This window comes from Sutcliffiella horikoshii, from assembly GCF_021991925.1.
GTDB lineage: Bacteria > Bacillota > Bacilli > Bacillales > Bacillaceae_I > Sutcliffiella_A > Sutcliffiella_A horikoshii_F.
Genome location: NZ_RXZI01000006.1, coordinates 1 through 55017 on the forward strand (window position 1 = coordinate 1; position 55017 = coordinate 55017).

The 55017-nt window shown below is 39.5% G+C and carries 68 protein-coding genes and 2 pseudogenes (1 of these 70 only partly in view); 48 read left to right on the plus strand and 22 right to left on the minus strand.

Going from position 1 to position 55017, the window contains the following annotated elements; all coding sequences use genetic code 11:
* Positions 1 to 583: 583 nt before the first annotated feature.
* A complete protein-coding gene (locus EKQ44_RS14915) occupies positions 584 to 1342 on the plus strand; it encodes a Nif3-like dinuclear metal center hexameric protein (RefSeq protein WP_237664347.1) in 759 nt (252 codons plus the stop codon).
* Between the two features lie 54 nt (positions 1343 to 1396).
* Here EKQ44_RS14915 and EKQ44_RS14920 read toward each other — a convergent pair whose 3' ends face one another.
* On the minus strand, positions 1397 to 2116 hold the full coding sequence (locus tag EKQ44_RS14920; protein ID WP_237664348.1) for a DUF459 domain-containing protein: 720 nt from the start codon (positions 2114 to 2116) through the stop codon (positions 1397 to 1399).
* 120 nt (positions 2117 to 2236) lie between these two features.
* Between EKQ44_RS14920 and EKQ44_RS14925 the strand changes: the two genes are divergently transcribed.
* Entirely contained in the window at positions 2237 to 2701 is a 465-nt protein-coding gene (locus EKQ44_RS14925; RefSeq protein ID WP_237664349.1) for a DUF4306 domain-containing protein, read from the plus strand.
* Between the two features lie 40 nt (positions 2702 to 2741).
* Here EKQ44_RS14925 and EKQ44_RS14930 read toward each other — a convergent pair whose 3' ends face one another.
* A complete protein-coding gene (locus tag EKQ44_RS14930) occupies positions 2742 to 4223 on the minus strand; it encodes an esterase/lipase family protein (protein WP_237664350.1) in 1482 nt (493 codons plus the stop codon).
* A 242-nt stretch (positions 4224 to 4465) separates the two neighbouring features.
* Here EKQ44_RS14930 and EKQ44_RS14935 point away from each other — a divergent pair, with 242 nt between their 5' ends.
* Both EKQ44_RS14935 and EKQ44_RS14940 read left to right on the plus strand, forming a co-directional pair.
* Positions 4466 to 4771: a hypothetical protein gene (locus EKQ44_RS14935; RefSeq protein WP_237664351.1), complete on the plus strand. Its 306-nt coding sequence runs from the start codon at positions 4466 to 4468 to the stop codon at positions 4769 to 4771.
* Positions 4772 to 4783: 12 nt separating this feature from the next.
* A complete protein-coding gene (locus EKQ44_RS14940) occupies positions 4784 to 5176 on the plus strand; it encodes a DUF2085 domain-containing protein (protein WP_237664352.1) in 393 nt (130 codons plus the stop codon).
* Positions 5177 to 5205: 29 nt separating this feature from the next.
* On the opposite strand, the gene EKQ44_RS14945 is transcribed toward EKQ44_RS14940, so the two are convergent.
* The 3 genes from EKQ44_RS14945 to EKQ44_RS14955 form a co-directional block, all read right to left on the minus strand.
* Positions 5206 to 5967, minus strand: coding sequence for a hypothetical protein (locus EKQ44_RS14945; RefSeq protein ID WP_237664353.1), 762 nt, complete (start codon positions 5965 to 5967; stop codon positions 5206 to 5208).
* A complete protein-coding gene (locus EKQ44_RS14950) occupies positions 5948 to 6166 on the minus strand; it encodes a helix-turn-helix transcriptional regulator (protein WP_237664354.1) in 219 nt (72 codons plus the stop codon). Before EKQ44_RS14950 ends, EKQ44_RS14945 begins: the two co-directional genes overlap by 20 nt.
* 121 nt (positions 6167 to 6287) lie before the next feature.
* Entirely contained in the window at positions 6288 to 6914 is a 627-nt protein-coding gene (locus tag EKQ44_RS14955; protein WP_237664355.1) for an alpha/beta hydrolase, read from the minus strand.
* Positions 6915 to 7056: 142 nt separating this feature from the next.
* On the opposite strand from EKQ44_RS14955, the gene EKQ44_RS14960 reads away from it, so the two are divergent.
* The 5 genes from EKQ44_RS14960 to EKQ44_RS14980 all read left to right on the plus strand — a co-directional run bounded on the left by EKQ44_RS14960 (position 7057) and on the right by EKQ44_RS14980 (position 9482).
* A complete protein-coding gene (locus EKQ44_RS14960; RefSeq protein ID WP_237664356.1) occupies positions 7057 to 7392 on the plus strand; it encodes a zinc ribbon domain-containing protein YjdM in 336 nt (111 codons plus the stop codon).
* 330 nt (positions 7393 to 7722) lie between these two features.
* On the plus strand, positions 7723 to 8145 hold the full coding sequence (locus EKQ44_RS14965; protein ID WP_237664357.1) for a hypothetical protein: 423 nt from the start codon (positions 7723 to 7725) through the stop codon (positions 8143 to 8145).
* A gap of 73 nt (positions 8146 to 8218) precedes the next feature.
* Positions 8219 to 8383, plus strand: coding sequence for a hypothetical protein (locus tag EKQ44_RS14970; RefSeq protein WP_237664358.1), 165 nt, complete (start codon positions 8219 to 8221; stop codon positions 8381 to 8383).
* Between the two features lie 64 nt (positions 8384 to 8447).
* Positions 8448 to 8894, plus strand: a complete 447-nt coding sequence (locus EKQ44_RS14975; RefSeq protein WP_269151691.1) for a GNAT family N-acetyltransferase — start codon at positions 8448 to 8450, stop codon at positions 8892 to 8894.
* 51 nt (positions 8895 to 8945) lie between these two features.
* Positions 8946 to 9482, plus strand: coding sequence for a DinB family protein (locus EKQ44_RS14980; protein ID WP_237664360.1), 537 nt, complete (start codon positions 8946 to 8948; stop codon positions 9480 to 9482).
* 351 nt (positions 9483 to 9833) lie between these two features.
* Here the strand turns inward: EKQ44_RS14980 and EKQ44_RS14985 are convergent, their stop codons facing one another.
* A complete protein-coding gene (locus tag EKQ44_RS14985) occupies positions 9834 to 10463 on the minus strand; it encodes a LysE family translocator (RefSeq protein ID WP_237664361.1) in 630 nt (209 codons plus the stop codon).
* A 129-nt stretch (positions 10464 to 10592) separates the two neighbouring features.
* On the opposite strand from EKQ44_RS14985, the gene EKQ44_RS14990 reads away from it, so the two are divergent.
* Entirely contained in the window at positions 10593 to 11669 is a 1077-nt protein-coding gene (locus EKQ44_RS14990; protein ID WP_237664362.1) for a YqcI/YcgG family protein, read from the plus strand.
* A 202-nt stretch (positions 11670 to 11871) separates the two neighbouring features.
* A complete protein-coding gene (locus EKQ44_RS14995; protein ID WP_237664363.1) occupies positions 11872 to 12498 on the plus strand; it encodes a nitroreductase family protein in 627 nt (208 codons plus the stop codon).
* Between the two features lie 45 nt (positions 12499 to 12543).
* Here EKQ44_RS14995 and EKQ44_RS15000 read toward each other — a convergent pair whose 3' ends face one another.
* The 3 genes from EKQ44_RS15000 to EKQ44_RS15010 all read right to left on the minus strand — a co-directional run bounded on the left by EKQ44_RS15000 (position 12544) and on the right by EKQ44_RS15010 (position 15182).
* Positions 12544 to 13314: an alpha/beta hydrolase gene (locus EKQ44_RS15000; protein ID WP_237664364.1), complete on the minus strand. Its 771-nt coding sequence runs from the start codon at positions 13312 to 13314 to the stop codon at positions 12544 to 12546.
* A 102-nt stretch (positions 13315 to 13416) separates the two neighbouring features.
* On the minus strand, positions 13417 to 13839 hold the full coding sequence (locus tag EKQ44_RS15005; protein WP_237664365.1) for a ferritin-like domain-containing protein: 423 nt from the start codon (positions 13837 to 13839) through the stop codon (positions 13417 to 13419).
* A gap of 446 nt (positions 13840 to 14285) precedes the next feature.
* On the minus strand, positions 14286 to 15182 hold the full coding sequence (locus EKQ44_RS15010; RefSeq protein WP_237664585.1) for an alpha/beta hydrolase: 897 nt from the start codon (positions 15180 to 15182) through the stop codon (positions 14286 to 14288).
* Between the two features lie 321 nt (positions 15183 to 15503).
* Between EKQ44_RS15010 and EKQ44_RS15015 the strand changes: the two genes are divergently transcribed.
* Complete coding sequence (locus EKQ44_RS15015; protein ID WP_237664366.1) at positions 15504 to 15902, plus strand: VOC family protein; 399 nt, start codon at positions 15504 to 15506, stop codon at positions 15900 to 15902.
* A 7-nt stretch (positions 15903 to 15909) separates the two neighbouring features.
* Here EKQ44_RS15015 and EKQ44_RS15020 read toward each other — a convergent pair whose 3' ends face one another.
* Positions 15910 to 16683: a class I SAM-dependent methyltransferase gene (locus EKQ44_RS15020; RefSeq protein WP_237664367.1), complete on the minus strand. Its 774-nt coding sequence runs from the start codon at positions 16681 to 16683 to the stop codon at positions 15910 to 15912.
* Positions 16684 to 16853: 170 nt separating this feature from the next.
* On the opposite strand from EKQ44_RS15020, the gene EKQ44_RS15025 reads away from it, so the two are divergent.
* Positions 16854 to 17225 carry a VOC family protein gene (locus EKQ44_RS15025; RefSeq protein ID WP_237664368.1) on the plus strand — a complete coding sequence of 124 codons (372 nt, stop codon included), beginning with the start codon at positions 16854 to 16856 and terminating at the stop codon, positions 17223 to 17225.
* A 54-nt stretch (positions 17226 to 17279) separates the two neighbouring features.
* Here EKQ44_RS15025 and EKQ44_RS15030 read toward each other — a convergent pair whose 3' ends face one another.
* Both EKQ44_RS15030 and EKQ44_RS15035 read right to left on the minus strand, forming a co-directional pair.
* A complete protein-coding gene (locus tag EKQ44_RS15030) occupies positions 17280 to 17465 on the minus strand; it encodes a hypothetical protein (RefSeq protein ID WP_237664369.1) in 186 nt (61 codons plus the stop codon).
* Between the two features lie 37 nt (positions 17466 to 17502).
* Positions 17503 to 17835, minus strand: a complete 333-nt coding sequence (locus tag EKQ44_RS15035; RefSeq protein WP_237664370.1) for a hypothetical protein — start codon at positions 17833 to 17835, stop codon at positions 17503 to 17505.
* 295 nt (positions 17836 to 18130) lie between these two features.
* On the opposite strand from EKQ44_RS15035, the gene EKQ44_RS15040 reads away from it, so the two are divergent.
* From EKQ44_RS15040 to EKQ44_RS15050, 3 genes are all read left to right on the plus strand, one after another.
* Entirely contained in the window at positions 18131 to 18538 is a 408-nt protein-coding gene (locus EKQ44_RS15040; RefSeq protein ID WP_237664371.1) for a hypothetical protein, read from the plus strand.
* A gap of 38 nt (positions 18539 to 18576) precedes the next feature.
* Positions 18577 to 18783, plus strand: a complete 207-nt coding sequence (locus tag EKQ44_RS15045) for a DUF6366 family protein (protein WP_237664372.1) — start codon at positions 18577 to 18579, stop codon at positions 18781 to 18783.
* Between the two features lie 76 nt (positions 18784 to 18859).
* Positions 18860 to 19786 (plus strand): phosphotransferase, encoded by a 927-nt coding sequence (locus EKQ44_RS15050; protein ID WP_237664373.1) that lies wholly within the window; start codon positions 18860 to 18862, stop codon positions 19784 to 19786.
* Between the two features lie 66 nt (positions 19787 to 19852).
* Here EKQ44_RS15050 and EKQ44_RS15055 read toward each other — a convergent pair whose 3' ends face one another.
* Positions 19853 to 20068: a hypothetical protein gene (locus EKQ44_RS15055; protein ID WP_237664374.1), complete on the minus strand. Its 216-nt coding sequence runs from the start codon at positions 20066 to 20068 to the stop codon at positions 19853 to 19855.
* 146 nt (positions 20069 to 20214) lie between these two features.
* On the opposite strand from EKQ44_RS15055, the pseudogene EKQ44_RS15060 reads away from it, so the two are divergent.
* Positions 20215 to 20541: pseudogene (locus EKQ44_RS15060) on the plus strand (YnfA family protein).
* A gap of 95 nt (positions 20542 to 20636) precedes the next feature.
* Here EKQ44_RS15060 and EKQ44_RS21475 read toward each other — a convergent pair.
* Positions 20637 to 20771: a hypothetical protein gene (locus tag EKQ44_RS21475; protein WP_269151683.1), complete on the minus strand. Its 135-nt coding sequence runs from the start codon at positions 20769 to 20771 to the stop codon at positions 20637 to 20639.
* Between the two features lie 54 nt (positions 20772 to 20825).
* Entirely contained in the window at positions 20826 to 21746 is a 921-nt protein-coding gene (locus EKQ44_RS15065) for a hydroxymethylglutaryl-CoA lyase (RefSeq protein WP_237664375.1), read from the minus strand.
* A 146-nt stretch (positions 21747 to 21892) separates the two neighbouring features.
* On the opposite strand from EKQ44_RS15065, the gene EKQ44_RS15070 reads away from it, so the two are divergent.
* The 11 genes and pseudogenes from EKQ44_RS15070 to EKQ44_RS15115 all read left to right on the plus strand — a co-directional run bounded on the left by EKQ44_RS15070 (position 21893) and on the right by EKQ44_RS15115 (position 30099).
* On the plus strand, positions 21893 to 23077 hold the full coding sequence (locus EKQ44_RS15070; protein ID WP_237664376.1) for an acetyl-CoA C-acetyltransferase: 1185 nt from the start codon (positions 21893 to 21895) through the stop codon (positions 23075 to 23077).
* Positions 23078 to 23097: 20 nt separating this feature from the next.
* Positions 23098 to 23787, plus strand: coding sequence for a CoA transferase subunit A (locus EKQ44_RS15075; RefSeq protein ID WP_010194325.1), 690 nt, complete (start codon positions 23098 to 23100; stop codon positions 23785 to 23787).
* Positions 23788 to 23805: 18 nt separating this feature from the next.
* Positions 23806 to 24468, plus strand: a complete 663-nt coding sequence (locus EKQ44_RS15080; protein WP_237664377.1) for a CoA transferase subunit B — start codon at positions 23806 to 23808, stop codon at positions 24466 to 24468.
* Positions 24469 to 24897: 429 nt separating this feature from the next.
* Positions 24898 to 25314 carry a hypothetical protein gene (locus EKQ44_RS15085; RefSeq protein ID WP_237664378.1) on the plus strand — a complete coding sequence of 139 codons (417 nt, stop codon included), beginning with the start codon at positions 24898 to 24900 and terminating at the stop codon, positions 25312 to 25314.
* A gap of 224 nt (positions 25315 to 25538) precedes the next feature.
* Positions 25539 to 26234, plus strand: a complete 696-nt coding sequence (locus tag EKQ44_RS15090) for a Type 1 glutamine amidotransferase-like domain-containing protein (RefSeq protein WP_237664379.1) — start codon at positions 25539 to 25541, stop codon at positions 26232 to 26234.
* Between the two features lie 7 nt (positions 26235 to 26241).
* Positions 26242 to 27072 carry a protein phosphatase 2C domain-containing protein gene (locus EKQ44_RS15095; RefSeq protein WP_237664380.1) on the plus strand — a complete coding sequence of 277 codons (831 nt, stop codon included), beginning with the start codon at positions 26242 to 26244 and terminating at the stop codon, positions 27070 to 27072.
* Between the two features lie 11 nt (positions 27073 to 27083).
* Positions 27084 to 27560 carry an NUDIX domain-containing protein gene (locus EKQ44_RS15100; protein ID WP_237664381.1) on the plus strand — a complete coding sequence of 159 codons (477 nt, stop codon included), beginning with the start codon at positions 27084 to 27086 and terminating at the stop codon, positions 27558 to 27560.
* A 60-nt stretch (positions 27561 to 27620) separates the two neighbouring features.
* Complete coding sequence (locus tag EKQ44_RS15105) at positions 27621 to 28445, plus strand: DUF4037 domain-containing protein (protein WP_237664382.1); 825 nt, start codon at positions 27621 to 27623, stop codon at positions 28443 to 28445.
* 11 nt (positions 28446 to 28456) lie between these two features.
* Positions 28457 to 29152 (plus strand): annotated as a pseudogene (locus tag EKQ44_RS15110) (alpha/beta fold hydrolase); the annotation flags it as partial.
* Complete coding sequence (locus EKQ44_RS21655) at positions 29147 to 29539, plus strand: YunG family protein (RefSeq protein ID WP_462366262.1); 393 nt, start codon at positions 29147 to 29149, stop codon at positions 29537 to 29539. The pseudogene EKQ44_RS15110 and the gene EKQ44_RS21655, both read left to right, overlap by 6 nt.
* Entirely contained in the window at positions 29536 to 30099 is a 564-nt protein-coding gene (locus tag EKQ44_RS15115; RefSeq protein WP_237664383.1) for a GNAT family N-acetyltransferase, read from the plus strand. Before EKQ44_RS21655 ends, EKQ44_RS15115 begins: the two co-directional genes overlap by 4 nt.
* Positions 30100 to 30133: 34 nt before the next feature.
* Here EKQ44_RS15115 and EKQ44_RS15120 read toward each other — a convergent pair whose 3' ends face one another.
* Both EKQ44_RS15120 and EKQ44_RS15125 read right to left on the minus strand, forming a co-directional pair.
* A complete protein-coding gene (locus EKQ44_RS15120; RefSeq protein ID WP_237664384.1) occupies positions 30134 to 30442 on the minus strand; it encodes a hypothetical protein in 309 nt (102 codons plus the stop codon).
* Positions 30443 to 30574: 132 nt separating this feature from the next.
* A complete protein-coding gene (locus EKQ44_RS15125) occupies positions 30575 to 31285 on the minus strand; it encodes a vanadium-dependent haloperoxidase (protein ID WP_237664385.1) in 711 nt (236 codons plus the stop codon).
* A 132-nt stretch (positions 31286 to 31417) separates the two neighbouring features.
* Here EKQ44_RS15125 and EKQ44_RS15130 point away from each other — a divergent pair, with 132 nt between their 5' ends.
* Positions 31418 to 32716: an MFS transporter gene (locus EKQ44_RS15130; RefSeq protein ID WP_237664386.1), complete on the plus strand. Its 1299-nt coding sequence runs from the start codon at positions 31418 to 31420 to the stop codon at positions 32714 to 32716.
* A 36-nt stretch (positions 32717 to 32752) separates the two neighbouring features.
* On the opposite strand, the gene EKQ44_RS15135 is transcribed toward EKQ44_RS15130, so the two are convergent.
* Positions 32753 to 33061 (minus strand): hypothetical protein, encoded by a 309-nt coding sequence (locus tag EKQ44_RS15135; RefSeq protein ID WP_237664387.1) that lies wholly within the window; start codon positions 33059 to 33061, stop codon positions 32753 to 32755.
* A gap of 180 nt (positions 33062 to 33241) precedes the next feature.
* Between EKQ44_RS15135 and EKQ44_RS15140 the strand changes: the two genes are divergently transcribed.
* The 8 genes from EKQ44_RS15140 (at position 33242) to EKQ44_RS15175 (ending at position 42471) form a co-directional block, all read left to right on the plus strand.
* Entirely contained in the window at positions 33242 to 33775 is a 534-nt protein-coding gene (locus EKQ44_RS15140) for a hypothetical protein (protein ID WP_237664388.1), read from the plus strand.
* A 145-nt stretch (positions 33776 to 33920) separates the two neighbouring features.
* On the plus strand, positions 33921 to 38144 hold the full coding sequence (locus tag EKQ44_RS15145) for a tetratricopeptide repeat protein (protein WP_237664389.1): 4224 nt from the start codon (positions 33921 to 33923) through the stop codon (positions 38142 to 38144).
* Between the two features lie 24 nt (positions 38145 to 38168).
* Positions 38169 to 38336 (plus strand): hypothetical protein, encoded by a 168-nt coding sequence (locus EKQ44_RS15150; protein WP_237664390.1) that lies wholly within the window; start codon positions 38169 to 38171, stop codon positions 38334 to 38336.
* Between the two features lie 287 nt (positions 38337 to 38623).
* Positions 38624 to 39154, plus strand: a complete 531-nt coding sequence (locus EKQ44_RS15155) for an NUDIX hydrolase (RefSeq protein WP_237664391.1) — start codon at positions 38624 to 38626, stop codon at positions 39152 to 39154.
* Complete coding sequence (locus tag EKQ44_RS15160) at positions 39151 to 39345, plus strand: histidine phosphatase family protein (RefSeq protein WP_237664392.1); 195 nt, start codon at positions 39151 to 39153, stop codon at positions 39343 to 39345. The genes EKQ44_RS15155 and EKQ44_RS15160 overlap by 4 nt, the downstream gene beginning before the upstream one ends.
* Before the next feature lie 158 nt (positions 39346 to 39503).
* On the plus strand, positions 39504 to 41228 hold the full coding sequence (locus EKQ44_RS15165; protein ID WP_237664393.1) for a WG repeat-containing protein: 1725 nt from the start codon (positions 39504 to 39506) through the stop codon (positions 41226 to 41228).
* Between the two features lie 239 nt (positions 41229 to 41467).
* On the plus strand, positions 41468 to 41782 hold the full coding sequence (locus tag EKQ44_RS15170; protein ID WP_237664394.1) for a hypothetical protein: 315 nt from the start codon (positions 41468 to 41470) through the stop codon (positions 41780 to 41782).
* A 116-nt stretch (positions 41783 to 41898) separates the two neighbouring features.
* Positions 41899 to 42471, plus strand: coding sequence for a hypothetical protein (locus EKQ44_RS15175; protein ID WP_237664395.1), 573 nt, complete (start codon positions 41899 to 41901; stop codon positions 42469 to 42471).
* Between the two features lie 227 nt (positions 42472 to 42698).
* Here the strand turns inward: EKQ44_RS15175 and katA are convergent, their stop codons facing one another.
* Entirely contained in the window at positions 42699 to 44159 is a 1461-nt protein-coding gene (katA, locus tag EKQ44_RS15180; RefSeq protein ID WP_237664396.1) for a catalase KatA, read from the minus strand.
* A gap of 193 nt (positions 44160 to 44352) precedes the next feature.
* Between katA and EKQ44_RS15185 the strand changes: the two genes are divergently transcribed.
* Together EKQ44_RS15185 and EKQ44_RS15190 are read left to right on the plus strand one after the other, a co-directional pair.
* Positions 44353 to 44607 carry a YqkE family protein gene (locus EKQ44_RS15185; protein WP_237664397.1) on the plus strand — a complete coding sequence of 85 codons (255 nt, stop codon included), beginning with the start codon at positions 44353 to 44355 and terminating at the stop codon, positions 44605 to 44607.
* Between the two features lie 13 nt (positions 44608 to 44620).
* A complete protein-coding gene (locus tag EKQ44_RS15190) occupies positions 44621 to 45130 on the plus strand; it encodes a GrpB family protein (RefSeq protein ID WP_237664398.1) in 510 nt (169 codons plus the stop codon).
* Between the two features lie 35 nt (positions 45131 to 45165).
* On the opposite strand, the gene EKQ44_RS15195 is transcribed toward EKQ44_RS15190, so the two are convergent.
* The 3 genes from EKQ44_RS15195 to mciZ form a co-directional block, all read right to left on the minus strand.
* A complete protein-coding gene (locus EKQ44_RS15195) occupies positions 45166 to 45480 on the minus strand; it encodes a hypothetical protein (RefSeq protein ID WP_237664399.1) in 315 nt (104 codons plus the stop codon).
* Positions 45481 to 45745: 265 nt separating this feature from the next.
* Complete coding sequence (locus EKQ44_RS15200; RefSeq protein ID WP_237664586.1) at positions 45746 to 46666, minus strand: aldo/keto reductase; 921 nt, start codon at positions 46664 to 46666, stop codon at positions 45746 to 45748.
* A gap of 80 nt (positions 46667 to 46746) precedes the next feature.
* Positions 46747 to 46896, minus strand: coding sequence for a Z-ring formation inhibitor MciZ (mciZ, locus tag EKQ44_RS15205; RefSeq protein ID WP_237664400.1), 150 nt, complete (start codon positions 46894 to 46896; stop codon positions 46747 to 46749).
* A gap of 73 nt (positions 46897 to 46969) precedes the next feature.
* Between mciZ and EKQ44_RS15210 the strand changes: the two genes are divergently transcribed.
* The 9 genes from EKQ44_RS15210 to EKQ44_RS15250 form a co-directional block, all read left to right on the plus strand.
* Entirely contained in the window at positions 46970 to 47521 is a 552-nt protein-coding gene (locus EKQ44_RS15210) for an NUDIX hydrolase (RefSeq protein ID WP_237664401.1), read from the plus strand.
* Positions 47522 to 47530: 9 nt separating this feature from the next.
* Positions 47531 to 48697, plus strand: coding sequence for an endonuclease Q family protein (locus EKQ44_RS15215; protein WP_237664402.1), 1167 nt, complete (start codon positions 47531 to 47533; stop codon positions 48695 to 48697).
* A gap of 153 nt (positions 48698 to 48850) precedes the next feature.
* Positions 48851 to 49492 carry a stage II sporulation protein M gene (spoIIM, locus tag EKQ44_RS15220; protein WP_237664403.1) on the plus strand — a complete coding sequence of 214 codons (642 nt, stop codon included), beginning with the start codon at positions 48851 to 48853 and terminating at the stop codon, positions 49490 to 49492.
* A gap of 111 nt (positions 49493 to 49603) precedes the next feature.
* Complete coding sequence (fur, locus tag EKQ44_RS15225) at positions 49604 to 50071, plus strand: ferric iron uptake transcriptional regulator (protein WP_237664404.1); 468 nt, start codon at positions 49604 to 49606, stop codon at positions 50069 to 50071.
* A gap of 139 nt (positions 50072 to 50210) precedes the next feature.
* Positions 50211 to 50438 (plus strand): YqzK family protein, encoded by a 228-nt coding sequence (locus EKQ44_RS15230; RefSeq protein WP_237664405.1) that lies wholly within the window; start codon positions 50211 to 50213, stop codon positions 50436 to 50438.
* A 6-nt stretch (positions 50439 to 50444) separates the two neighbouring features.
* Positions 50445 to 51335 carry a site-specific tyrosine recombinase XerD gene (gene xerD, locus EKQ44_RS15235; RefSeq protein WP_237664406.1) on the plus strand — a complete coding sequence of 297 codons (891 nt, stop codon included), beginning with the start codon at positions 50445 to 50447 and terminating at the stop codon, positions 51333 to 51335.
* A 209-nt stretch (positions 51336 to 51544) separates the two neighbouring features.
* Positions 51545 to 52729, plus strand: a complete 1185-nt coding sequence (gene deoB / locus EKQ44_RS15240; RefSeq protein ID WP_237664407.1) for a phosphopentomutase — start codon at positions 51545 to 51547, stop codon at positions 52727 to 52729.
* Between the two features lie 13 nt (positions 52730 to 52742).
* The gene (locus EKQ44_RS15245) at positions 52743 to 53558 is read left to right on the plus strand and encodes a purine-nucleoside phosphorylase (RefSeq protein ID WP_237664408.1); all 816 of its coding nucleotides are present in this window, start codon (positions 52743 to 52745) and stop codon (positions 53556 to 53558) included.
* A 208-nt stretch (positions 53559 to 53766) separates the two neighbouring features.
* Positions 53767 to 55017: the 5' portion of a pyrimidine-nucleoside phosphorylase gene (locus tag EKQ44_RS15250; protein WP_237664409.1), read on the plus strand. Its footprint extends 54 nt past the window's final position; the window shows 1251 of its 1305 coding nt (coding positions 1-1251); the start codon lies at positions 53767 to 53769; its stop codon lies off the right edge, out of view.

Consider the following 55017-nt stretch of genomic DNA (forward strand, 5'->3'; position numbering starts at 1 on the left):
GTATGAAGACAATCTTGAGGGTGAATTTCGGATGAGATTGTCATCATCGGGTGTATGAAGACAATCTTGAGGGTGAATTTCGGATGAGATTGTCATCATCGGGTGTATGAAGACAATCTTGAGGGTGAATTTCGGATGAGATTGTCATCATCGGTGGTATGAGAACAATCTCGAGGGTGAATTTCTGTGAAAATTGTCATCATCGAATTTATCGAAAACCATTTCGAGGTGGAAGCCATCATTATTAGACCTCTTGAAGTGAAAGTGGCTCAAGGTTGCCCTCTGGATAAGTGAAGCCGGTTGCGAAAATCAAGCGCCTTAAATTAGATTACAAAAATAACTAGAAATTAAACAATTTTAGGCTTGTCAACAGTCTGGCAGGTTAATACTTTAACCTGCTTCATTGTTTTGAAGTGATATAGCTGTAATCCGAGCAATCTATTCAATCATTCATTGCATAATGCAAGAGCTATTGAAAGGTGGGTTTGCCCTTAATCGGGAATTAAGTATCGAGTTAATGATTGTAATTTGAAATAATTGGAAGGTGTAGTAGGTAACACCCGAAAGTGTTTGGGAGGAAATTATGAATATCACACAATTTAAAACTATTATTAATAAGCTTTTTCCTGGAAATTTAATGGAGGAATTTAATGATGATTACGGTTTTAACAACACTTCCAATAACATAATAAAGACGATTGGATATTCAACGAACCTTTCAATTGAAGTAATAGAACAGGCAAAAACAGCACAAGTTGATTTAATCCTAACCCATCATGACGCTTGGGATTTTATTTATGGATTGAAAGATGAATGTATAAAGAGATTAAAAGAGTATAACATCAGCCACTTCTGGATACATGGCCCCCTTGATTATATTGAATTCGGGACGTGCACTTCATTGATGAATAAAATAGGTATTGATAACATCATACGTTTTTCCGAGTATAAGAACTATAGTGTGCCTGGAATAGGTGAGTTTAACGAAGCTAAAAGTTTTGAAGACCTTCTAAAAAAAATGAAAATTGAACTGAACGAGCCTGTAAGAGCGTGGAAAAACCATAAGAACAAGGTAAAGAAAGTCGGTGTATTGACTGGTGCAGGTCATTCAACTGATCATATAAAATTTGCCTTTGATCAGGGCTGTGATACATACATAACTGGAGAGGTAAGTTTATATACCATTCAATATGCGCAGTTTGTAGGTGTAAATCTACTTGTTGGAAGCCACACCTTTACGGAAATATTCGGAGTGGAAAGTTTGGCACTAGAGATTATGGAGCGTAACGTAGATTTAACCTTAATTCAACTTAAGGAAGAACACTTTGAGTTAAGTAATTAAGGACAGCCCGTCCGTTACCAAGAAAAAACGCTCAATATCCTGAGCGTTTTTATCCTAAAAATCATATTCATTCACTATCTTTTTGGTTATCAATTCATATCCCTTTTCATTCGGATGCAAGGAGTCACTGAAATACTCCTTTGACTTTTCCTTGAAAAGGTCATTGGTGGAAATAAATTTAATCCGTTTATACTCATCCACAACCTCTTGGCTATTTGCATTCCACTCCACAATGATATTTTCATGGTCTGCAGAATCTGGATAGGAATTGTATAATCCGAGAAATAATATCGGAGCATCTTGATTTTCATGGCGAATGTTCTTAAGAATTTCTTGTATATTCTTCTCGTATACCACAGCGCCTTCTTTGATTTTTTCTTCATTGATTCCTTTTAAGTCGCCGCCATTGCTTTGAATTAAATCATTGGTTCCGATAAAGAGGATGATATAATCGGCGGTGCGAATGTCCTTTTGAATGTTGGTAAGCTTCACTTGCTTTACTACACCGTCCGATTCTTGTCCGGGGATTCCGTAGTTTTTCACTGTTACATTCGCGCCTTTCTCTTCCTGAATCAGTTTCTCTAAATTTTCTACGTAACCTTCACCAGACTTGTCACCAACTCCATATGTCAATGAGTCTCCAAGTGTGACCATCGTTTTCGAAGATTGATCTGAATCAGTTGTTTCCTTATTGTCCTGATAGCCATTATAGAAACCTGCCCCAATAAGAGCAACGACCATTAAGGCGGCAGCATAGATGATTGTTTTTTTCATAGGTGAACCTCCTCAATGTTGTAGTAGTTCCCTATTGTAAAAATAAATAAACGGACGATTAAAACCTTTTTGCTTATAGAATCGTTTAGTTCATAGAAGGTATATAGAAGGGGGATATAAATGAGTTTGAAGAAAACTATTCCATTCGGTCTGGCATTTTTGTTTTTCTTCATCGCAACATTCGCTGCATGGTATGAGGGGAGCGGGTTGATAGATGACACTTTTGAATGGAAGCACACAGCAATTATCACTTCATGGATGAACAATGGGGAAGTGGAAAGGGGAAACATATCACAACTAGACTACTTTGTATATTCCATTAAGTTTAAACCGCTCTTTCCCATCATTATGCTAGTAAGTTTCATGTACATGTTAGTCGCTTTAGGCCAACAATTAATTAGGCAGGAAAGATTCGTGAATATGTTTGTAATATCATTAGGAATTTTACTATTGATTGGTGCAACATTTCTAATAGGGTCTCCTACTGCAGGGGCAAAAGCATTTATGTTTTCACAACTGATTACTGCGAGTTTGCTAATAGGATATTCCCTAATCCGTTTTAATAGAAAAATACAATTAGATTAACAAAAGTGCTCATCCCTCAAGGGTGAGCACTTTCTTGAAATCAGTATCTATTTCCGTTTTTATCTACATAAACAGATTTCACAATCGTTCGTTCAAACGGATTCCCGTTTTTCGTGGTTCCTTTCACATCGAGAGTGATGGTGTAGACACCTTCTTCTTTAAAGTCTAGGTCAACCTTACCTTTATTGGCAACTTTCATCCCAAAGTCGGCTTTAGCCTTTCCATCTTTATTGATTTTGACATCCACATTCATATTTTTCACTTTTTGTCCTTTATTTTTTAATTCGAATGTGGTATCTTCCAAGACCACTTCCTCATTTAAGTCGGTATGGTATCCAACTGTCATCAAGTAAGCGGCTTTATCCTTTTTGGCCTTTACGGTCCATTGTCCTTGTTCAGGTGCCGTAATTTGGAAAGTGTGGTGGTGTCCGCCTTTAAAAATTTCCTGATCGATGGAATGAACAAAGGTTGAGTACACCTTCCCGGAAGGACTTATCACTTGAATGTCTTTCGTTTGCTTGTCGCTCAACCAATCTAGGTCAATTTTTTGTACATTCTCTTCAACTGTGAAGGTTTGTTGCACTTCGTTCTGGAATTGACCACCACGATGAAGCGCACTTATATGGATTGGATCCTGTTCCACAGGTTCGATTGTTGCTGCAGCTTCGCCAAGTGCAATGCCGGCTGTTTGTGTAATCGTCAAATATGGACGGAAGTATTGGAATGTACCGCCTTCCCGTACCGTCGTATGGTTCCAGTTGCTTACTCTTACTTCTGTACTATAGTTTAGGCGGGAGTTGCTGACGGTGACGGCACCATCATTGGATCCATACGAGCTTAAATATAGGCCACCCCAGTAAAGGGAAGATCCAAAGCTGCCCCAGCTGGTTCCGGCGAGTGTATAGATTTTATTCCGATTCCGGTTTGTATGATTATCCATTTGAGGTCTGTAGCTGTTCATATAACCGGTTTGAAGTGAGTAGGTTGCATCATTTTTACTTCCTAAAATGCCTGAAAGCCAGCTTGCCCAGCCACTATAAGCAAGGTCTGCAAGCTGTGAACCATAATGAGGAGTGGATAAAGTGATGAGGTTAGATACATAAGGGTGCGCTCCATAATGAACAAGAGCGTTCTGAGAATCAATGCCGCCTTTACTGTGTGCAACAATCACAATCTTCTTTTGGTTAAAGTGGTTGGCTATATCGCGTATCCGATTGTTGATGATGGCTCCGTTATCCCACATATTCTTATCTGGATGAACATCAATGAATGCCGTTTCATATCCATTGCTCAGGGCTGTCTGGTACATATTATTGTTTTCCCACCAAGTCTTTGATGAACTGTTGATTCCGTGAACAAATACAAGAACCGGTTTGTTTGGATCGACGTTACTTGGTGTATCACCCACATACCATTGGCCGGGTACACCACCAGGATTGTCTTTTCCGCCAATCGTACCTGCATTAACTGATACTGGTATAACTAGTAAAGCTACTAACAATAGGACCACCAACCTTTTCATTTCAACACTCCTTTTTGTATATAAATAGGAGATATCTCCCCATCTATTCTATCGGAAAAGGGAACGCTTTCAGAATAGATTCTCTTAAAATGAGCGGATGGACGTGGAGATTTTCACAAAATAATAGGAAAAAAGATACATATTCGACAAGTGTAAGCAGGATTTTCATGTTGAGGAAAGAATTGTAAGGAGTGTAGGAAAGGGTATTTATCAATCAACTAACAACAAAAAGAGGGTTGCATATGATTTTTATATTATGGGCTTTGTTAAGTATCACTTCCATAGGCAGTATTTATGGAATCATTGTCTCGAGTTCAACGTCTGAGCTCGTTGCTAGCATCGTTTTTCTTATTTTAAGTGTGATTGGATTGTTTGCAAGCATCCATTACTATATGAAGAAACGGGATAGGAAGACAAAAGATACAAGTGGTGGGATATGGGATTGTTTCTATTGTCATATTCCACTTCCAAGATCTTCAGAAAGTTCATCTTCAGGGAAATCAAATGGGCTGGACTGCACAGATTGTGACTGCAATCCATTTAATTAAGGGGGAAAGTAAATGAATGAGTATGTTCATGCTTTGATCACCCTACGTTTTTTCCCTTGTCATAGAAAAAAAGAACGATCCCTTGTCATAGGTGGCAAGCAATTCCCTATGTGCTTCAGGTGCATGTCGATCTTGCTTGGTTATTTTGCTGTTGGCCCATTATTTTGGCTAGCAGCCGATGTTTCCTTTTTAAAGATGCTAGTAATAGGTATTCTTTTGAACATTCCGATGGTGATGGACGGATATACACAACTACGAGGCTGGAGGGTGAGTAATAATTTTCTCCGATCCTTTACGGGATTAACAAGTGGAATTGGTATGTCTTGTATTATTGTGGCAGGTTCCTTTCAGTTTCATCGGGGAATCCAGGGATTGGCGAAATTACTAGATTCAATCATAAGTTAACCCAAAAGGGCATTGCTTCGCGCAATGCCCTATTTGCATGTGAATTTCGTCAGGCTCCACAAGCTGCTTTTTTCTATGACAGCAGTTCCTCCCTCTTCCATACATGCTTCCATCTGGGTTGGGATGCTTTGAGAGTGGTATTGTATATGAGCAAGTCTACCGACAGATAATAAGACAATGATGAGACTGACAATCGCAGTTCCCTGAACAATGCTCTTATTCGCTTTGGAAAGGTCATTGTCAGTATTTTTACCTTTACTGCCGAATGAATAATTGCCAGAGAAGAATTGGTGGATTTCACTGTAAAATATAAGATTCTGAAATATAATGACAAGCAAGATCCCCATAATAAAAACAAAACGATGAAGAGGGAATACCATCAAAAATGCGAGCAACGGAAGTGCATTTGCATAAAGTATGTAGACTTTTTTTGTGGCATTTTTGGATACTTGTTGAAGCATTTCATCATCTTCCAATAACTCACCTGGCCGGTAAAAAAGAAATAGGTACAGTTTTTCTCTAGGGTTGTACTCATTGTGTTTTCTATATCTGCGATAAAATGCAATATAGAAAGATAAAAGTAACAAGATACTAACTATAAACAATTGGATGGAAATTAAACCCCAATTAAAGGAAGTCACTGTGCCTTTTACAACGAAAAAAGCATCAACATGATGAATCATTAAATCAAACAACCCTACTAGACTAAATGTCAGTGGCATCAATAGAATGCAAAATGCGATGGTCCAAAGTGGAAGTTGAATCCGTAAATCATCCTTCATTTTCGTCATCCTCTCCTTCTAACCAAAATAACTCATCTACCTTTACCTTCAGATGCTTGGCAAGCCTCAAAGATAAAGCGATGGACGGCGAGAATTCCCCTTTTTCAATAAAACCGATTGTTTGCCTAGTTACGCCGACTAAACTGCCCAAATCAGACTGGGAAAAACCGTGTCGAGCCCTTAATTCCTTCACCCGATTACAAAGCATATACTTCTCCTTTTTGTTAACTTTTATATACTTAATGTAAAGTATAATTAACATAGTGTCAATAATACTTACCATTTGCTCATGAAAAAACAGTACAAGAGTGACCTTGTACTGTAGTAATTTAATAGGGGAATTGGATAATGTTCTCTATGACTTCCTTTAACATGTCAATGGAACCTAACACATCTTCTTTATTTTCAAGGCTGTGATCTCCGTTAGGAATCAGTAGAGTGTTTAAAGCTGTATTAGCTTCTAGGTTTGCAAATCGCTCTTCCCGATAGCAGAAATCTTTATCGCCAATGATACATAGGGCATTCTTATCATTCTGTAACATCGCTTGATACACCTCATCACGATGTAATAACGGAGTAAGCCAAATGGCGGAAGCGTTCAAAAAGTTTGGATGTTTCACCAACTTGGTCAATGCAATGGTGCCAATTGATTTGGCCACTATTACAAATTGATCATAGTGTGTTTCTTTCAAAGACTCATTCAATGTATGTAAAACATTTTTGCAAAACCCTTCCGAATCAAAAGGATCAAGTTCCGCTTCGCTAAATCGGTAATTGATTTGAAGTACATCGAAGCCCTGGTTGAAGTAGTGCCCTGAAGAAAAGTGAAGCAACGGCCCTTGGGAAGTATAACCTGCTCCAGGTAAGATGATGGCAAGTTTTGTAGTGGTTTCTTTTTGTTTCATTAAATTAGTAGGAAATACCTTGACTTCTGATATCTGGTTTTCAAGTATCATAGCTTCACCCCGGATATGAATTTGAAAGAATTATATCATGTAATTTAGTAATTAAGGGAAAAAATGTATGATTAATTTTAGGAATAAACTATGCTATGCTAAAAATTGTTGAAAATATAGTGTAAATGGAGGAAGTGGGTACATGTCATCATTACCAAACTGTCCAACATGTAATTCTGAATATACATATGAAGATGGAAACTTACTGGTATGTCCAGAATGTGCATTTGAATGGACACCAGGTGCGGAGAGTGTAGAGGAAGAGAAAGTGTACAAGGATGCAAATGGCAATGTCCTTATTGATGGAGATACGGTAACTGTCATAAAAGACTTAAAAGTAAAAGGCAGTTCTTCTGTTGTGAAACAGGGAACAAAGGTAAAAAATATCCGCCTAGTGGATGGGGATCATGATATTGAATGTAAAATTGAGGGCTTTGGTGCAATGCAGTTGAAGACGGAATTTGTAAAGAAAGTATAAGATGAATCCTTTTTGGGTTCATTTCAGTGTGTAGACAAAGTCCAAAAATGATAGAAATCTCTAGTTGATCTAAGTGGAAGGAGCGGAGACTCCTGCGGGAGGAAGGGACTTGGAAGACCCCGCAGGGCGTAGCCCGAGGAGGCTTCCGGACCGCCCGCGGAAAGCGAAGCTCCTGCAACGAAGATCAACTCTTCCAACAGATAACCTAACTAATTTATAGTTTGTCAACAGTCTGAGATGAATCCTTTTTGGATTCATTTTTTTGTAGTCAGTTATTGGAATTTAATGCTAAAATTAGATATCGGTCAGAGAGGCAAAGGGGAAGAGAAAGTGAGATATTTTACATATGAATTATTTCTTGCTCTAAACGATCAAAATTTAAGTCATAAAGAAGAAGAGAAAATTCAGAGCCAGTGGAATCATAATTTAGAAGATTATAGATTATCTTATAAAGCTTTGGTTGATAGGATGCAACGAGAGGTCTATTCACATTTTAGCGGGTGGGGGTTTCATGATTTCCAATTAATAAGCTTTGAAATAAAGCATAAATGTTTGAGGAAAATGGATGTAAAGCTATCCTTAAGTAATGACGATGGTTTGAGTAAAAATTTTCTATTATTTCATGATGTGTCCTTTTTTAAGTATCATCATGAAAACTATTCTAACGAGAAATCTGTAATGAATCGTGATAAGGATAATTGGTTATATGAAGAATTTCTATCTGTCGATCCTTGCACACTATCTTTTGAGTGATTTTCTCTTCAGGAGCGTGCATTGCAATAAAGTTTCCAAACCATGCTGTTTCCATCATAGAGGAGGGAATTTAATGTTTAATGGAATTATTCTTGCTATTTTAGTAGTCCTTTTTTCTCTACTTTTTGGAGCGATGGGGATGGAAGAAATGCTCTACACGTTTCTTTTTGCATCCATGTTTTTTAACATATACATGGTTGTACAATTAAAAAAGGTAAGGAAAAAGATGAATAAGTAACATTCAATGTCAGCTGACTAATTTTGTAATAAACAGCAAAGAGGAGAGATGCTAAGTGAAAATCATGATTGATGATGTTACACATCCAGCCGTCATAAAGTTTGTAGAGGAGCACATGAGAAATTTAAACCTGCTTTCTCCACCAGAAAGCAACCATTATTTAGACCTTGATGCTTTGAGAAAACCTGATGTTACTTTTTGGAGTGTGTGGGAAGGCGATGAAGTGGTTGGTTGTGGAGCTCTTAAGGAGTTGGATGCCAAAAGTGGTGAGGTGAAATCCATGAGGTCTTCGTCGCTTCATTTAAGAAAGGGTATTGGGGCACTGGTTCTACAATCCATTATTCAAGCAGGGAAAGAACGAGGCTATCAGAATTTGTATCTTGAAACAGGTTCAATGGAGGCGTTTTATCCTGCGCAAAAACTGTATAAAAGTTTTGGATTTGATTATTGTAAGCCATTTGCCGATTACGAAGAAGATCCTAATTGTGTTTTTATGGTGAAGGAATTATGAATTTTAGAAATAAGAGGAAGGTTTTGATTTTAATCTAAAAGGGGGCTTTACATGTCTACAATAAGGGATAAAACGTTTATATTGGAAGCCACTGTAGGATATAACCATGAGATCGGTAGGCTTTTGGCTATGATGGAGTATGCAAGAATGACAACCATTGAGGCTATTCAGCATTTATCGGTGGAAGAATTAGACTATAGAATAAATGCACAGGGAAATTCAATAGGCAGCCTTTTATTACATATCGCATGCGTGGAAGAAGTTTATCAAATACTTACCTTTGATGAAAGAGAGCCCACAGAGAAAGAGATGGAGAGGTTGGAGGCTGGATTGACACTAGGTGAGAAAGCAATCCATGAATCAAAAGGGAACAATGCTTCCTTCTATATTCAAAAGTTGGCCAAAGTCAGGGAGCAAACAAAGTCCCAACTAAAGAAAAAAGAAGACAGTTGGTTGGACGAAGAGTTTCCATTTGGTCCTAATCATGATGCCAACAACTATTTCCGTTGGTTTCATGTCTTTGAGGATGAATTGAACCATCGGGGGCAAATCAGGTTGATTTCCAGTCATTTTAGGAATAGAGACTAACTTTTTGTATATTCAACATGATGTTTATTTGTATTTGCACACTCTACCGCTTTTAACACTTAGAGCGGGGAGTGTTTTTTTATGGTTGTCTAAGTTGACTTGGGAAATGCAGAAGAAAATCTGGGAAATGTAGAAGATCGGCACTAAAGTGTAGAACATAAGCTACAATATGTAGAAGTTCACCTCGGAAAGGTAGAACCCCTTTATGTAGGCAGCAAACAGGCAGACAAATTTCTCTTTTTTCCGTTAAGGGCCTGAGCTCGTCAAAGTAGTAATACCGACTTGTATCCAAATCCATAAATCAATCCCCCCAAAAAGCAATATCCTTAAAATCAAGGTTATCCGCTGTACTTATAAAATGAGATTCAGAAACTTTGACAAAAATGGGAAAGCAGAAAATGTTAACAATACCCCTGCCCCAAAATTAACGGTTTTAAGGATCTTTTCTTTGATGAACGCGCGGGCAAAGTGAACAGTAAAGGCGATATTCAAGTTCCATAGGAAAATCCCGAGTATCAATGACATACACCCTACTAGTCCAAATATCCAACTCTTCTCGGAAAGAGAGTGGAGGGAGGAACCAAAAATACCGAACCAGAAAACAAAATTGATGGGGTTAAAGGCAGCGATGCTGAATCCTACAATGAATGAATTTCTTTGAATGGGTTGTCCAAGGTCAAGATTCATCCTTCTTGTAAATGAGCCATAGATAGTGGTTATCCCCAAGTATAACAATATAGTTCCACCGACTCCGTACATGCATATTTCTACCCATATTATCTGGAGATATGGTTCCATACCAAGTAAGATACTGAGTAAAAACAAAATATCAGCACTCATCCCACCTAATCCTACTAACCAGGAGGAATAAAAGCCAGAGGAAATACCGCGCTTTATCATTTCTAGATTGATCGGCCCAATAGGAGCAGCCAAGCTTATACCAAGTACCATAAACTGAAGAATTGTCCATAATAGTTCCATTGTCATTTGCTCCTAAGGCCAAGTCTTGTCCATAAAATTATATGCTTTGGCAAATCAGTTTCATGCATAGATGGGCAGATTTGTTCGTATTTATAAATAGTACTTTGCTTAACTAAAGGGGGAGAATGGGTGCAGCAATTAGATATGGAAACACTTTACTCACTTAAGAATATTCCTCCATGGGGGAGAGCTGTCTTCTCGGAATTTTCAAAGGATATGTTGTCTGAAACTCGTCCGTTTCCTTGTATATTTGGGGTAGAAGGGTTTAAACAGGGATCGCTACGTTTTGCTTTCATTGAAAGTCCGACAAGTCCCACTGCAATGGAGAATTTGGCGGATACCTTGAAATTGTACTTAGAAGAGGCGAGAAAACTCGGAAAAAATACATCGTTTGTTGCATTCTTTAAGCCAGAAGAGAAGAAAACATTAGAAGAGTATGAAAAGCAATTCTGGAATATCCTTCAACACCTCCATCAGTTGGATGATAAAGAATGGCCGGATGACATACCTGCTGATCCAGAACATTATCTATGGGAATTTTCTTTTCACGATGAACCAATGTTCGTTGTTTGCAATACGCCAGTACATGAAAAGCGGGCGAGTAGGAAAGCGACGACCTTTATGATCACATTCCAACCAAGATGGGTGTTTGATGGCATAAACGGAGATACGCAAATCGGGAAGATGTTTCAAAAAACGGTCAGGGATCGTATAGAAGTGTATGATAAGGTTCCTGCTCACCCTTCACTTAACTGGTACGGAAAAACGGAAACAAGAGAATGGAGGCAGTATTTCTTGATGGATGATAATAAAATGGAGACGTCAAAATGCCCATTTCATGCTTCGTTGGAGAAGGAGAAAAACAATACGTCAAAGGTTGCTTATGCGTTCCCTTCAGATTTTAAAGAATTTAGAGTAGAACGCGGGGTAGGGGGAAGCCTTGAAAAAGTAACAATGGAATTATTACCTACTAAGGGAACAGGGTATGTGGAAGTCCAGAAAGATGAGCCGTTCAAAGCCCATCCTGCCCATACTCATCCTACAAATGAGGTCTTACATATTCTGAGTGGGAGTGTCTCTATGGAAGTAGGAGGAGAGCTCATTACCTGTCAAGAAGGGGACCGAATCTATTTACCAAAAGAAACAGTCCACGGTTCATTAGCAGGGATGGAAGGTTGTTTATATGTCATTGCGGTTTTAAAATAATTTGGTAACTCCATTCTGTATTATCAGAATGGAGTTTTTTCTATTCTAAAGGGGAAAATAATCTATAAGTGGTCATTCCATAACTTTCAAATGATACATGAAACTTCCAATTATCTCGAAAGTATATATTTTGACATTGAGATATCTGTGTGTTAAAAATGATTAGTAAATAAATTCAACAAGAAGAAGGAGAGATTTCTTCATGAATAATACAACTACTAAAGCAGCAATCGAAACAATGAAAGAACGTCATTCTGTACGTAAATATACCCGATATGATATGCCTCAAAACGATCTGCAAGATATCTTAGAGGCAACCATCACTGCACCATCTTCTTGGAACCTGCAACATTGGAAGTTCCTTGTGATTCAATCTGATAGCCAGAAAGAGAAGCTTTTACCTATTGCCTACAACCAACAGCAAGTGGTGGACAGCTCTGTCACTATTGCCATATTAGGTGATCTTGAAGCTAACCAAAATGCGGAAAGAGTGTATGGAGAAGTGGTGAAGAAAGGATTCATGACTCCTGAGGTAAAAGAAATTCTAACGAATCAAATTCATGGGGCTTATACAAACGATCAGTTTGCCCGTGATGAAGCAGTTATGAACGCATCGTTAGCTTCTATGCAATTAATGCTTGCAGCAAAAGAAAAGGGCTATGATTCTGTACCAATGGGTGGATTCGATAAAGTGGCATTCAGGAAAGAATTTAATATCCCAGAGCGTTATGTACCCATAATGCTGATATCTGTTGGTAAAGCAGCCGCGGAAGCCCACGGGACATTACGATTCCCATTAGATGAAGTTGTAACATATGAAACGTTTTAAGAAATAAGGGGGAAAAGGACTCGTTCATCGCGAGTCCTTTCCCATTTACTTATATAGGAACTCAAACATAGCAGGGAGCCGCTCACGCCATGCAGCCTCATTATGAACTGCATCTTCCACCACATCAAAGCGTACTTTACCAACTTTCTTCACCAATAAATTATATACACTTTGACTAGAGTCGATATAGATTTGATGGTTAATAAAAGAAGTATCTTCTTTTGTACCGACATCCATATATAAACGTTCGACTTCACTCATATCACACTCTTTTATGTATGTCTCTATTTCAGACTGATTAATCCAGTAGGCAGAAGATAAAGAAGCAACTCGTTTAAAAATATGCGGGTATTTACATGCCGCATAAGTAGAGATCAATCCACCCATGGAACTACCTGCCATTGCTGACTCATCGGCTAAGGTGCGATATCTTTCATCGATCAAAGGCTTTAATTCAAAAGTTAGAAAATCAATATACTCTTTCCCTTTACCCCCTGTAAGGTTCTCATCATTGAAAAGACTTTGTCCCAACTCTCTGTTTTCCCAGGGGGCATATTCATTAAAACGCTCAAAACCTTCATGGTTGCAGTCAATACCAACCACAATGATTTCAAGGTCTGACTGCTGCTCTAAATACTCTTTGATCCCCCAACTTACACCAAAGCTTGCTTCGCTGTCGATAAACAGATTTTGTCCATCATGCATATATAAAACAGGATAATGCTTGTCCGTTGTTTCATATCCTTTTGGTAAGAGAACGCTCACTCTTCGTTCTGATTGAAATGGGGTGATAGTAACGGTGAAATATTCCAGCATGCCAATTCTCCTTTGTCTCTATGTTTCTTTTATTATAGTAGACTTTATAGGGGTTAGGTACAAAAATAAAGTGGACGGCCGTAAACCGTCCAACTTCTAAATTTACCGCAAATGTTTCTTCAAAAGTTCTATATGCTGCTTATGCTCATTCAGTATGGATTGGACCATATTTCTACTCTCCGAATCCAAATCACCTTTTACAAATTCCGCCATCATATCAGAACCAAGTTCTTCTCCATGTATCGCCCCTTCAATAATCGCGCGAGATTCCTTGGGATAACCCTTTACCTGCTGAACCCTCTCCTGAAAAGCTCCGATAAGGCCTACATCATCGACAGCTTCGCCACCAAGGTTTTGAATTCTTTCTGCTACAAATATGGCGTGCATCTTATGGTTCTGCTGGATCGTTTGTAGATCTTTCTTAATTGCTTCATCCTGTGTGTTTTTAATAAAATGTTCATATGCATGAATGCCCATGAACTCGCCTTCTAAAAAGGCGTTCAATTCCTTTATTTGCTCATCCATTCTTCTCACTCCTTTTAAGTTGCCACTATCCTTATATTTCATTTAATGATAGGAAAATATTCTTAAGGAAAATTGGGGTCTAGGTTTTTGCTTAAATGATCGTTCTTTTAAATGTCCGAAGATTTTTGATTTATGACCGAAGATTCTCGAAAGTTGACTGAAATTTTGGGGAATTTGACCGAAGTTTTCCAGTGTTTGACCGAACGACCTAACATTGTTGTCCGAATAGAAGAGTCATTTGACCGAACCACCCTAATAATCAGAGCTAGAATGTCCGAACAAAGGAGTGGCTTGTCCGAACCATAATAACATACGCTCAAAACCTCTTATTCCTTTTAGATTTGGTGAAATTACATTAAAATCTCCAAGCCAAGCCGAATCATGCCCAATAAAATTGCCCTACAATAAAAAAAGAACAACCACTAATATGATTGCTCCTTAAAGTATTACTCTTTCCCGCCAAATCCAATTTCCTGCAAAAATTCATCAATTGCCTTTTCATATTCCTCGCGATTTTCAGTATAGCTCATCGCATGCATACCGTTTCTAGCGACATATAGCTGCTTTTTTCCTTTTTTCTTTTCGAAAAGTTGCTGAGTCATCATGATCGGAATAAAGTCGTCAGGCTCACTGTGAATAAATAACACTGGATTCTCGATGTTTTCAATAACGTTGATTGGTGAGACATCTCGAATGGAGTACTTATCCCTTATGCGTAAAAAAGTATTGGCGATTGGCATGATAAGCTGCTTTGGAATTTTGAAATCCGCTTTCAAGCGATAGGTCAACTGTTCTTCAAGATCTGAAAAAGGACAATCAGCGATATAGAAGTCAGCACCATCCTCCAATCCGCCAGCATACATCAGCAATGTGGCAGCACCCATGGATTCGCCATGAATCCCAATGGTTGCTTCACTTACAGCATGTTCGCGAACCCAATCGACAACGGCTTTTAAATCATGCTTTTCATAAAATCCATAGCTCGTTGTCTTGCCACCGGACTTTCCGTGTCTACGATGATCATATAAAACGACATTCCAGCCTCTTTCAAGGAAAATGTTCATGTATTTAATCGAATTGAGGGTGTTCTGTGTGACACCATGACTGAAAATCATATAACGAGTAGAGCCTGGTACATCAAACATTTCCCCGTAAATATTGTAGCCAAGGGGAGAGGGGATGGTAAGTTCACGTTTAGGAAGCTTTGTATAAACATCTTCTTTAAAGTGCCCCAGTAGCTTTTCACGCTGTAGAATTTCTTCGTTTGTTTTTTTACGAATGTACATTACTTTATTGGTGAAAAAAATTCCGACAAACAAAATATAGGAAAGTAAGATGCCCATAACGATTAAAATGCGTTTTAGCTGTTTCACCGTAAAACCTCCAAAAGGATATATATACCATAGTTTATCATTTGGATAAGCCAGAAGGGAAATGGGAGTGGGATGTTAAGCTGTAATTTTATAAAAATGAACGTTTTTTTATGATATGATTTGGAGAAAGAGGTGTTATATGATGGGAGCTAATTACTCACGTCGTAGAGGAGATTATGGAACCACATGGTGGTAAGTTCTTTGAAGGTTTTTCGATAGGTAAAAGATAAATAAGTTTATCATCAGTGATATACTAGCAATATTAATTTTAGTAAGGGGATGTAACCAATTATGAAAATATCGGACATGCATCATGTGAGCCTAGCCGTAAAAGATGTGAAGGAAGCAAAACACTTTTATGGAACACTTTTAGGCTTACCTGAGTTAGAAAGACCAGATTTTGATTTTCCTGGAGCATGGTATCAGGTAGGGAATTCGCAGCTTCATTTAATTCAAAATAAACAAGCAGAAACCCTGAGGGGCGAAAATAAAATTGACAGTAGAGATGGCCATTTTGCCATCAGAGTGGACGATTATTATCAGACGGTGGAATTCTTACAAGGTAAAGGCATTGAAATAGTGGAAAAACCGCATAGCAAAAGCGGCTTTGCACAAATCTTTTGTATGGATCCTTCCAATAATTTGATTGAATTCAATGTAGATCAGAAGGACTTAAATGGAAAGGGGTAGTCACATTTTAACTACTCCCTTTCTTTTGGCAAACATAGACCATTTGAGGACTTTTTGAGGTTAATGAAATTTTATTCCAGTCTCCGTATTCATGCAACACATTGAATCCATGTTCATTTAAGAGCCGTCTCATCTCCAATGGGAAAACATAACGTAATGAAATTTTATCTTTCTCGATGAATTCTATCTTTGGCCCATTAAAAAATCTTCTTTCTGTCTCGCAGTGAAGGATCTGTGTCATGGGCTCGTACGTTTCTTTATGGTACTCGGCCACCTGCATACCATTAGAGTGCTTAAAATGTTCTTCATACTCATCTACCTTTGATAACTCATCCATAATCGGATTTCTTGTATCAAAAATGAATATTCCTTCATCTTGTAAGTGATGATGAACGGATTGAAAAAGTGCGTCTTGTACCTCATTGGTCAAGAAATGTTGAAAGGAGTTTCCACTCATGAACATGAACTTAGTGGATTGTTCCATTGATAACTTAGTGCAATCCTGTAAGAACCATTGAATGGATAAATTTTTATCAATAGCCTTGGACTTCGCCTGATTTAGCATCCCTTTATGGATATCCACACCAATCATTTCATGCCCATTTTCAGCCAGTGGGATAGTCAATCTTCCCGTTCCACATGCCAACTCAATGATAGGACCACTCTCCGGTGCCCATTCAAGAATTAGTGGCAAATCTACTAAAAAGTTTTCATGAATACGATCATACTCCCTAGCGTCTGCATATTTTTCGAGATTTTCCTTGAAAATACTATTCATCATTTATCCCCTTTTTGTACTGCTTCATATGTAAGATTTAATTTAAATCTCCTTAAAGATTATTATAAAATAAATAGAATGAAAATTCTCTACTTTCTATTTTGATAAAGTTGATATAATAGTAAGGAGAAAACTTAAAAAGGCTAGGTTATTCCTATCCAGGGGGAGGAACGATGAAACTAGGCGCATTTTCAGTCAGTTTAACGGTTAAAGACATCCATAAATCAAAAGAATTCTATGAGTGTCTCGGGTTTGAAGTATTGGGAGGGGAAATCAGCCAACATTGGTTGATTATGAAGAATGAAAGTTGTGTTATCGGGCTTTTCCAAGACATGTTTGAGAAAAATATTTTGACCTTTAATCCAGGATGGAATCAACATGCAGAGAACTTAGATGAATTTACAGATGTCAGAGTGCTTCAAAAGAACCTTAAGGAAAAAGGAATCAAAATCCTGACAGAAGCAGATGAATCAACTAAAGGACCGGCGAGCCTTACAATAGAAGATCCAGATGGCAATCCTATCTTAATTGATCAGCATCGATAAAAAAGGTCGACTTGTTCGGGGAGGATCCCCTCAGCAAGTCGACCTTTGTTGTTTTTACCTTTTTAAAATTTCATCCAGGCTATTTACCATATCCCAAGAAAATTTCGGTAACATTGAAAATAAATTTTGGTCGGTTACCATGGCTGCCATAACAATCGACAAAAGGAACAACCCTGTCATAGCGATTAAAAATGCATAAGTTTCCATGGATTTTTGAAACTCTGTTTTCTGATTCATCATCTTTCCTCTTCTCTGTGAGTTAGTATCCAACCATTATCTAAATCACTGTAAAGGAGAGGTAACCACCTTCATAAAAGTAAGGTGTAAGAAATAGGCGAGCTATTGCCAGGACGTCTCGATTGAATGAATGCTTGTATGGGAAATGATGAATGTCTATTGTAATAGCAAGAGATGATTCAAAAGAAATGTCCTTATTTTTTTGCCAGCCGTTTGTATTAGGAGCCTGTATAGCCGGTTCAATATGCATGTCGCCATGAGAGGATATTGTATCCCCGGATAAAGGAAAAGAGTGTGCGATTTCTCCATAGGCCAAACAAGGAAAAGAAAGAATAAAGATAGCTATAATTATGTAAAGGCGTTTATCCATCATAATCACTTTCCTTGTTAGTTTGATTAGGATTTATTTTACTCTCATTCCTTGCTATTGGCAATATCATGTTAACATCACCGAGAATAATATGTAATTTTATGTTAAATTTGTTATAGATTAATAGAAAAAGGAAAAAGGGGGAGTTTGGATGGTTGACAGTGTTCTTACGTTAAAGTTTCTTATTAGTTTAGTGGTGATTGGAGCATTATTAGCCGGTTCAGTTAGGCTAATGTTTAGAAGAAATAGGTTTGGACCACTCTTTGTTACTTTGGTGGTGTTAGGAGGAGGGTACTTCTTGTTTGACCAAATAAGGTCCGATACGTCTGATGTTGCGGTATTTAACGAAGTTCGGGAGGATAGTGTGATAAGACATCTGAAGATAAGAAAGGTTGAATTGGAGAGAGGTACCTATACATTTAAGGAAAGCATTCTGATTGAAGAAGAGGAGACGATTCGTGAGATATTGAAAGACTTATCAGGTCTTGATTTGAAAAGGGAATATGACAAGGACCCAGGCGGGGCAGATTATGTACTTGATTTGCTGATATCTAATCCTAAGGATAATTTGATGGAAACAGGTACGATCCATATTACAGTAGGAAAAGACTATATAAATGACTACAAAATCGTGACCGAGAAGGATCATTTAAAGACACTCAAAGAGTTAGAGGATAGGGAAGATTTAGTGTGGGAGAAGGATTAATGAAGTCTGTGACACAATGGTTATAAGGAGGGGTCCAAGTGGGAGAAAAAGATAGTGCAAAGAGAAAGAGGGAAAGATTAAAACAAAAGGAATGGAAAAAGAATCCAGGTGGAACATTTAATGACGGATTGACTCGAGGGATGGTTGGTAGCTTGGTTGACCTTGTAGGCGCCGTGAGTTGGAAGGTTACAGGAGTTTTCCTTATTATCTTGATTGTTGTCCTCATTGTATTGGCAATATTTTAAAAATCTAATGGACCGAAATAGAGTTATGATGGATAATAAATCTCTATGCATCGTAAATAAAGGGGATGTGGTTAGAATGGTCAAAGTTATGCAGCAAGAAATTCCGTTCATGAGAGAAGCAAAGAGTATACAACAACTTACCAAGGGTTTTTCAAATGATCAGAAGTTCGTAATGGATGATAAGTATCTTATCCGTCTTTTTCCTATAGAAGATGCAAATCATAGAAGGATAGAGTTTGAAACCATTATGGTGTTATCCTCATTTTCGGATTTTGTGCCAGAAGCAATCGGATTTAGTGTACAGGAAAACTTAGGGGTGGCTTATATGGTATTGTCATATCTGCCAGGTAAAGATGGGGAAGAGGCGTTAAGTAGTTTGACAGAATTGGAGCAGTATCAAGTTGGGTTTCAAGCAGGGGTGGAATTAAGAAAATTGCATGAGTATCCTGCACCGGTTGGCTCTGAACCATGGAACATCGTTAAGAAAAGAAAAAGTGACAGATACATAGAAGAATTAAGGTTACTAGAAGAATTAGATACCGGGGTATGTAGTAATCTTATAAGCTATATAAAATCAAATGAGTACTTGATGGATGGACGTCCTAACAGATTCCAGCACGATGATTTTCATCCTAGTAATCTTATTGTAGAAGGAAAGGAATTCAATGGGTTTATTGATTTTCAGAGAATGGACTGGGGAGATCCCCTACATGACTTACAAAAACTCGGCTTTTTTGGAATAAAGGTAAGTGTTCCTTTTTCCATGGGTGCCATTGATGGATACAATGGTGGAGAAAAAATTAGTGAGGAATTCTGGAAGTTATTTGCTCTCTATAGTGCGATGCATGTAGTTTCAGCATTCGTGTGGGGTAAGAAAATGGGAGAAGAGCAGTATGATCTGTTGTCTCGCTATGCGATGGATGTTTTAAAAGATCATGATGATTTTAGGGAGCATGTTCCTCGTTGGTATAGGGAAGATTCTATTAGACAGAACATAAAGTAAGGGGCTGCTTTGGTCGAATAGATTCAAAAAAGAGGTTCTTCCATTGAGAACCTCTAAACTTTGAACCTATTTCTTTTTCTTTTTCGATAAGTCCACAAAGCCTTTTTTTACTACTTTCTCCAAGGCCACATGGACATTGATATGACGGTCGTCCACATGGATCACACTCAAGACTTTCCCTTTCCTTCCCTTTATTCTCAATTCCTCATCCACATTCGGAAACTCTTTTCGGTACTGACTTAAAACGACATTTTTATTTTCCATAAAGTATACAAAATACATAGAGATCTCACCTATTTCAATTAGAATGGGTTATAGGAGTTCGCTCATATAACACTTTTTACAAAATATGATTGGATACATTGTTTTAGACCTTATTTGAAGGTAAGGTAAATAGAATTGATAGGAATATTTAGGGAGTGTTGATCTTGATACATGCTTTTGCTCTTTTTTTCATGGCTGGAATAGCAGAAATAGGGGGTGGCTATCTAATATGGCTTTGGCTAAGAGAAGGGAAGGCTGCTTACTTGGGATTGGCTGGTGCACTTGGCCTTGCGCTATATGGAATCCTAGCAACGTTTCAAAGTTTCCCTTCATTTGGTAGGGTATATGCTGCATATGGGGGAGTGTTCATTATACTTTCAGTACTTTAGGGTTGGGGAGTGGATAGAAAGACTCCAGATTTTTATGATTGGGTTGGAGCGGCGATCTGTTTGGTCGGTGTGGGTGTCATGCTATTTGCACCTAGGAGTTGAGGATACAATGAGGACAATGTTCAAGGTATTGGAATACATAGTCTAAAAAGAAAGAAACTGCACCGCTGCAGTTTCCATCCATAAAAAACCTATGATTATTGCTCCGAGTTCTGACGCTTTGTCGGATGGCTCGCGCGTTCCACTTCTTCAGCAGAAACAACCTGTTTCACGCTTTCAGCATTGGGCTGTCCCTTTTGGCTGGGACCATTATGCTTATTATGCTTGGACATATAGGCCTCTCCCTTCCTTATTCTCCTATTTAATGTGGGTAAGGGAGCAAGGATTTATACACCGGGTGGTACAGCAGTACCATTCGCTTGTACAAGTTTAAAATACTGACTTTCATATTGCTTGTCCAAATGAGGTAGGAGGTTCTCCAAGGCTCTTACGACACGCTTCAAGTTGATACCTGACTCAATGCCCATTTGCTCTAGCATATAAACAACATCTTCCGTTGCAACATTACCAGATGCTCCCGGTGCAAATGGACAGCCACCAAGCCCTCCTGCTGACGTGTCAAATCGGTCCACGCCTGCTTGAAGGGCAGCAAAAATATTTGCCAGGGCCATACCGCGGGTGTTGTGGAAATGAGCGGTTAACATCACATCTCCTAGTTCCTTTTTCAAAACAGAGAAAAGCTGAAAAGATTCCTTTGGATTCGCCATTCCGATTGTATCTGCAACACTCAACTCATCCACTCCAAAAGCAACAAAGCGCTTACATAATGAAACAACATCTTCCATTGCTATTTTCCCTTCGTAAGGACAATAAAACGAAGTTGAAATACAGGCACGCACAAAATACCCTTGTTCTTTTAGTTCTTTTACTAAAGGTTCCAATTCTACCAAGCTTTCCTCGGTAGTTTTATTGATATTTTTCTTATTGAATGTATCACTCACCCCAACGAACACAGCTGCATTATTACAAGAGGTGCTTCTTAATCTTGCAATGCCTTTCTGATTAGGTACCAACACAAAATTTCTAGACTCACGATCATTGCAACTTTCGATGATAGTAGCGGCATCTGACATTTGCGGTACCCACTTTGGTGAGACAAAGGAGGTCAGCTCCATCTCCTGGATACCGGCTTTCTTTAATTCACTTATAAATTCAATTTTCGCATCCGTTGGTACAAATGTTTTCAAATTTTGTAACCCATCACGAGGGCCGACTTCGATAATAGTGGCTTTGGACGGCAAGTTCATAGTTGTTCCCCCTTTACGAATAATTTCTCCCATTCTTAATTTTATGGAATAGAAGGGGATAAAAGCAAGAATAATAGAAATTTTATAAAAAAAGAAGGATTTTCGACATGAATCTAGAAATTAATCAGTCGAGAGGAGAGGAAATTATGTCGAATAAAGAAGTAGTCATTGTAAGCGCTGTCAGAACAGCGATTGGAAGCTTTGGTGGGGCATTCAAAGATGTTTCCGCTCCACAGTTAGGATCAGTTGTGATTAAAGAAGCGCTCGCAAAAGCGGGGCTTGCACCAGATAGTGTAGATGAAGTAATCATGGGAAATGTTTTGCAGGCAGGGCTCGGTCAGAATCCTGCAAGACAAGCAGCGATGGCAGCAGGCCTTCCTCAAGAAGTATCTTCCATGACAATTAATAAAGTATGCGGATCGGGATTAAAAGCAGTTCACCTTGCAACACAAGCCATCCTTGCTGGAGATGCAGACATTGTCGTTGCCGGTGGGATGGAAAATATGTCTCAAGCTCCATATTTATTAAAAGGGGCACGTGACGGGTTCAAAATGGGCGATCAGAAGTTAGTGGATACCATGGTGGCGGATGGATTGACATGCTCTTTCAACGATTACCATATGGGAGTGACAGCTGAAAATCTCTGCACCAAATATGAATTAACACGAGAAGAACAGGATGAATTTGCTGCTAACAGCCAACAGAAAGCAGTGCAAGCAATCGAAGACGGAAAGTTCAAAGACGAGATCGTTCCTGTAGAAGTGAAGAAGAAAAAAGAAATACTGACGATAGATACAGACGAATATCCTAGAAAAGGAACGACGGCCGAAAAGCTAGGTGGGTTGCGGCCTGCTTTTAAAAAGGATGGTTCTGTTACAGCTGGTAACGCTTCCGGGATAAATGACGGAGCTGCGGTTGTTGTGGTGATGAGCAAGGAAAAAGCGGAAGAGCTTGGTATCAAACCGCTTGTAAAAATCGTTGCTAACGCAAGCAGTGGAGTAGACCCTAGCATCATGGGAATCGGTCCCGTTACTGCTGTGAAGAAAGCGATGGAAAAAGGTGGCCAGTCCATGGAAGAAATGGATCTGGTGGAAGCGAATGAAGCCTTCGCAGCTCAAGCACTTGCGGTCGGCAAAGAATTGCAGTTTGATCCTGAAAAGTTGAATGTTAATGGTGGTGCTATTGCTTTAGGACACCCGATTGGTGCCAGTGGAACTAGAATCTTAGTAACACTTATTCATGAAATGAAACGCCGTGAAGCGAAAAAAGGTCTTGCAACATTATGTATCGGCGGCGGACAAGGTGTCGCAACAATTGTAGAAAACATATAAAGAGAGAGGTGCAACCTAAGATGAAACCAATTTATACATCCTTTACGGAAGCGGTAAAAGACATCCATGATGGGGCTACCATCATGGTCGGCGGATTTGGATTATGCGGCATACCGGAGAACTTAATTCTTGCACTTGTGGAAACAGGGGTAAAAGATTTAACGGTCATTTCCAATAACTGCGGCGTTGATGAATGGGGACTCGGACTTCTACTGAAAAACAAACAGATCAAAAAAATGATCGGTTCGTATGTTGGAGAAAATAAAGAATTTGAGCGTCAAGTTTTATCTGGTGAGCTTGAAGTAGAACTAACACCTCAAGGTACGCTTGCGGAGAAAATCAGAGCAGGCGGAGCAGGAATTCCTGCATTCTATACACCGGCAGGAGTAGGGACTCCAATTGCGGAAGGCAAGGAAGTTCGTGAATTCAATGGGAAAGAATACTTACTTGAAGAAGCATACAGTGCTGATTTCAGTTTAGTGAGAGCAACAAAGGCTGATAAAATGGGGAACCTCATTTATAACAAAACGGCTCGAAACTTTAACCCAATGATTGCTGCTGCAGGAAAAGTGACCATCGCTGAAGTAGAAGAGCTTGTAGAGATAGGTGATTTAGATCCGAACCTAATTCAGACACCTAGCATCTATGTTCAACGACTAATCGTAGGACAGCAAGAAAAGAAAATCGAACGTGTTACCACAAGAGACTAGCAAGGAGGGGAACAAACGATGACAACAATAAATAACCGCGAAAAAATAGCAAAAAGAGCTGAAAAAGAAATTGAGAACGGCTACTATGTGAATCTTGGAATCGGAATGCCCACCCTTGTGGCGAATTACATATCCGATAATAAACAGGTAGTTCTTCAATCAGAAAACGGTCTTTTAGGTATCGGACCTTACCCGACAAAAGAGAATGTGGATGCAGACCTGATAAATGCTGGGAAAGAAACGGTAACGGCTATCCCTGGAGCAGCTTATTTTGATAGCGCAGAATCATTCGCAATGATACGTGGCGGGCATGTTAACATTGCCATTTTGGGTGGCATGGAAGTGAGCGAAAATGGCGATCTTGCCAACTGGATGATCCCAGGCAAAATGATTAAAGGTATGGGTGGTGCGATGGACCTTGTTCATGGGGCTGAAAGAATCATCGTCATAATGGATCACGTCAATAAAGCAGGAGAAGCGAAAATTTTGAAAGAATGCACCTTGCCTTTGACCGGTAAAGGTGTGGTGGATAGGATCATCACAGACCGTGCAGTGATGGATGTAACAGAGCAGGGCTTAAAACTTGTGGAAGTTGCAAGCGGCTTTACGGTGGAGGATATCCAGAATTCGACGGAGCCTACGTTGATTGTGGATGAACATGTGAAGCTTGAGGCTTTTTAAGGTTGATTACCTAAACAGGAGGGAGCAAAAATCCTTCCTGTTTTTTATTTGGATCTATTTTATTACCTTCTGACATAAAGAACAACTATAGCCAAAATTATTAGTCCCCCTACAAAAAATGGTCCAACACCCGAACTATAAACAACATAAATCCGCACATGCCGAACAACATTAACTACAATAAATAGTAATAGGAAAATACCTAAAAGTATAATTAATTGTTTATGATTATTCTTGTACAAAACAATCAGCCCCTTGGTTGAAGCTTAGGTAGATATTAGAAAAGAATAACTCCTTATAAAACACTATGTTAACTTGATCTTGTATTATTCTTAAAGTACGGTACGGGTCTTTTTGCCTATAAGTTCTTCGTTGTTTGTACATGCTAACGAATAAACATGCTATAATGGACTAGAGGAGGTGAGTTTAGTGGAAAACGATCTGTTGAAGCAAATTTTGCAAGGAATAAACGAGATGAAGGTAGACATAAGAGAGCTAAAGAATGATGTTAATACATTAAAGAGTGATGTTAATACATTAAAGAGTGATGTTAGTACATTAAAGAGTGATGTTAATACATTAAAGAGTGAAGTTAGTACATTAAAGAGTGATATTAGTACATTAAAGAGTGATGTTACTACATTAAAAAGTGATGTGGATACGCTAAAAGTTGAATTTAAACAATATAAAGAGGAATACCGTCGTGATATGAAAAAGATTGATCTACGTCTTAACGCCACAAACGAAAGACTCGATTCATTTAAATTTGATACAGATCTTCTAATCGAAAAGAACGCCAAATTGGAATTCAGGGTAAATAGATTAGAGAAAAACGCAGAAGTATAAGAAAATATCCAACAAAAAACTTCTTACTAATCCCCTGTACATTACACCTCTGCTTTATATCTCCTAAAACACAAAATTTCATAAATGAGTAAGAACACCGGATTTAGATTCGGTGTTTTTTATGTGCAAATTAATCTATAATTGGATAATTCGAAATCATCAAGTTTTACAATATGGTACAATATACCATAAATAGCTCAAAACATTTTAAAGGAGAATGAAATATGAAACAACTGATTGCCCTCGGTGGAGGTGGATTCTCCATGGAAGCTGAGAACCCTTTGTTAGATCGCTATATCCTTCAACAATCAAATAAGTCCACACCTAAAATATGCTTTATACCCACTGCAAGCGGTGACGCGGAAAATTATGTTGCAAGGTTTTATCAGTTTTTTGAAAAAGAGGAATGTGAGCCTTCCCATCTTTCTCTTTTTACCCCACCTACAAGAGACTTGGAAACATTTTTATTAGAAAAAGATATCATTTATGTTGGAGGTGGCAATACTCGAAATCTATTATTACTTTGGAGAGAATGGGGACTAGACGTCATTCTCAGAAAAGCATATGACCAAGGAATTTTACTGGCCGGCATTAGTGCAGGGTCCATTTGTTGGTTTCAAGAAGGAGTGACGGACTCTTTTGGTGATGAATTGGAGCCTATTCAGTGCTTAGGTTTCCTGGAAGGAAGTAACTGCCCTCATTATGACGGGGAAGAAAAAAGGAGACCTTCCTATCACGAAATGGTAGCAAGCAGTAAAATTAGTTCAGGTATTGCAACCGATGACGGTGTTGCCCTCCATTACGTGAACAACAAACTCGAACATATTATAAGTTCGAGGCCAAGTGCAAAAGCATATAAAGTTTATTTCAAGAAAGAACTTATAGAAGAACAGCTTCCAACAAAGTATTTAGGAAGTTAAGGGAGGAATGCAACGGGTGAATAAACTAAGTTGGGTAGGAAGCAAGAAAAACTTTCTGGACGAAATCAGTGTAATGAATGTTGGAGAAAAGGTCGTTCTCGGTCGTTTTGGCGGCAATTCCACTGCCGGGCAATACAAAAATGAAGATGGTTGTTTAATCTGGTGTGATGAAAATAAAGATTGGGAGTTTGTAATAATACTAGATGCCCATTGTACAGCAGAAAGTGCCGAGTTGGTTATTTCAACAATGGAAAAGAACGAACATAGGTTTTTAGATGTTTTCTCTTTTCCAGTAAAAGAATTATTTGCAAGTTTAAATGACCTGGTCCTGGATATCTTTCAAAGCGAAAGCTTCATAGAGGAATGCGAAAATGTTCAGGGAGAGACGGCCTGTTTGTTTGCATTTCGTAAAGAAAAATATTTATGGTGGTTCTCGATAGGAGACTGTTTACTGCTACTTCATCACCCTGAACTGGAGAGATTGGGTGAATATCATCAAAACCATCGTAGCTTTTTTGAGTGGGTTGGGAAAGAAAGTACATTCAACAAGGAAGTTCCTAGTTATAGTATGGGTGTGAAGGAACTGCGGACTGGTGAAAACCATATTTTCATGACAACAGATGGGTTAGTAGAATGCCCAAATACTTTATATAGCGATGCAAAATATATTTACCGCATGTTCCAAGATGTCGATACTAATGCAGTCGGAGTAAGGAAATTACTAGAGGATATTCAATCAAAAAACGTACTGGACAGTACAACGGTTGTTTCCTGGGTGATACAAAACGACATAGATGCAACCATTCCAAGTGATGGAAAGAATACTGTAAAAAGGTAGGTTCTAGATAGATGTCATATCATATTAGAGTTAGAGCTGGCGCTTTGATCGTCCTAGATGCCTCTATTTTATTGATTGAATTCCATGATAAAAATGGTTTACATTACAACTTGCCTGCTGGTGGTACGGAGCCAGGCGAAACGGTAATGGAAGCTGTCAAAAGAGAAGCGAAAGAAGAAGCGTCCATTGAAGTGGAAGTTGGCCCTTTAGCATTTGTATATGAATATGCCCCTCACTTAAACAACCACAAGTACGGAGATGTTCACTCATTTGGCTTAATGTTTGATTGCACCCTTAAAGAAGGCAGTACCCCAAGGTTGCCACCCGATCCAGATCCCAATCAGACAGGAGTGAAATGGATTCCTTTATCCGAATTGGACCAGGTGATTCTTTATCCAAATATCAGGGAGCACATCCTTCGTTATGTAGAAAATAAACGCAACATTGACATCATAGAAGAGCAGCAATTGGAGGAATATGAAAAGTAAGCCGCTGAGAACGTTGATGTATTTTATACACCGAAATCATAAAATTGGAAGGAGAATATAATGAAGTTAAAACACAAAGCCATGGAAATGGCAGCCATATACAAAGAAAATCCAAAGATAGATGCCATCCTCCTAGCCGGATCCGTTGCCTTAAGTTGGGAAGATGAGTTTTCAGACATTGAATTACATATTATTTGGAAGGAGGCCCCTACCGATAAAGATAGAAATGGACCTATTCATTCAGTAAAAGGAAGGATCTTAACGTACCATCCATATGAAGACGAAGAATGGTCGGAGTCCTATATAACACCTGATGGGATTAAATTGGAGATTAGTAGTTTTCTTACTTCAACCATCCAATCTTTCATAGAAGATGTAGTAATGAAATCTGACGTATGTTTTGATAAACAATGTCTTATTGCATCCATTCAAAATGGGGTAGGATTGCATGGTCAAGATACAATAAATCTGTATAAAAGAAAAGTGGCCAATTACCCGAGCGGACTTTCGACGAGGATGATTTCAGACAACCTTGATTTTGGAGGTAGGTGGAATAACCGCCATGCTCTCCTAGAACGTAAGGATTGGCTGATGTTATATAGTGTGTTATGTGATGTGCAACAGAAAGTGATGGGTATTCTGTTTGGATTAAACTCGCTGTATGTGCATCATCCTGCGTATAAGTGGATGCCTCATAAAATAAAACAAATGCATATAAAACCAAATGACTTTCTTCCAAGAATGAATAAAATCTTACTCGGGAATCCGAGGGAAAGTATTGTAGATTTGGAACGATTAGTAAACGAGGTTATTGAACTGGTGGACTTACATAAGCCCGAAATAAAAATTGAGAAACCAAAGCAGAATAGTAGCTTTGTAAAGTAAGGGGAATCGGAATGAATTCAGTCAGTTTCCACTTGGATTGTAAACTATATGGTAAATTAAATGAATCTCCAACTGTCATCATGGACGCTGGATATGGAGACTATTCAAAAGCTTGGGAATCCATATATCCTCCTATCTCTAACTTAACTCAAGTACTCTTATATGACAGAGCTGGACTTGGAAAAAGCGAAAGAAGCTCTAATCCGAGGACAAGCCTATTTATGGTAGAGGAACTAAGAGAACTCCTAAAGAGTAAGAATGTCTTGCCACCCTATATTCTTGTAGGTCATTCATCCGGTGGTGTAAACATGCGTTTATTTAATAATATGTACCCTCAGGAGGTAGCTGGGTTAGTGTTGATAGACTCTACTCCAGAAGGATACTCGCAAAGGTTCCTCCCCACGATGTCTAAAGAATTCAAAGAAGCGTATAATAAACAGTTCACTCTTGAAGGAGACCTCCAAGAGTTCATGGAAAGTTTGGAACAGCTTCATATAAGTAATAGAGTGACGGATACCCCAACTATCGTAGTGGCAGCAGTGAAAAAAGCCCATTACTCTATAGAATCTCAATTCTTATGGAACAGGATGCAAGAGGAGATTCTAAGGTTCACGACAAATGGTCAATTTATACATGCTGAAAATAGTGCTCACTATATACAAAATGATGAACCAAATCTGGTAATAAACACGATTGAAAAAATGATAAGTCAGGCGAATGTCTCTTCCAATGAACAGATAATAACCGATATTGATACTTTGTTAAAGGCTCTGTCTGAGTCTTGGTCTATATCGACAAGTTCAAAGTGGAGTCTAGAGAATCCAGCTAAAGGGCAATGTGGAGTTACTTCATTAGTAGTTCAGGACTTGTTAGGTGGAGAAATTGTAAAAACCTTTACACAAGAAGGTTGGCATTTCTGCAACATGCTAAATGGAATTCGCTATGATTTTACCGTTTCACAATTTGAAAATGAGTTTCTATATACCGATATTTTCTCCAACAGAGCAGAAGCCTTTCAAGATACAAGTTTGATACAGTATCTTACATTAAAGGAAAATGTTTTGAAGGCGATCAAGGCTGGTGGAGGCAAATGAACGAATGTTCAAAAGATGCTCCACATACCCTTATAACAGAAAGATTGATTTTACGCGCGCCTTCGGAAGTAAGCGATGGGGCCATGGTCAATGCAGCAATTCGATATTCCCATAAAGAGCTGAAAGAGTGGTTACCTTTTGCGCAGAGTGTCCCAACTGTGGAAGAAACAGAGAACAATCTCATAAAATCTTATGATGATTTCATTAATAGGAAATCTTTTAGATACTTGATGTTAAAGAAGAACACTTTGGAGTTTGTCGGTGTAATCACCTTGTTGGCCATCAACTGGGAGGTTTCAAAATGTGAGATTGGTTATTGGACAGTTACCCATTCAACAGGAAAAGGATATATGAAGGAAGCTGTCAAATGCATAAAGGAACTAGGTATAAACTATTTTAAGTTTAATAGACTGGAAATCAAATGTGAATCCACCAATTATAAAAGCAGGTCCATTCCTGAAAAATTAGGCTTCGAATTGGAAGCCATACTAAAAAATGAAGATTTATCGGCTGATGGGACAAGACTAACGGACACTTGTATTTACGCAATAACGATTTAACAAGAGAAGACCAAGAAAGGTTACTCAAAATGAATCACCTTTCAAGATATATAGCAACAAGCGGCGAGGCGATGGCTAAGATAATTAGAATAATGAAAAAAAACTTTCGTCCCATTTTAGTGGAAAAGTATAATTGAACAAGAAGAAAATAGGTGAAGCTTGAGACCAGAAGAAAGATGGCAAACTTGAGAATCTTAGTTCCTTTCATGACAGCCTTCTCGTTTTGATAAATTCCTATGGTTGGATCTATGGTCAATGGATTGGTTATGGCCATGATGATCATGCCTAGTAAGATCATTAGCCCCAACAGGTTCATTAAACCTTTCATTGTGATTTGTTTCATGGATGGTACTCCTATGAGAGATTGTTTTTTTATGTATGAAGACACTCTAAGTCGGAAATTGCAGCTTAAAGTATGTTCATAATTATTTTATACGGTTAAGTGTTAAGAAAGTTTCCTCCTTAAACAACTAATTTACTGTTTCACATTTTGAACCTTCAACACTTCCACAACCATTCTGCCGATCTGCCTGCCGAGTCGCAACCCTTCATCATTATCGACTTTAAAATGAACGCCAGCATACAACCGGGACTGAGCAGAAGCATCAGTGGTAGCTTTAATTCGGGCTTGTTCTTGAGGGAAATAATATGTCATTATTTCTTGAGCTGCGCCTGCCAAGCATGCGTGTGCAGAAGGGTAGGCTGGAAATATGGGTGTATCCATGAGCTTTCTAATATTTCTCCCATACTGATTCGGACGGGCAACATCCCATAAATATTTTAAATACCAACAAACGACAAAAACGTCATTCATGGTTGCATGGAAGAATCCTTGCATGCGGGCACAATTTGGGGATCCCATCGGATATTTCTCAGCGAAATCATAAAGCATAGTAGAGAATTTTTCAGCTATCTCACCAGTAGCCCAATATTGTGCGCTCTGTATTTGCTGAGGAGTAATGACACTCATGGTTTGTTCTACAATCTGAAGTTCGTCACTCCAATTTATGGATAAAGGTTCTTTAAGTTGCCATATAATTTCGCTTCCAAAAGGATCTAGGAATCTACTTACTCCCTCTCTCCTAATGAAAAACATAGGCCAAAAGCCAGCATTAGGATTTCCAACAGGGGGAATTTGCTCTCCTTGATATGGATAGTGGGACCATCGTCTATATTCTGTCCGCATCGTATCATCCCCTCATAAGTTCTTCTAAAATTCTTTATGATGGGATAAAGAAATATATGTTAAAAACAGTAAACCTTTTGATGAAAGCATGCTAAAATAGGAAGAAAAGTTTGTCTGGATTAGAGGGAGAGTATGATGCATGGTCTTAAAACAACATCGGAAGAAATAGTCGCTTCCCCTGAAAAATTGCAACAATTATATCGAAGAACACTTTTAATAGTCGTTCTATCACAAATATTTGGTGGAGCAGGTCTGGCAGCAGGTATTACAGTAGGGGCCTTATTGGCTCAGGATATGCTTGGTACCGATGCTTACTCAGGTGTTCCCGTTGCCTTATTGACTCTAGGTTCAGCAGGAGCGGCTTATTTGATAGGGCGGGTATCGCAAAAGTTTGGTCGCCGGATTGGCTTGGCTGGAGGGTTCCTGACTGGAGGAATTAGTGCGCTAGGTGTAGTGCTTGCAGCTATCACCAATAATGTGTGGTTGTTGTTTTTCTCCCTTCTATTTTATGGTGCTGGAACGGCGTCCAATCTACAAGCGAGATATGCTGGAACAGATCTTGCATCTGCCAAGCAACGAGGTAAAGCAATTAGTATTGCACTGGTTTCAACGACACTCGGGGCAGTTGCAGGACCCAATCTCGTAGGTGTAATGGGGGATTCCGCAATTTCAATAGGTGTACCCTCATTAGCGGGTCCTTTTATTTTAGGAGCGGTAGCATTCATTTTGGCTGGAATGATATTACTTGTCTTTATGAGACCAGACCCTTTATTGGTTTCTAAAGCAATGGAACATGGGAAAATGATAAATTCGGAGAAAAAACCAAATGCCTATCATGCAAAGAATAACCGAGGAATCATCGTCGGTGGATCCGTAATGGTGTTGACTCAGATGGTAATGGTTGCAATTATTACGATGACACCTATTCATATGGGTCACCATGGACACGGCCTGGATGCAATTGGTCTTGTCATAGGTATTCATATTGGAGCGATGTATCTGCCGTCATTAATTACCGGGGTCCTGGTAGATAAGGTCGGTCGAACCGCAATGGCTTCAGCGGCGGGGGTAACGCTGCTTCTTGCGGGTATTGTTGCAGCGACTGCCCCTGGTGACAATTTATTTGTATTAATCTTGGCTTTGTCCCTACTAGGTTTGGGCTGGAACTTTGGGTTGATAAGCGGGACGGCAACGATTGTGGATGCCACCACGCCTTCCACACGTGCAAAGGTACAAGGCTCTATGGATGTGCTGGTCGCATTATCTGGGGCAACTGGAGGCATGATGTCGGGGATGGTGGTTGCCCATACGAGCTATTCGCACCTGTCAATTGGTGGCGGGCTTTTATCCCTTCTGTTATTGCCTTTAATCATATGGGCTAGTAGAGGAAACGTACATGTTAAACACGAAAAAAATAAAAGAACGGCGTAAGCAGAAATAGGCTGCTTACGCCGTTCTTTACATTTGTTAATACCTATCTTTTTTTAGCTTTTCCATTTCCTCTGACACTACAAAAGCTAAGTCATCATTACCAAACATAGCTAATACACCGAGCACCGTATCGTTTGATATATCCCCGGCCTCTTCCTTAGACACTGTCAATTCCAATGCATGAGCAAGTGCAGGGTTATTAGCCTGGTCAGGATATGCTTTCATATAAAGCGAAAATGGATCTAAGTCATGGTTAATACACCATTGAGCAAAGACCAGTATCATCATATTCTCTTCTTTTTGATAGTTTTGTATGATTGCTTGTTCCATCTCTTTTTTGTTCATAACCTATTAACTCCTTTAACTCTAGTATCCCCATTATAATGTAAATCGATATATGAACCAACTTGTTCTTATGAAAGAAATAATTTGATGATTAGTAAAAATGGCTGAAAGTTTATTATATAATAAGATAGATACATATAGGGATAATTTACCTAATTTTATCTTTGATGGGGTGGAACTATGAGAATGGAAGTCGGGGATTTACTTTTTGTAAAAGGGAATTGCAATTTCAGCCCTTTTATTCGTTTTTTTCTTAAATCTGAATACACCCATGTGACCATTGCAGTAGATGAAGAGCATATATGTGAAGTTGATTTATATCGTAAAATGGAAATCATGAAGAATCCGTATAAGGAATATGATTTATACAGATTGAAAATGAACTTGACGAGTGTTCAACAAAAAGAGCTGCTCCTTTTCCTACAAAGAAAGGTATCCACTTCCAAAGGGTATGATTGGTGGCGGCTTATTTCATTATGTGTGAAACGTTATTTTCGTTGGAACATCATCATACATGAACAGGACCGTTATATCTGTTCCGAAATAATCGATAAGGCTTTTCAACATATAGGGATAGATCTGGTGGAGGATTTGGTTACAGGAGATGTAACACCGATAGATATCATGCACTCAGATCGTATAAAATATGTCTCTTCCATATATAGACACAAGGGCAATCTATTAGAAAAAGGAGGTTTTAAGAAAAGCGGATGAGCCTTGAAAGAAAAGCTGCCTATAGGTAGCTTTTTTCTTTTTGAATCATTTTATTTTGTCTGAAAAATTGATGGTAAAGAGATAAGAATCGTCGTATATTTAATCTAGTTATGTAAAAATTTTGAATGGGATCAGAGGAGAAATCATGATGATAACAAAGCAGTTGGCACAATTAATGGAAGAAACTGATTATCAAGCTGCGCTCCAACTATTTATGGATACTTTCACCGAATATACGAAAAAGCCGAGATTGTTAGCGGTCCGTGAGGTTCTAGCGTTATCGGACGATGAATTGAGACCGATCCTACAGGTCATGGACTTTGCTCTGATGGATGATATTTCTGGAATGCTGATAAGGGCTAAGTACCGGAAAAAGAAAACGGTAGCGTCCAGTATTTGGTATGCCGAAGAACTGATGGACCAAGGAGAGCTAGTAAAAGCAGAGACCATGCTTTTATCATTATTGGATGAAGACATCTCAAAAAAAGAAGAAGAAAAAATCCTATATAATCTGGCTATTGCCTGTATTCGGATGCGACGTTATCAAGCTGCCTATGATTATATGAAGAAATGCGAAGAATTGACTTCCGATTCCATGAAAACACGCTGGGGTTATTATTATCTCCAAAAAGGGGAGTGGGATGAAGGAATTAGTCTGCTCCTTGAAGGACTTCAGGATAAGAAAGACGCAGTCTATGCCTTTGGAATGTTAATCAGACATTATATGCTTCAAGGAAATTGGCAGGAAGCGAAAGGCTATATCGATCGGGCCATGCTTCATTATCCTGACTTTCCAAGAATACAAATGGAAAAACTGCGATACCATTATAAAACGAAAGAATGGTCCGAACTGAGGTGCACGGTTAACGCACTTCTAGAGGTTACCCCTTTTCATAGCTATCAGACCGTCAACAGCTTGTGGATGGCAGAAAGCTATTACCATCAGCATGATATGTCATCGTTACTTCTTTACCTGCAAAAGCACGAAACGGTCGCCACTCAGTCCCATTTTAAACATCTGCCAGAAACGGTAAATAGAGAATCTATCTTTATTAAAAAGTACAAACCGACGGTCCAAAAGAGCAACTACTGTGTACCAGCGAGTCTTGAGATGGTATTCAGTATGTATGGCCATCACGTTTCACAAGAGGAAGTGGCGGAGTCCATTTTTAACGTTTCAGGTTCTAGTATCTCTAAGGCTATCTCTTTCTTGGAGGAAAGGGGATTTTACTGCAGATATTTCTATAGCAATGTCGACTCGATCAAACAGATGTTACAATCAGATATTTCTGTCATCATGAGTTTGGAATATCCTACGTCCTCCCATGTACAGGTGGTCGTCGGGTATGATGATAATTTGCAGTGTCTGCTTATACAGGATCCAAACCTGTCGGATGTCGTTTATGTGGAATATGAGAAATTTCAAGATGAATTCAGCAATAGTCACGCGTTAGCAATTGCTGTCGTTCCATCACAACAGGCTTCGTCCCTCCATTTTTTAGACAAAACGGAACATGAGGTTGCTGCTAGAATACAGGTGCTCGGCGAAAACTGTCATGAAGAGTTTGCCGAAGCGGATAGAAGATTCATCCGATATAATATAACAAACATAATCGTCGCTGCAAGTTACTTGAAATTCCTTGCAAAGCAGGATGAAGAAGACTTGCTGGAACAAGCTGCAACGGCTGTGGAAAAATCTAATTTTGAAAGAGAATATAAATATCTTATCATTGCAATGGCTTATGTCCGTGTTAAAAAGTGGAGCCGGGCGGAAGAATACCTTGAACATGTGAAACCTAATTATTATCAATCTGCCTACTGGTATCTAAAAGGAAGAATCCATTACGAGAAGAATGAACATGAAAAGGCGGCAAGATGCTTTGAAAAAGGAATCACTTTTGAAGCGGATGACTTTGTACTGTGGTCCTACCTTGCCCTATCCACTTCCTTTTTAGGTTTGGCTGAACAGGCTCTTCATTACTCCAAGATTGCCATGGATATTAACGATCTGGATACATTCACCAGAATCAACCATGGAATGATTTTGTTTGATAATAACTTTTATACTGAGGCAAGAGAACAATTTAGTTCGGTTCTAAAGGAAGTAAAGGCCCATGGTCATGCATGGTTTGAAAGAGCAAGATGTGACAAGGAGCTAGAACGATACCGTCATGCAGAAAGAGGATTCAGGACAGCCATTTCACTCGATCCCGAAATAGCCGTCCCTTATCGAGAGCTGTCCCACCTTTACGAATTTATCTTTATGCAACCAGAAAAGGTGGAACCTCTTTTACAAATGGGGTTAAAAGAAACGGAGGAAGCGATTCTACTTCTCCTTGAACTTGGTGACTTCTATGAGCGCGAGAAAGAGTATGAGAATGCAAGAGCTCAATACCTACGAGCAACAGAAAAGTACCCCGAGGACCCTTCTGGCTGGGTGAATATTGGGCACCTTTTAAAAGAAGAAGGGAAATTCAATGAAGCGTATGCTTGGTTGAATGAGCATTATGAAAAGTTCCAGGATGACAGTGAATATTTGGTGAATGCAGGGAAGTATATGTGGGAAGCCGCCCTGGAAATGGAAGCACCTCGTGGCCATTTGGAACAAGCACTTTCCTTGTTAGAAAAAGGAATTAACCATGCCCCTTCCAATAGGGAAGACGCATTGGAACTGTATGTCAACCTAATTGAAGATACTCCTTATACAGAAAGAGGGATGCATTTTCTGCAGGTCAAACACGAAAATGACGTGGAAAACTATCTCTATCCAACGTATATGGGATGCCTGTATGAAAGTAGCGGGTTGTTGTATCAAGCAAAAGAATGTTATGAATTGGGTCTTTCAAAGGCCTATGAAATACTCCCACTTTACCGTTTAGGAGAGACTTTAGTAAAGCAAGGGGAAGATAAAGAAGCCAGAAAATACTACAAAATGGTAATAGAGCTTGATCCTACTCATGTTCAAGCCCACATCAATATAGCTGACATCTGTCAACGGTTAAATCACAATGTGCAAGAGCTTTTTCATATCCGTAAGGCATTTGCCCTTAACCCTTATGCCATCAATATCGAATATTTCGCTTCCCTGTTAAAGGAAAATGAGTTATTGGAACTGAAAGAGGAACTAGAAAGTCTACTAAATGGTCGAAATGCTTCCTTTGTGTATGACAGCCTTGCTTATGTATTTGGAGCGTTGGAGGACTACGGGGCAGAAGAGGAGTTTGTGAGGAAAGCCATTGCTTTGGAACCTGAGGAGACCCCACTTCTCATGCATCAAATTCAAATTATGGTACGAAAGAAGAAATTTTCTGAAGCTAAAAAAGCGATTCTGCCTTTAATTCATAAGGAATTGGAAAACCGAAACCTGTATGAGCTTTTTGTAGAAATCCATGTTAAGGCTGGCTCCATGCTTACATTGGAAAAAGTCGTAAATCGACTTAAACTTTCGGACCAAGAAAAGAGCAAAGTCAGTATGTACACAGCAGCTGCCTTTGACAAAGTGCTTTTGGAGAGAAGAGAAAAAGAAGAATATGATCTTACCAAAAAGAATTGGTTCAAAAAAATTAAAAACTTTGGCAGACTAAGTGTAGATTTCGGCATCTTGGTCAGTCTTTATGAAAATGCTTTGAAACATGACAGAGAAAATGTAACAGCAGTCTGCTGGCTCGCGGATGTCTACCTGCAACTTGATATGAAAACAGATGCCATTAAGACATACGAAAAGTTCCTGAAATATTATTGGGACATAGATGTCGCTTACGAACTAACTGCCACCATTATTGAGTATCTAGAAGAAGCACCGGATAAAAAGTATCATCTATACCTGCTTCAAGCGCGAGAGACGGTGGAAAGGTGTCTAGCCGAAGATGAATCATCAAGGTATCTGTTGCAGTTTGGCTATATCCTTAAATTACAAGGTCACATGAAGGAGGCGGAATCAGCCTATAAACAAGTAATCGAGTCCGACCCTGAAGATCCGGGAGCATATTATCAGCTTGCACTTCTTTTCAGAGAAACCCATCGAGTAATGGAAGCGAAAGAAACGATATGGAAAGCATTGGAGATGGAACCGGAAGACACTCACATACTTAATGAAGCTAGTATCGTCTTAAGATTGAATGGTGAATTCCCAGAGGCATTAGAAATGGTGGATCGTGCATTAGAAATTGATCCTGAAGACGCCATGCTTTTATATAATCGTGCATGCTATCTGTCCTTATTAGGGCAATTCGAGAAGTCAGCCACTCAATTGGCTGAACTGTTTGAGGAGGATGAGGAAGGGATTTTCATTGAAATGTCATTGGATGATGAAGATCTGGCACCACTGAAGGAAGCGGGGATGTTTCCTCTGGAAGTGTCTGAACAATAGGGGAGGGAAGAAGGAACAAGGCATATGGAGCTTGTTCCTTCCATCATTCCAATATTAATAGGTAACGGCGTGAGGTTATTTATAGAAACAGAACAAGAAAATAAGCTTGAGTTTGTTAAAAGTTTCTCGTTCCCATCAGGACTTGTTCAAAATCGTTATACAGTGACAAGAAGTGAAGGTGAGCAGGTGTGACTCTATTGAGAGTGCACCTGCTTTTTATTATTTGTATGGAAATATGAGCTTCTACCATTAATCCGTCCGCTTTGACTCTTTAACTGTCACCTTCTACAATTTCCCGAACACTTTCTACATTTCCCAAACAACCTTCTACCACTGAACTTTAACCTTCTACAACTTTGAAGGGACTGTAACTACAATGTGGTAGATAATATGTAATATATGGTATTAATTGGAGGTGGAAATGCCATTGGCTGGATAAAAAAAGAAGATTTGGGCTTTTAAGAGAAAGGTTGTTAAATATGTACTTTAATAGGTTTATAGGAATAGAAAAAGAAGAAAACAAACATATAAAAGTAAGGAAAGCTGTCAGGGCGATTGTAATCAGGGATGGGCATATATTGATGGTTCACTCCAACAAAGGTGATTTCAAATTTCCAGGTGGGGGTGTGGAGCAAGAAGAAACTCATAGAGAAGCCCTAATCAGAGAAGTGTTAGAAGAAACGGGCTATGCAGATACGTTGGTAGGAGAAAAATTTGGTGTGTTTGTGGAAACAAGAGAGGATATTTTCAACCACGATGTCCTATTTGAAATGAATTCCCATTATTACCTGTGTGAATGCAGGGGAGAAAAAGTCGCCCAACAGCTTGAGGGATATGAGATAGAACAGGGATTTACTCCGAAATGGATATTGATAGAAGAAGCAATTTCTCAAAATGAACTTGCACAAAAGCTAAGTGGGCATAACGGATGGATTGAGAGGGAGACTTATGTCTTACGTATGATTTTGCAGTACACCAAGGATAATTTAGAAAGGATGATACAACCATGATCTTCGTCATCAGGCACGGTCAAACAGATTTTAATAAAGAGGGAAGAATGCAAGGGAGAAATGGTCTGCCCTTAAATGAAGAAGGTTTACGTCAGTCGAATGTGTTAAAAGGAAAATTAAAAGATGTGGAGTTTCATTATGTGTTTTCTTCCCTACAACAAAGAGCCGTTCAAAAATTGAAGCTATCATAGACAATCGGATTGATGTATTCAATCTTTGCGAGGCAGATGGATTACAATACATATAACAATTAGTCTATCTTTATCTAAATTTAACTGTACAACTTAGACCTTCACCCATCAAGGTAAAACCCCATAAGATATCAAAAACTAATGGGGTGACCACATATATGTTCGGAAGAATAATTAAACCGCGTTTGTTTCCTGCTTCCGTTAGAACAGTTGAAGGAACAAAGTGGGGATATATAGATGAGAAGGGGAAGTTTGTGTTAAAGCCGACCTTCGAAGATGCCGGTGAATTCCAGCAAAACGGCCTGGCGATTGTCCGCAAAGGTGGAGCAGCAGGGATAATTACTCAAACAGGTAAATTTGTGGTTCGCCCTATGTACAGCTCCATTTTACCTTTTACAGAGGGCCGTGCGATTGCCATGTTAAATGAAGGCGGTTCTGTTGTTTTAAATGAAAAAGGTAAAGTATTGACCCAAAGACCGTACTCGTTTATCAGCCCTTATCAGGGAGGGCGTGCAGTTTTCCAGGATTCGAAAAATGGTGGATCCATACTTTACGGATACTTAGATCTTAACGGGAATGTAGCGATACCTGCCCAATATCAGTATGCGTTTGATATGAGTGAGGGGAAAGCACATGTACAAGTGAGAGATGGCTTGTATGCTTTGTTAGATTCAACAGGAACCCAACTTCAAACTTACCCGTATGAACAGATGAGTGGATTGAGTGAAGGGCTTATTTCTTTTAAAAGAACCTACCAGGATAAAGCCGGTTATGTTGATGTGGCAGGGAGTATCGTTATTAAGCCGCAATTTGGGATGGCCTTGCCTTTTCAAGGGGGAAGGGCTGTAGTCAATGCTTCTAATGATTATAAAAATAGATACGGATTAATTGATAAGACTGGTAAATATATCATTCCTCCAAGATTCAATGACATAAACCAACTTGGAGGAAACAGGGCTTCGATTGGTAAAGCAATAAACCCTGAGCAACCATTTGTTGGCTCCACCTATGCAATAGCCGATACAGTGAGTGGACAGATAATGACGGATTTTCAATATGATACAGTTAACAATTTTAAGGGAGAATATAGCTCAGTCACGCAAGGAATTAAAAGTTTCTTTATCAACAAGAGCGGCAGACAAGCGAAGGACCTTCCTGTTATTGATGGTATTGGAACGCTGTCCATCGAGGGCCAGCTAGTAAAAGCATTTGTAGATCAGAGGTTGTCCTATTATGATAAAAATGGAAATTTGGTGTACGCTCAAAATTCGCTCATCCCAGTAAATAGGAACGTTTCTATCCGTGAGGAAAAGTACCGCCCGAATAAGGATTATCTAGTGTATTTTCCCCAGCTACAAGGGATGAAAAACAAAGAAGCAGAGAAAAAAGTGAACGAAGTCCTACGTACGCAATCTCAAATAATACCCGTTCCACCGGATAAACAGTTAGATTATAATTACACAGGTGATTTTTCGGTTCAATTCCATAAAAAGAACTTATTAATCTTAGAACTTAACGGTTACAATTATCCTTTTGGTGCAGCTCATGGTATGCCGACACAAATCATGGTCCCGATAGACATTGATTCTGGTAAGATTTATACGCTGAAAGATCTGTTCAAACCGAACAGCGATTATGTAAAGGTGTTAAGTGATTTGGTTGTGAAACAAATACAGGAAAACCCTGATAACTATTTCCCTGATGCTTTCACAAGTATAAAGCCCGACCAGCCATTCTACGTGTCGAGAGATTCTTTGTTTCTTTACTTCGAACCTTATGAAATAGCTCCATATGCGGCAGGGTTTCCGACTTTTGAAATACCTTTTAAGCAGATTGCTAGTATCATTGATAAAAAAGGGGCTTTTTGGCGTTCCTTTCATTAGAATTTGTATAGAGCAAGGATAAATGGAAAGGGTAGCTTACGGTAAAGCTGCCTTTTTCTATGTGAGGAGAAAATCCTTCCATTCCGAGACCGGAATATCCTAATCTATTCTTCTAATACGAAAAAACAGTCGGAACAAGCTAGTTAAAGTTATAAGAATAGATAGGAGAGGTTTGTAAAATTTAGTAAATGGGTAAAATTTCTGGTATGATTTAGTAAAATAGAGTAGGAGGAATGTAGATGGCTAAAGTAATCTTCGAGCGTGATGATCAATTTGCAAACAAGATGAGAAACTATCAGATTTTGGCTAATGAAAAAATTATCGGTGAAATTGCTAATGGGGGGAAAGAAACCATTGATTTAGAACCTGGAACTTATACCTTTCAGATAAAGGTGGATTGGTGTGTAAGTAGAAGCTATACACTGAAGCTTGGAGAAAAGGACACGCTGCATTTTAAATGTGGAAGTCCTCTAAAGGGGTGGAGGATTCTCTTGTCTTCTATTTCCATGTCAAAAGAGAATAAGTTCATATACCTTGAAAAGGTAGGAAACTAAAAGGGAGAAAGCTGGTTGGATTCTTGCATTCTACCAGTCTTTTTTTTATACCTATTAAAATGGGTAAATTTGGGATGTTAACTTACATAAAGTATCACATAGAGAGATGGAGCTGAATGATGGTTGGTTTGATTATAAAGTTGTTCTTTATGGCTTTTATATTATTCTTTTCTATATTTATTTTGTTTATAAGTTCAAGGCATAAAAAAGAACTTAACGATTTAGGGGAAAGAAAGGCAATATTTATTTATTTATGTTTCATTTCGGTAAATTGCTTTGTAGGTTCCAAGGTATTTGATTATGAACCATTACTCTGGATAAGTTTGATTGGAATAATAGGGATCAATATTACATTATACCCAATTAAAGTATTAAAGAAATCGAAGGTTGTATTATTGATTGCCATCGTGTTAATCGTTTTTGCTGCCTTAAGAGTCCCAACGCACCCTAGTTCATTTGAACAATATATCCATTCCAAAGAAGGGTTTGAATGCTTACTATTTTTTGAATGCGCTAAACTGACTACGGTGATAGCGGAGGGTGATACATTAAGCACGAGTGTAGAGATTCTACCCGTAAGAGAATCCTTTTATGATTGGTATTTAATATTTGGAAAGGGCTATATAGAACTTGAAGGAGAGCAACCTTTCCGGGCAATTAATTTTGCCGGCTTTTGGATCGAATATTAAACAAGCTGCGGTCCGATCATTATCTGATTCGTATTTTAACCCCACACCCACAGAGAATGGAATGCTTCAATTCCTTTGCAGGCTGTTCACACGTTTTGCATATTGTTGTTTTCATAAAGATGGCCCCCCTTTGTTAAGATTTAAGGCAGGCACCAATAAACAGTGCCTGCTTGACAGAAGTGAGAAGTGAGAATAAAAGAGAAACGTAAATTTAGTAATACAGTTAACTAGCGTGCTTCTTGTGGGACTTTTAATCCAAGCCCTTCCGCAATGCGAGTGCCGTATTCCGGTTCAGCTTTGTAAAAGTGGCCAACTTGGCGAAGCTTGATTTCTTCCTTTTCCACAGGAGCCATTGCCCCAACAATATTTTTCACCAAGCGGGAACGCTCTTCTTCATTCAAAAGACGGTATAGGTCTCCGGCTTGTGTATAGTGATCATTGTGATCATATCCTACGCTGTCCGCCATGCCAGTAACGGCATAGGTAGCCTGCTTGTTTTCAGGAGTTTCCGTAGGACCATTAAAGCTGTTTGGCTCATAATAGACGGAACCTCCGCCATTGTTATCAAACCGCATCTGACCATCGCGTTGATAGTTATGAACATCATTGCGTGCACGGTTAATTGGCAGAGCTTGGTGATTGGCTCCAACACGGTAACGATGGGCATCATGATAGGCAAAGAGACGACCCTGCAGCATTTTGTCAGGTGAAACATCGATACCAGGGACAAGTGTTCCTGGAGAGAAAGTTGCCTGCTCCACCTCAGCAAAATAATTCTCTGGATTCCGATCCAAGACCATCCGTCCAACTTCCATCAACGGATAGTCTTTTTGTGACCATACCTTCGTCACATCAAATGGATCAAAACGGTAAGTATCAGCATCCTCCATAGGCATGATCTGGACATATAGCTTCCATGCTGGGTAATCCCCTTTATCGATGGAATTAAATAGATCCTCCGTATGATAATCAGGGTTTTCACCGGCAATATTCGTTCCGACCTCTTCAGTCAGGTTTTTTATGCCTTGTTCTGTTTTAAAATGATACTTGATCCAAACTCCTTCCCCTTCTTCGTTCACCCATTTGAACGTGTGGCTTCCAAAACCATGCATATGTCGATAAGTAGCAGGAATGCCACGGTCAGACATCAGGATGGTCACTTGATGAAGGGATTCAGGTGAAAGTGACCAGAAATCCCAAACGGCATTTGGATTTTTCAGATGCGTTTGAGGGTGACGCTTTTGTGTATGGATGAAGTCGGGAAACTTGATGGCATCTCTAATGAAAAACACCGGTGTATTGTTTCCGACTAGGTCATAGTTTCCGTCCTCTGTATAGAATTTCACAGCAAACCCTCTTGGATCACGAACTGAATCCGCGGAACCATTCTCACCCGCTACTGTGGAAAATCGGACAAAGAGTGGGGTGCGCTTTCCTATTTCTGAAAGGAATTTTGCCTTCGTATAGTTGGTAACATCATTTGTCACTTCAAAGTATCCATGAGCACCTGCACCTTTGGCGTGCACTACACGTTCAGGTACACGTTCGCGGTTGAAATGGGCAAGCTTCTCTAAAAGATGTACATCTTGTATGAGTGTTGGCCCTCTTGAGCCTGCAGTGATGGAGTTTTGGTTATCTCCCACTGGAGCCCCCCAGCTTGTTGTAAGTCTATTATTTGTTGTCAACATCCTTCACCTCGATATAAAGAGTAAGATCACATTTATAATGATAACAGTTATCATTCAAAAATCAATACTTTTTTATAATTATTATAAAGTAATAATTTATATTTTTAAAATCATATTATAATTTAATGGCTTGTTTATGGACAAATAGTAATTTGCTATACTAGTAGAAAATGTTATTAGGAGTGAGCTTGTCTTGAAGAAAAAGCAAAAGAAGAATCATAGTCCAGCAGCAACTAAGAGGGAGGAGAAAGTGTCAGTGAAAGATCAATTGGAAAGGGATGTCTTTTCTAAACTGAAATCCATGAAAGACAAGCTTGTCCAATCAGAACAACAGCAAAAAGAACAAGAAGCAGCAAGGATAAAAGAAGAAAAGCGATTGAAAGAAAAAAATAAATCATTTGAAGAGTTATTTGAAGAGAGCAATCAGAATTGGAAAGAGTTTAAGTAGGATGCCTAGAAAAATGGAAGTATGGGATTACAATCCTGAATGGGAAAGAGAGTTTCTAATTGAAAAGAATCGCTTGCTACATGCTTTAGAGGAAGTGGCCATAAAAATTCATCATATCGGTAGTACTGCCATTCCAGGAATTAAGGCGAAGCCCATTATTGATATCTTAATGGAAGTTACTTCATTAGATGAAATGGATGAACTAAGTAAGGAAATGAAAGGATTGGGCTATGAGGCTAAAGGAGAAAATGGAATAAAGGGGCGACGGTACTTTCAAAAGGGAGGAGAAGAAAGGTCTCATCATGTACATTGTTATTTAGAAGGAAATGAGGAAATTAAAAGGCATCTCTTGTTCAGGGACTACCTAAGGGCTTTTCCTGAAAAGGCCCTTGAATATAGTGAATTAAAAGAAAAGCTGTCTGCTCAATTTTTATATGACCCGGAAAAGTATGTGAATGGAAAGTCAGAGTTTGTACGACGAACAGATAAAGATGCATGGTTATGGGAAAACAATAAGAGATAATAACCCAATGGAATCACTATCTCTTTTGATGAAGTCTAGCCTATGAAAATTGCCATACCAAAGTATACTACCACACAAAGCAAAGATCCCAGTAAGAATGGTCCTATTTTTAGAGTAGGTGTTGTATGCTTGGGAGTATATCTGCCAGCCATAGAGTTTAATACTGCTGCTTCGGAATTTTTGGTGAAAATATCTCCGGACGAGCTTGTGAAGAATGCAATGAAGACAAAGAAGAGCGAACCAAAAAACATGGTGCTTAATAGGTTGAAGTCAAAGTATGTGGAAATTCCAAAGAGAATACCAATTTCTGCTACCAATACAAGCAATAATGTAATTAAGAATCTTTTCATAAATCCCCCTCCTTGCAAAGAATGAGTCATTTTACTATACGTTATGGTATGGAAAAAGTTTCAATTTATTGTTCTTTCAGACTCCTTATTTTAAGTAAAGTAAAAGCAGTATCCCTATTTGGGACACTGCTTATAGACTGTTGACAAACTTTAAATTATTTAGGTTAACTGTTTAACAGTTGATCTTCGTTGCAGGTTGCGATCAACAGGGTAACTACCTCTCTAAATGACTTTGTCTATACACTAAAAACCATTGGGACATTGCTTAGTTCCGATGGGATTCATAGATAGACTGTTTCAAAAGCTCTTTATAAACTTTGTATTCATCCACCGACAGCTCTTGTTCGTATATGGCACTGACATTTGCTTCTAATTGTCCCACGGAGCTTGCGCCGGGGATAACTGCGGCAACTGCCGGATGTGACAGGCAATAATGGAAAGCGGACGATTGAAGCGGTTTTTCACCAGATAGTTGTGTGAGCTTAGGCAAAAGTTCAGAGAGATCTTCATTGCTATAATCAAGGTAGCTTTTCCCATTGAATTTTTCCTGTAGCTTTTCAAGCCCACGCTCTGACAGTAATCCTTTTGCCAATGGGCCTCTCGCAATCACGCTGATGTTGTTATCATGCAAGTAATCCAGCCATTCTTCTGGGCGTGTATCAAGCATGCTATATTGCATCATGATAGAAACAATAGATGATCTTTCTACAAATCTCTTTATCACATTTGGTCTGATGGAGGATATTCCATATTCCCGTATGTATCCACCTTTCTTCAATTCCTCGAAAGCTTCAATGGTTTCATCAGTCGGGTCATCAATCGTCCCACCGTGAAGCTGATACAGGTCGATATAGTCGGTTTGCAGTCTATGTAAACTGTCTTTTACTGCAGAGAGGATATGTTCTTTGCTAGGATCCCACTCCCAACCTTCTTTCCCAGAAGTCCAACTGTTTCCAACTTTAGTGGCAAGAATGACTTTATCCCGCTGGCCCTTTAGAGCCTTTCCCACAATTTCTTCATTTTTGCCAAAATCATAGAGATCGGCTGTATCAAGATAATTGATACCAAGGTCCAGTGCTTTCTTTACAATTTCGGTCGCTTTCTTTTCTTCCGTTCCAAGAGACATACAGCCAAGTCCGAGCTGGCTTACATATAACTCAGATTTTCCAAGTTGGTTTTTAGGTATCAAAAAAAGCCCTCCTTTTTGGCTATTTTACCTAAAAGAAGGGGCATTCTACAAATGATTACTATTTAGGTATCCGATAACTAGCTATGGTGCTTATCGATACCATCATTTAAAGCATTGATCCAGGTTGTGACATATACATGATGAAGGGCGGATTCCTGAAGTTTGTCTCTGATTTCCCAAGCTTTTCCCACCAAAACGATATTGTTTGAACGAACATAGACCTTCACTTTTCTTCCTCCCATCCCTTGTATGGTAGAATGTATGAAGAAATGAAAGACAACAGAACAAGGAGTGGTCAGGATGGATCATTTAAAAGAAAAAACGTTACATCGTGAAAAATTGTTTTCAGGAAGAATCATTGATTTGTATGTAGAGGACGTTCAACTTCCGAACGGTAAAACAAGTAAGAGGGAAATAATTAAACACCCAGGGGCAGTGGCGGTTATTGCTTTAACGGATGAAAATAAAATTGTCATGGTCCGCCAATACCGAAAAGCGATGGAGCGGGCTTTGGTCGAAATTCCTGCAGGTAAGCTTGAAATGGGAGAAGAGCCTCTAGGGACGGCCAAAAGGGAACTTCAGGAAGAGACAGGTTATACCTGTGACGAGTTGGAACCGTTGATTTCTTTTTACACCTCTCCAGGATTTGCAGATGAATTGGTACACTTGTTCATTGCAAAGGGGTTGAGAAAAGATACCGAGGAACACCAGTTAGATGAAGATGAGTTTGTGGACCTGTTGGAAGTTTCATTGGAAGAGGCAATGGGTCTTATTGAAAAGAAGGAGATCTATGATGCGAAAACGGCTTATGCAGTGCAGTATTTGCAATTGCAGGCGTTGATGCGAAAGTAGGGAAGAGTCATGAAGGAATATTTTGTAGATTTACATATACATTTAGGAGGAACTGCCAGTGGCAAACCGGTCAAAATCACAGCCTCCAATAAGTTGACATTGGAGGCTGTTTTGGAAGAAGCGCGCTTTCGAAAAGGGTTGGATATGATTGGGGTGATCGATTGTCAAGTTCCAGAAGTTTTGGTAGGTCTAAGAAACTCTCTTGCTAGGAATGAGGTTTCGGAGTTAACAGATGGAGGAATCCGGATTGGTGATGTAACACTTATTTTAGGAGCGGAAATAGAGATTTTTGATGAAAACTGCCAAGGTATGATTCACGCCCTCTGTTATATGAAGACAGTGGAGAAAATGGTGGAGTTTTCAAACTGGCTAAGTAACCGTATGAAAAATGTGACGTTGTCTACTCAAAGGGTGTATGAAAATGCAACTGAGATTCAGCATGAAGTAAGAAGGTTAGGCGGTTTATTCATCCCTGCTCATGTGTTTACACCTTTTAAAAGTTTGTATGGCAAGGGTGTGAAATCGAGCTTGAGCGAAGTGTTCGAACCAGGATTGATTGATGCTGTGGAACTTGGTTTAAGTTCGGATACCTCTATGGCAGAGAGGCTGGAGGAGCTGGAAAAGTATGCTTTTCTTTCTAATTCTGATGCTCATTCGGTCGGGAAAATTGCGAGGGAGTATCAAAGGGTCCGGATGAAGGAGCCGACCTTCGAGGAGCTGCGTCTGGCTTTGAAGGAAGTGGAAGGGAGAAAAGTGGTCGCTAATTACGGTCTCAGTCCCCAGCTTGGAAAGTATTTTACGACCGTTTGTGAAAAGTGTTTTTCTCATCCTTTACAAGGGAAGGATGCATGTCATGTTTGTGGACATGCCAAGTTCATAAGAGGGGTTTCCGATCGGATTTCGGAGCTTGCTGGTAGTAATGAACCCAGAAGGTCTCGTCCGCCATACATCCATCAAGTGCCATTGGATTTCATACCAGGGGTGGGACCTAAAACCTTAGCGAAATTGAGAGGAGTCTTTGGAACAGAGATGGGGATATTGCATGAAGCAAGCTTTGAAGAATTGGTGAAAGTAGTCGGTGAGAAGGTCGCGAGTCTGATTGTGGCTGCTAGAAGCGGAAAGGTAACGTTAAAAGCCGGAGGGGGAGGCAGGTTTGGTCGAATAAGTGAAGAATGAAGATTTTTACATCGGCTTGATAGTAAGGGAACAATGATCTTCATACGACCGCAACGAACCACGAAAAAGCCCATAAAAATTTCTCCCTCTCTAGAGTCATACTTCCTCACCTCTATCATACAATCTAGTAAGTGAGTGATAGGAGGAAGAGGGATGAAAAAACAGTCGCGGTTTACTATATTACTAGGGCATTTAAAAGAACACTCCTCTCTATATCTGTTTATTGTCGTACTTTTTTTTATGGGAGTGATATTTGGGGCCATCGTGGTCAATAGCATGAACTTTTCTCAAAAACAGGACCTGTTTGTGTATCTGAGCCGTTTCTTTGGACAAGTCGAAGAAGGGCAGTTCGCAAATGCAAAAGATATTTTCTTTCAAAGTTACTTTCACAATATAAAATATGTACTACTTATGTGGGTGCTTGGTATTTCCATTATCGGTCTTCCGGTCATCTTGATTTTACTATTCCTTAAAGGGGTTGTGGTTGGATTCACGGTAGGTTTTCTTGTGAACCAGCTAAGTTGGAAAGGGTTCCTCTTATCTTTTGTAGCTATCCTTCCACAGAACATGATTGCCATTCCAGCTTATATTATCATCGGGACGTTGGCGGTGGCATTTTCCTTGAAAATGATTAGGCAACAGTTCGTGAAAAGGATACAGGAACCATTTTTTCAGCAATTCATCAGATATAGTGCGGCCATGGGTTTTATCTGTTTATTGCTTGTGGGAGCATCGCTAATAGAAGCGTTGGTTTCACCGGTGTTTATGAAAACAGTCATTTCTATTTTAGATTGATACTTATATGATAATGATTATCCACACTTGTTTATAATCATTATTTTTTTCTTTGACAGTTTCCCGCCCTTTCGATAAAATAAAAAGGTAAAGCGAGGGAGGGAACGAAAGATGGAAAATAGGATAGATCGCATAAAAAAACAACTGCACTCCGCTAGCTATAAGCTGACTCCTCAAAGGGAATCAACGGTCCGTGTGTTGCTTGAACATGAAGAGGATCATTTAAGTGCGGAAGATGTCTACCTCCTCGTAAAAGAAAAGTCACCTGAGATTGGACTAGCTACGGTTTACCGTACATTAGAACTACTAACTGAACTTAAAATTGTCGATAAAATAAATTTTGGCGATGGAGTATCCAGATACGACCTTCGTCAAGAAGGAGCCAAGCATTTCCACCATCACTTGGTTTGTATCGAGTGTGGAGCGGTAGATGAAATTCAGGATGATTTGTTGGAAGATGTAGAGGCGATAGTAGAACGTGATTGGAACTTCAAAATAAAAGATCACCGATTGACCTTTCACGGCATTTGTCACCGATGCCAGGAGCCGGAAAGTCCAACTGAGGAAGAAAATACATAAACCTTTTCCAACTATCATGGAAAAGGTTTTTTATTTTGCACAAAACATGACTTCTAAAGGTATAAATCTTCATTATTTTGTCATACCTTCTAATAAGACAAGTATCAGGAAAAACTTGTACAATTGGAGGTCGACTTTCATGAAGAGTATCATTGATTCATGCTATAATACATTTAAAGTATTCATTTTATTTACTGGCTGCACGGTTTTATTTTACTATGGAATCATGTGGATCAATCAAGAGTATCAGAATTATCATCGCTATGATGAGCCGGAGGGTGCAGCGGTGAAAGTGACAAAAATGGTGGAGGAAAGGGATGAGGGCTGGCTACAGCGCTTAGTGTTCTTCTATCATTACGGGGAGTAGAGGGTATTGCAGGATCAATTAAAAGATTTTATTCATTTCTTGGTAGTAGAAAAGGGACTTGCGACGAACACAGTGGTGTCTTATGAGCGGGACTTGAAGTCCTATCTTCTCTATTTAAATAAGGTGGAAGAGATACCATCCTTGGATGAGGTAACTCGTGCCACCATCATTCAGTTCTTGAAATTCCTCACAGAAAAAGGGAAATCGTCCAAAACGATAGCCAGACATATTGCTTCCATTCGTTCGTTTCATCAGTTCCTGCTTAGGGAGAAAGTCACAACACAAGATCCTACCGTACATATCGATCGGCCGAAGCAGGAGCAGAAGCTTCCTCAAGTAATGTCCGTGGAAGAAGTACAGGCCTTACTGGAGGTCCCGGATACCTCCAAGGTATTTGGAGTGCGTGATAAAGCAATGCTGGAGCTTCTTTATGCAACTGGTATGCGTGTATCGGAGCTTATATCCCTGAATCTTAGCGATGTTCATATGACAATGGGGTTTGTAAGATGTATCGGAAAAGGAAATAAAGAAAGAATCATACCATTGGGGAAAATGGCTCAGAGTGCCATAGTAAGTTATATAGAAGAAAGTCGGAATCAACTAACCAAAAAGAAAAGCACAGATGCTTTATTTGTTAACCTTTATGGAAATCGCTTGACGCGTCAAGGCTTCTGGAAGATCTTGAAGAAGTTGACGAAGGAAGCTGGAATTGAAAAAGAGCTGACTCCGCACACCTTGAGGCATTCCTTTGCCACACATCTACTGGAAAATGGAGCGGACCTTCGTGCCGTTCAGGAGATGTTAGGTCATGCCGATATTTCCACCACCCAAATATACACCCATGTAACAAAAACCCGCATGAAGGATGTTTATTCCATGTTCCATCCAAGAGCATAGATTGTTTGTGGTAGTGGAAGAGGCTGTTCAAACTATCTGAACAGTCTTTTTTTAGCATTTTAATTGCAAGATTGAAAGCGCTTGTTTATACTGGGATTAGAGGTCAGACTTCTGACAATTAGAAGTACACACATGTATGACTATCCTTTGTGAAAAAGGGGAAAATACAAGAGGTAAATCGAGATCGATAGTTTGTAGGAGGTTACGAAATGAGTTCTTATACATATAAAAGAGTGTTCCTTGTCGTGATGGATTCAGTTGGAATCGGTGAGGCACCTGATGCAGAAAAATTCGGCGACAAAGGGGCCGATACATTAGGTCATATTGCGGAACATATGAACGGGTTAAACATGCCGAATATGGCCAAGCTCGGTCTAAGTAATATTGAAGAAGTCAAAGGGGTCCCAAAAGCGGCAAAGCCCCTTGCCTACTATACGAAAATGGAAGAAGCGTCAAGTGGAAAAGACACAATGACTGGCCACTGGGAAATCATGGGGTTGCGAATCGACACACCATTCCGTGTTTTCCCTGAGGGATTTCCTGATGAATTGATCCAAGAACTAGAAAAGCGAACTGGTCGCAAAATTATTGGGAACATCCCTGCGAGTGGAACGGAAATCCTTGATCAGCTTGGACAGGAACACGTAGATACAGGGGCATTGATTGTCTATACATCTGCAGATTCCGTGCTTCAAATTGCAGCACATGAAGGCGTTGTTCCCATTGAAGAATTGTATGACATATGTAAAATAGCACGTGAGTTGACTTTGGATGAGAAGTATATGGTGGGACGCATCATTGCGCGTCCTTTCATAGGGGAAGCAGGTAACTGGAAGCGCACATCTAATCGTCATGACTATGCTTTAAAACCATTCGAACGTACGGTCATGAATGAACTGAAAGATAGCGGTTATGATGTCATTTCCATCGGGAAGATCTCCGATATCTATGATGGTGAAGGAGTCACACAATCTCTTCGCACCGTATCTAACATGGATGGCATGGATAAATTGGTGGAAACGACTGCAATGGATTTCACAGGAATTAGCTTCCTGAATCTAGTTGATTTTGATGCGGTTTTTGGACATAGAAGGGACCCGGAAGGTTACGGAAAGGCCTTGGAGGAGTATGACGCGAGACTTCCTGAAGTGTTTGCGAACCTGCAAGAACAAGACCTTTTGATTATCACAGCCGACCACGGAAACGATCCAACGGCGCCTGGTACAGATCATACTCGTGAATATGTTCCGTTATTGGTGTACTCACCTCAACATAAAGAAGGAAAACAGTTGGAGATCCGTAAAACATTTGCCGATATTGGAGCTACGATTGCAGACAACTTCAATACCAGAATGCCAAAGCACGGAAAAAGCTTTTTACAAGACTTAAACTAGGGGGAACATAATCATGAATTTAGAAGCTATCAAAAAATCTGCTGGTTATATCAATGAAAAATTATCAAACAAACCGGAAATCGGTCTTATCCTTGGATCAGGACTTGGTGTCTTGGCGGAAGAAATCCAAAACCCAACAGTAATACCTTACACAGAGATACCAGAATTTCCTGTTTCCACAGTGGAAGGGCATGCAGGACAGCTGGTCATAGGTACGTTGGAAGGGAAAACGGTTATCGCGATGCAAGGCCGCTTCCACTTCTATGAAGGCTATGCAATGGATAAGGTAACATTTCCAGTTCGAGTTATGAAATATTTGGGTGTAGAAAAATTGATTGTTACTAATGCTGCTGGTGGTGTAAATGAAAGTTTTGAAGCGGGAGATTTGATGATCCTATCCGACCACATCAACAACATGGGAACAAATCCACTGATCGGACCAAACAACAATGAGCTTGGAGCCCGTTTCCCAGATATGTCCGAACCATATTGCAAGGAATTGCGCAAATTGGCTAAAAACGTGGCGGCAGAAATCGGCCTAAAAGTTCAAGAGGGTGTATACGTGGGGAACACAGGTCCTTCGTATGAAACACCTGCAGAAGTAAGATTGCTTCGTACACTTGGTGGGGACGCTGTGGGAATGTCCACTGTACCGGAAGTAATCGTTGCTCGTCATAGTGGGATGAAGGTGCTTGGAATCTCTTGTATCTCCAATATGGCAGCGGGAATCCTTGACCAACCATTAACACACGACGAGGTAATGGAAACAACGGAAATGGTAAAAGCGAACTTCCTTCAATTCGTAAAAACCATTGTAAAAGGAATGTAAGCTAGTTAGTTTTAGTCCATTATTTCGGAGTTGATTTAGAATACTTCAGCTGTGTTTGTAGCGTAGGGGGAAGGCCCCGGCGGGAGGTAGAGATAGGTTGACAGTTGTGAGAAGTCTCAAGCACCGTCGAGGAAAATGAAGCCCTGTGCGAAAATCAATAGATGTGTCTAATGCAGTACATTTTATAGAAAATAAGAGGTGTTTCGGGATGAGAATGGTAGACCTTATTCAAAAGAAGCGTGACGGAAAAGAATTATCAACAGAAGAAATCCAATTCATCGTCAAAGGATTTACAGACGGATCCATTCCAGATTATCAGATGAGCGCATTTTCCATGGCGATTTTCTTCCAGGGAATGAACGATCAAGAGCGCGCAGACTTGACTATGGCAATGGTTCACTCCGGTGACACGATAGACCTTTCTGCAATCGAAGGAATCAAGGTAGACAAGCACAGTACAGGTGGGGTTGGCGACACAACAACATTAGTACTTGCACCACTTGTAGCAGCCGTCGGTGTACCAGTTGCTAAAATGAGCGGACGTGGCCTTGGTCACACTGGAGGAACCATCGACAAGCTTGAGTCCGTTCCTGGTTTCCACGTAGAAATCGACAACCAGGAATTCATTGACTATGTCAACAAAAATAAAGTAGCTGTTATTGGACAGAGTGGAAACCTTACTCCGGCCGACAAAAAACTTTATGCTTTGCGTGATGTGACAGCAACTGTAAACAGCATTCCGTTGATTGCCAGCTCCATCATGAGTAAAAAGATTGCAGCTGGAGCAGACGCGATTGTATTGGACGTGAAAACTGGTGCCGGCGCGTTTATGAAAGACTTGGACGAAGCGAAAAAGCTCGCAAAAGCCATGGTGGATATCGGAAACAACGTCGGCCGTAGAACAATGGCCGTTATCTCAGATATGAGTCAGCCGCTTGGTTTTGCGATCGGAAACGCTTTGGAAATCAAGGAGGCAATCGACACGTTACGTGGCGAGGGTCCTAAAGACTTGGAAGAATTATGCCTGGAGCTAGGTAGCTACATGGTTCTTTTAGCTGAAAAAGCTTCTACATTAGAAGAAGCTCGCGGTATGCTGGAAGAAGTTATCCGTTCTGGAGCTGCAATTGATACTTTGAAGACTTTCTTGGAAGCTCAAGGGGGGGATGCTTCAGTTGTTGATAATCCAGAGAAGTTACCTCAAGCTAAACATGTGGTTGAGCTTGAAGCAAAAGAAGCTGGTGTGGTTTCTGAAATTGTTGCTGACTCTGTTGGTACGGCAGCTATGCTCCTTGGTGCAGGCCGAGCGACCAAAGACTCCGAGATCGACCTTGCAGTAGGTATTGTCCTTCGCAAGAAGATTGGGGATAAAGTGGAAGCAGGCGAATCACTCGCTACCATCCATAGTAACCAAGAAGATCTTACAAAAGTAAAAGAAGCATTGTATGAGAGCATTAAGGTG

Excerpts from the sequence above, each read along its gene's own strand:
- EKQ44_RS14915 (WP_237664347.1), top strand. The coding sequence starts at position 584 with ATGAATATCACACAATTTAAAACTATTATTAATAAGCTTTTTCCTGGA.
- EKQ44_RS14920 (WP_237664348.1), bottom strand. The coding sequence starts at position 2,116 with ATGAAAAAAACAATCATCTATGCTGCCGCCTTAATGGTCGTTGCTCTT.
- EKQ44_RS14925 (WP_237664349.1), top strand. The coding sequence starts at position 2,237 with ATGAGTTTGAAGAAAACTATTCCATTCGGTCTGGCATTTTTGTTTTTC.
- EKQ44_RS14930 (WP_237664350.1), bottom strand. The coding sequence starts at position 4,223 with ATGAAAAGGTTGGTGGTCCTATTGTTAGTAGCTTTACTAGTTATACCA.
- EKQ44_RS14935 (WP_237664351.1), top strand. The coding sequence starts at position 4,466 with ATGATTTTTATATTATGGGCTTTGTTAAGTATCACTTCCATAGGCAGT.
- EKQ44_RS14940 (WP_237664352.1), top strand. The coding sequence starts at position 4,784 with ATGAATGAGTATGTTCATGCTTTGATCACCCTACGTTTTTTCCCTTGT.
- EKQ44_RS14945 (WP_237664353.1), bottom strand. The coding sequence starts at position 5,967 with ATGACGAAAATGAAGGATGATTTACGGATTCAACTTCCACTTTGGACC.
- EKQ44_RS14950 (WP_237664354.1), bottom strand. The coding sequence starts at position 6,166 with ATGCTTTGTAATCGGGTGAAGGAATTAAGGGCTCGACACGGTTTTTCC.
- EKQ44_RS14955 (WP_237664355.1), bottom strand. The coding sequence starts at position 6,914 with ATGATACTTGAAAACCAGATATCAGAAGTCAAGGTATTTCCTACTAAT.
- EKQ44_RS14960 (WP_237664356.1), top strand. The coding sequence starts at position 7,057 with ATGTCATCATTACCAAACTGTCCAACATGTAATTCTGAATATACATAT.
- EKQ44_RS14970 (WP_237664358.1), top strand. The coding sequence starts at position 8,219 with ATGTTTAATGGAATTATTCTTGCTATTTTAGTAGTCCTTTTTTCTCTA.
- EKQ44_RS14975 (WP_269151691.1), top strand. The coding sequence starts at position 8,448 with ATGATTGATGATGTTACACATCCAGCCGTCATAAAGTTTGTAGAGGAG.
- EKQ44_RS14980 (WP_237664360.1), top strand. The coding sequence starts at position 8,946 with ATGTCTACAATAAGGGATAAAACGTTTATATTGGAAGCCACTGTAGGA.
- EKQ44_RS14985 (WP_237664361.1), bottom strand. The coding sequence starts at position 10,463 with ATGGAACTATTATGGACAATTCTTCAGTTTATGGTACTTGGTATAAGC.
- EKQ44_RS14995 (WP_237664363.1), top strand. The coding sequence starts at position 11,872 with ATGAATAATACAACTACTAAAGCAGCAATCGAAACAATGAAAGAACGT.
- EKQ44_RS15000 (WP_237664364.1), bottom strand. The coding sequence starts at position 13,314 with ATGCTGGAATATTTCACCGTTACTATCACCCCATTTCAATCAGAACGA.
- EKQ44_RS15005 (WP_237664365.1), bottom strand. The coding sequence starts at position 13,839 with ATGGATGAGCAAATAAAGGAATTGAACGCCTTTTTAGAAGGCGAGTTC.
- EKQ44_RS15010 (WP_237664585.1), bottom strand. The coding sequence starts at position 15,182 with ATGGGCATCTTACTTTCCTATATTTTGTTTGTCGGAATTTTTTTCACC.
- EKQ44_RS15015 (WP_237664366.1), top strand. The coding sequence starts at position 15,504 with ATGAAAATATCGGACATGCATCATGTGAGCCTAGCCGTAAAAGATGTG.
- EKQ44_RS15020 (WP_237664367.1), bottom strand. The coding sequence starts at position 16,683 with ATGATGAATAGTATTTTCAAGGAAAATCTCGAAAAATATGCAGACGCT.
- EKQ44_RS15025 (WP_237664368.1), top strand. The coding sequence starts at position 16,854 with ATGAAACTAGGCGCATTTTCAGTCAGTTTAACGGTTAAAGACATCCAT.
- EKQ44_RS15030 (WP_237664369.1), bottom strand. The coding sequence starts at position 17,465 with ATGATGAATCAGAAAACAGAGTTTCAAAAATCCATGGAAACTTATGCA.
- EKQ44_RS15035 (WP_237664370.1), bottom strand. The coding sequence starts at position 17,835 with ATGATGGATAAACGCCTTTACATAATTATAGCTATCTTTATTCTTTCT.
- EKQ44_RS15050 (WP_237664373.1), top strand. The coding sequence starts at position 18,860 with ATGGTCAAAGTTATGCAGCAAGAAATTCCGTTCATGAGAGAAGCAAAG.
- EKQ44_RS15055 (WP_237664374.1), bottom strand. The coding sequence starts at position 20,068 with ATGTATTTTGTATACTTTATGGAAAATAAAAATGTCGTTTTAAGTCAG.
- EKQ44_RS21475 (WP_269151683.1), bottom strand. The coding sequence starts at position 20,771 with ATGTCCAAGCATAATAAGCATAATGGTCCCAGCCAAAAGGGACAGCCC.
- EKQ44_RS15065 (WP_237664375.1), bottom strand. The coding sequence starts at position 21,746 with ATGAACTTGCCGTCCAAAGCCACTATTATCGAAGTCGGCCCTCGTGAT.
- EKQ44_RS15070 (WP_237664376.1), top strand. The coding sequence starts at position 21,893 with ATGTCGAATAAAGAAGTAGTCATTGTAAGCGCTGTCAGAACAGCGATT.
- EKQ44_RS15075 (WP_010194325.1), top strand. The coding sequence starts at position 23,098 with ATGAAACCAATTTATACATCCTTTACGGAAGCGGTAAAAGACATCCAT.
- EKQ44_RS15080 (WP_237664377.1), top strand. The coding sequence starts at position 23,806 with ATGACAACAATAAATAACCGCGAAAAAATAGCAAAAAGAGCTGAAAAA.
- EKQ44_RS15090 (WP_237664379.1), top strand. The coding sequence starts at position 25,539 with ATGAAACAACTGATTGCCCTCGGTGGAGGTGGATTCTCCATGGAAGCT.
- EKQ44_RS15095 (WP_237664380.1), top strand. The coding sequence starts at position 26,242 with ATGCAACGGGTGAATAAACTAAGTTGGGTAGGAAGCAAGAAAAACTTT.
- EKQ44_RS15100 (WP_237664381.1), top strand. The coding sequence starts at position 27,084 with ATGTCATATCATATTAGAGTTAGAGCTGGCGCTTTGATCGTCCTAGAT.
- EKQ44_RS15105 (WP_237664382.1), top strand. The coding sequence starts at position 27,621 with ATGAAGTTAAAACACAAAGCCATGGAAATGGCAGCCATATACAAAGAA.
- EKQ44_RS21655 (WP_462366262.1), top strand. The coding sequence starts at position 29,147 with ATGATAAGTCAGGCGAATGTCTCTTCCAATGAACAGATAATAACCGAT.
- EKQ44_RS15115 (WP_237664383.1), top strand. The coding sequence starts at position 29,536 with ATGAACGAATGTTCAAAAGATGCTCCACATACCCTTATAACAGAAAGA.
- EKQ44_RS15120 (WP_237664384.1), bottom strand. The coding sequence starts at position 30,442 with ATGAAACAAATCACAATGAAAGGTTTAATGAACCTGTTGGGGCTAATG.
- EKQ44_RS15125 (WP_237664385.1), bottom strand. The coding sequence starts at position 31,285 with ATGCGGACAGAATATAGACGATGGTCCCACTATCCATATCAAGGAGAG.
- EKQ44_RS15130 (WP_237664386.1), top strand. The coding sequence starts at position 31,418 with ATGATGCATGGTCTTAAAACAACATCGGAAGAAATAGTCGCTTCCCCT.
- EKQ44_RS15135 (WP_237664387.1), bottom strand. The coding sequence starts at position 33,061 with ATGAACAAAAAAGAGATGGAACAAGCAATCATACAAAACTATCAAAAA.
- EKQ44_RS15140 (WP_237664388.1), top strand. The coding sequence starts at position 33,242 with ATGAGAATGGAAGTCGGGGATTTACTTTTTGTAAAAGGGAATTGCAAT.
- EKQ44_RS15145 (WP_237664389.1), top strand. The coding sequence starts at position 33,921 with ATGATGATAACAAAGCAGTTGGCACAATTAATGGAAGAAACTGATTAT.
- EKQ44_RS15150 (WP_237664390.1), top strand. The coding sequence starts at position 38,169 with ATGGAGCTTGTTCCTTCCATCATTCCAATATTAATAGGTAACGGCGTG.
- EKQ44_RS15155 (WP_237664391.1), top strand. The coding sequence starts at position 38,624 with ATGTACTTTAATAGGTTTATAGGAATAGAAAAAGAAGAAAACAAACAT.
- EKQ44_RS15160 (WP_237664392.1), top strand. The coding sequence starts at position 39,151 with ATGATCTTCGTCATCAGGCACGGTCAAACAGATTTTAATAAAGAGGGA.
- EKQ44_RS15165 (WP_237664393.1), top strand. The coding sequence starts at position 39,504 with ATGTTCGGAAGAATAATTAAACCGCGTTTGTTTCCTGCTTCCGTTAGA.
- EKQ44_RS15170 (WP_237664394.1), top strand. The coding sequence starts at position 41,468 with ATGGCTAAAGTAATCTTCGAGCGTGATGATCAATTTGCAAACAAGATG.
- EKQ44_RS15175 (WP_237664395.1), top strand. The coding sequence starts at position 41,899 with ATGATGGTTGGTTTGATTATAAAGTTGTTCTTTATGGCTTTTATATTA.
- katA (WP_237664396.1), bottom strand. The coding sequence starts at position 44,159 with ATGTTGACAACAAATAATAGACTTACAACAAGCTGGGGGGCTCCAGTG.
- EKQ44_RS15190 (WP_237664398.1), top strand. The coding sequence starts at position 44,621 with ATGGAAGTATGGGATTACAATCCTGAATGGGAAAGAGAGTTTCTAATT.
- EKQ44_RS15195 (WP_237664399.1), bottom strand. The coding sequence starts at position 45,480 with ATGAAAAGATTCTTAATTACATTATTGCTTGTATTGGTAGCAGAAATT.
- EKQ44_RS15210 (WP_237664401.1), top strand. The coding sequence starts at position 46,970 with ATGGATCATTTAAAAGAAAAAACGTTACATCGTGAAAAATTGTTTTCA.
- EKQ44_RS15215 (WP_237664402.1), top strand. The coding sequence starts at position 47,531 with ATGAAGGAATATTTTGTAGATTTACATATACATTTAGGAGGAACTGCC.
- spoIIM (WP_237664403.1), top strand. The coding sequence starts at position 48,851 with ATGAAAAAACAGTCGCGGTTTACTATATTACTAGGGCATTTAAAAGAA.
- fur (WP_237664404.1), top strand. The coding sequence starts at position 49,604 with ATGGAAAATAGGATAGATCGCATAAAAAAACAACTGCACTCCGCTAGC.
- EKQ44_RS15230 (WP_237664405.1), top strand. The coding sequence starts at position 50,211 with ATGAAGAGTATCATTGATTCATGCTATAATACATTTAAAGTATTCATT.
- deoB (WP_237664407.1), top strand. The coding sequence starts at position 51,545 with ATGAGTTCTTATACATATAAAAGAGTGTTCCTTGTCGTGATGGATTCA.
- EKQ44_RS15245 (WP_237664408.1), top strand. The coding sequence starts at position 52,743 with ATGAATTTAGAAGCTATCAAAAAATCTGCTGGTTATATCAATGAAAAA.